General features: G+C 68.5%; 54 protein-coding genes (1 of these 54 only partly in view). 41 read left to right on the top strand and 13 right to left on the bottom strand.

Annotation, left to right across the window (positions count from 1 at the left end; genetic code table 11):
- Positions 1–480, top strand: partial view of a cyclopropane-fatty-acyl-phospholipid synthase family protein gene (locus tag C3E87_RS04005; protein ID WP_076059677.1) — the 3' portion only. It extends 132 nt beyond the left edge of the window; the window shows 480 of its 612 coding nt (coding positions 133–612); the start codon falls outside the window, past its left edge; it ends in the stop codon at positions 478–480.
- A 74-nt stretch (positions 481–554) separates the two neighbouring features.
- A complete protein-coding gene (locus C3E87_RS04000) occupies positions 555–1379 on the top strand; it encodes an alpha/beta fold hydrolase (RefSeq protein WP_076059674.1) in 825 nt (274 codons plus the stop codon).
- A 64-nt stretch (positions 1380–1443) separates the two neighbouring features.
- On the opposite strand, the gene C3E87_RS03995 is transcribed toward C3E87_RS04000, so the two are convergent.
- On the bottom strand, positions 1444–2889 hold the full coding sequence (locus C3E87_RS03995) for an aminopeptidase P family protein (RefSeq protein ID WP_076060154.1): 1446 nt from the start codon (positions 2887–2889) through the stop codon (positions 1444–1446).
- A 55-nt stretch (positions 2890–2944) separates the two neighbouring features.
- Positions 2945–3904 (bottom strand): type I pantothenate kinase, encoded by a 960-nt coding sequence (gene coaA / locus C3E87_RS03990; RefSeq protein WP_076060152.1) that lies wholly within the window; start codon positions 3902–3904, stop codon positions 2945–2947.
- A gap of 131 nt (positions 3905–4035) precedes the next feature.
- Between coaA and glmS the strand changes: the two genes are divergently transcribed.
- The 3 genes from glmS to C3E87_RS03975 all read left to right on the top strand — a co-directional run bounded on the left by glmS (position 4036) and on the right by C3E87_RS03975 (position 7721).
- Positions 4036–5868: a glutamine--fructose-6-phosphate transaminase (isomerizing) gene (glmS, locus tag C3E87_RS03985; RefSeq protein ID WP_076059672.1), complete on the top strand. Its 1833-nt coding sequence runs from the start codon at positions 4036–4038 to the stop codon at positions 5866–5868.
- Between the two features lie 72 nt (positions 5869–5940).
- On the top strand, positions 5941–6291 hold the full coding sequence (locus C3E87_RS03980) for a holo-ACP synthase (RefSeq protein ID WP_076059669.1): 351 nt from the start codon (positions 5941–5943) through the stop codon (positions 6289–6291).
- Positions 6288–7721 carry an NAD(P)H-hydrate epimerase gene (locus C3E87_RS03975; RefSeq protein WP_076059666.1) on the top strand — a complete coding sequence of 478 codons (1434 nt, stop codon included), beginning with the start codon at positions 6288–6290 and terminating at the stop codon, positions 7719–7721. The genes C3E87_RS03980 and C3E87_RS03975 overlap by 4 nt, the downstream gene beginning before the upstream one ends.
- On the opposite strand, the gene C3E87_RS03970 is transcribed toward C3E87_RS03975, so the two are convergent.
- Complete coding sequence (locus C3E87_RS03970; protein ID WP_076059663.1) at positions 7708–8910, bottom strand: Dyp-type peroxidase; 1203 nt, start codon at positions 8908–8910, stop codon at positions 7708–7710. The genes C3E87_RS03975 and C3E87_RS03970 overlap by 14 nt on opposite strands.
- Positions 8911–8994: 84 nt before the next feature.
- Here C3E87_RS03970 and C3E87_RS03965 point away from each other — a divergent pair, with 84 nt between their 5' ends.
- Both C3E87_RS03965 and C3E87_RS03960 read left to right on the top strand, forming a co-directional pair.
- Positions 8995–9510, top strand: a complete 516-nt coding sequence (locus C3E87_RS03965; protein ID WP_076059660.1) for a copper chaperone PCu(A)C — start codon at positions 8995–8997, stop codon at positions 9508–9510.
- A gap of 82 nt (positions 9511–9592) precedes the next feature.
- Positions 9593–10729 (top strand): glycosyltransferase family 1 protein, encoded by a 1137-nt coding sequence (locus C3E87_RS03960; RefSeq protein ID WP_076059658.1) that lies wholly within the window; start codon positions 9593–9595, stop codon positions 10727–10729.
- A gap of 218 nt (positions 10730–10947) precedes the next feature.
- Here the strand turns inward: C3E87_RS03960 and C3E87_RS03955 are convergent, their stop codons facing one another.
- Positions 10948–11802: a hypothetical protein gene (locus C3E87_RS03955; protein WP_158069040.1), complete on the bottom strand. Its 855-nt coding sequence runs from the start codon at positions 11800–11802 to the stop codon at positions 10948–10950.
- Between C3E87_RS03955 and C3E87_RS03950 the strand changes: the two genes are divergently transcribed.
- The 12 genes from C3E87_RS03950 to C3E87_RS03895 all read left to right on the top strand — a co-directional run bounded on the left by C3E87_RS03950 (position 11728) and on the right by C3E87_RS03895 (position 25238).
- Positions 11728–13062: a DEAD/DEAH box helicase gene (locus C3E87_RS03950; protein ID WP_158069039.1), complete on the top strand. Its 1335-nt coding sequence runs from the start codon at positions 11728–11730 to the stop codon at positions 13060–13062. The two genes, C3E87_RS03955 and C3E87_RS03950, sit on opposite strands and share 75 nt — an antisense overlap.
- Before the next feature lie 19 nt (positions 13063–13081).
- On the top strand, positions 13082–13999 hold the full coding sequence (gene tsaE, locus C3E87_RS03945) for a tRNA (adenosine(37)-N6)-threonylcarbamoyltransferase complex ATPase subunit type 1 TsaE (protein WP_076059653.1): 918 nt from the start codon (positions 13082–13084) through the stop codon (positions 13997–13999).
- Positions 13996–14670, top strand: coding sequence for a tRNA (adenosine(37)-N6)-threonylcarbamoyltransferase complex dimerization subunit type 1 TsaB (tsaB, locus tag C3E87_RS03940; protein WP_076059651.1), 675 nt, complete (start codon positions 13996–13998; stop codon positions 14668–14670). Before tsaE ends, tsaB begins: the two co-directional genes overlap by 4 nt.
- A complete protein-coding gene (locus C3E87_RS03935) occupies positions 14667–15155 on the top strand; it encodes an N-acetyltransferase (RefSeq protein WP_076059648.1) in 489 nt (162 codons plus the stop codon). Before tsaB ends, C3E87_RS03935 begins: the two co-directional genes overlap by 4 nt.
- Positions 15148–16212 (top strand): tRNA (adenosine(37)-N6)-threonylcarbamoyltransferase complex transferase subunit TsaD, encoded by a 1065-nt coding sequence (tsaD, locus tag C3E87_RS03930; RefSeq protein ID WP_076059646.1) that lies wholly within the window; start codon positions 15148–15150, stop codon positions 16210–16212. The genes C3E87_RS03935 and tsaD overlap by 8 nt, the downstream gene beginning before the upstream one ends.
- A gap of 189 nt (positions 16213–16401) precedes the next feature.
- Entirely contained in the window at positions 16402–18306 is a 1905-nt protein-coding gene (locus C3E87_RS03925; RefSeq protein WP_076059644.1) for an ABC transporter substrate-binding protein, read from the top strand.
- A 167-nt stretch (positions 18307–18473) separates the two neighbouring features.
- Positions 18474–19994, top strand: a complete 1521-nt coding sequence (locus C3E87_RS03920; RefSeq protein ID WP_076059642.1) for an ABC transporter permease — start codon at positions 18474–18476, stop codon at positions 19992–19994.
- Between the two features lie 15 nt (positions 19995–20009).
- Entirely contained in the window at positions 20010–20984 is a 975-nt protein-coding gene (locus C3E87_RS03915) for an ABC transporter permease (RefSeq protein ID WP_076059640.1), read from the top strand.
- Between the two features lie 2 nt (positions 20985–20986).
- The gene (locus C3E87_RS03910; protein ID WP_076059638.1) at positions 20987–22735 is read left to right on the top strand and encodes an ABC transporter ATP-binding protein; all 1749 of its coding nucleotides are present in this window, start codon (positions 20987–20989) and stop codon (positions 22733–22735) included.
- Positions 22732–23853: a methyltransferase domain-containing protein gene (locus C3E87_RS03905; protein WP_076059636.1), complete on the top strand. Its 1122-nt coding sequence runs from the start codon at positions 22732–22734 to the stop codon at positions 23851–23853. The genes C3E87_RS03910 and C3E87_RS03905 overlap by 4 nt, the downstream gene beginning before the upstream one ends.
- Before the next feature lie 2 nt (positions 23854–23855).
- Entirely contained in the window at positions 23856–24341 is a 486-nt protein-coding gene (locus C3E87_RS03900; protein WP_076059634.1) for an 8-oxo-dGTP diphosphatase, read from the top strand.
- A gap of 18 nt (positions 24342–24359) precedes the next feature.
- Positions 24360–25238: a bifunctional 2-polyprenyl-6-hydroxyphenol methylase/3-demethylubiquinol 3-O-methyltransferase UbiG gene (locus tag C3E87_RS03895; RefSeq protein ID WP_076059631.1), complete on the top strand. Its 879-nt coding sequence runs from the start codon at positions 24360–24362 to the stop codon at positions 25236–25238.
- Positions 25239–25246: 8 nt separating this feature from the next.
- On the opposite strand, the gene C3E87_RS03890 is transcribed toward C3E87_RS03895, so the two are convergent.
- Both C3E87_RS03890 and bioB read right to left on the bottom strand, forming a co-directional pair.
- A complete protein-coding gene (locus C3E87_RS03890; protein WP_076059629.1) occupies positions 25247–26446 on the bottom strand; it encodes an MFS transporter in 1200 nt (399 codons plus the stop codon).
- 38 nt (positions 26447–26484) lie between these two features.
- Positions 26485–27537 carry a biotin synthase BioB gene (gene bioB, locus C3E87_RS03885; RefSeq protein WP_076059626.1) on the bottom strand — a complete coding sequence of 351 codons (1053 nt, stop codon included), beginning with the start codon at positions 27535–27537 and terminating at the stop codon, positions 26485–26487.
- A 274-nt stretch (positions 27538–27811) separates the two neighbouring features.
- Here bioB and groES point away from each other — a divergent pair, with 274 nt between their 5' ends.
- The 5 genes from groES to C3E87_RS03860 all read left to right on the top strand — a co-directional run bounded on the left by groES (position 27812) and on the right by C3E87_RS03860 (position 33877).
- Entirely contained in the window at positions 27812–28108 is a 297-nt protein-coding gene (gene groES, locus C3E87_RS03880) for a co-chaperone GroES (RefSeq protein WP_076059623.1), read from the top strand.
- Between the two features lie 15 nt (positions 28109–28123).
- Entirely contained in the window at positions 28124–29710 is a 1587-nt protein-coding gene (groL, locus tag C3E87_RS03875; protein WP_076059621.1) for a chaperonin GroEL, read from the top strand.
- Between the two features lie 129 nt (positions 29711–29839).
- Complete coding sequence (locus C3E87_RS03870; protein ID WP_076059618.1) at positions 29840–30244, top strand: (deoxy)nucleoside triphosphate pyrophosphohydrolase; 405 nt, start codon at positions 29840–29842, stop codon at positions 30242–30244.
- A complete protein-coding gene (locus C3E87_RS03865; protein WP_076059616.1) occupies positions 30235–33198 on the top strand; it encodes a DUF3427 domain-containing protein in 2964 nt (987 codons plus the stop codon). Before C3E87_RS03870 ends, C3E87_RS03865 begins: the two co-directional genes overlap by 10 nt.
- Before the next feature lie 7 nt (positions 33199–33205).
- Positions 33206–33877, top strand: coding sequence for a GntR family transcriptional regulator (locus C3E87_RS03860; protein ID WP_076059614.1), 672 nt, complete (start codon positions 33206–33208; stop codon positions 33875–33877).
- A 6-nt stretch (positions 33878–33883) separates the two neighbouring features.
- Here the strand turns inward: C3E87_RS03860 and C3E87_RS03855 are convergent, their stop codons facing one another.
- Complete coding sequence (locus C3E87_RS03855) at positions 33884–34816, bottom strand: carbamate kinase (RefSeq protein WP_076059612.1); 933 nt, start codon at positions 34814–34816, stop codon at positions 33884–33886.
- A gap of 66 nt (positions 34817–34882) precedes the next feature.
- Here C3E87_RS03855 and C3E87_RS03850 point away from each other — a divergent pair, with 66 nt between their 5' ends.
- From C3E87_RS03850 to C3E87_RS03810, 9 genes are all read left to right on the top strand, one after another.
- The gene (locus C3E87_RS03850) at positions 34883–35485 is read left to right on the top strand and encodes an ankyrin repeat domain-containing protein (protein WP_076059610.1); all 603 of its coding nucleotides are present in this window, start codon (positions 34883–34885) and stop codon (positions 35483–35485) included.
- 1 nt (position 35486) lies between these two features.
- On the top strand, positions 35487–36284 hold the full coding sequence (locus C3E87_RS03845) for a DUF2877 domain-containing protein (RefSeq protein ID WP_076059608.1): 798 nt from the start codon (positions 35487–35489) through the stop codon (positions 36282–36284).
- Complete coding sequence (fdrA, locus tag C3E87_RS03840) at positions 36281–37837, top strand: acyl-CoA synthetase FdrA (RefSeq protein WP_076059606.1); 1557 nt, start codon at positions 36281–36283, stop codon at positions 37835–37837. The genes C3E87_RS03845 and fdrA overlap by 4 nt, the downstream gene beginning before the upstream one ends.
- A complete protein-coding gene (locus tag C3E87_RS03835; protein WP_076059604.1) occupies positions 37837–39255 on the top strand; it encodes a DUF1116 domain-containing protein in 1419 nt (472 codons plus the stop codon). The genes fdrA and C3E87_RS03835 overlap by 1 nt, the downstream gene beginning before the upstream one ends.
- A 60-nt stretch (positions 39256–39315) precedes the next feature.
- On the top strand, positions 39316–40803 hold the full coding sequence (locus C3E87_RS03830; protein WP_076059602.1) for a cytosine permease: 1488 nt from the start codon (positions 39316–39318) through the stop codon (positions 40801–40803).
- 27 nt (positions 40804–40830) lie between these two features.
- A complete protein-coding gene (locus tag C3E87_RS03825) occupies positions 40831–41298 on the top strand; it encodes a nucleoside deaminase (RefSeq protein ID WP_076059600.1) in 468 nt (155 codons plus the stop codon).
- A 163-nt stretch (positions 41299–41461) separates the two neighbouring features.
- Positions 41462–42967 (top strand): IMP dehydrogenase, encoded by a 1506-nt coding sequence (guaB, locus tag C3E87_RS03820; protein ID WP_076060150.1) that lies wholly within the window; start codon positions 41462–41464, stop codon positions 42965–42967.
- Between the two features lie 25 nt (positions 42968–42992).
- Positions 42993–44093: a GuaB3 family IMP dehydrogenase-related protein gene (locus C3E87_RS03815; RefSeq protein ID WP_076059598.1), complete on the top strand. Its 1101-nt coding sequence runs from the start codon at positions 42993–42995 to the stop codon at positions 44091–44093.
- 14 nt (positions 44094–44107) lie between these two features.
- A complete protein-coding gene (locus C3E87_RS03810) occupies positions 44108–44404 on the top strand; it encodes a chorismate mutase (RefSeq protein ID WP_076060148.1) in 297 nt (98 codons plus the stop codon).
- A 36-nt stretch (positions 44405–44440) separates the two neighbouring features.
- Here C3E87_RS03810 and C3E87_RS03805 read toward each other — a convergent pair whose 3' ends face one another.
- Positions 44441–44821 (bottom strand): globin, encoded by a 381-nt coding sequence (locus C3E87_RS03805; RefSeq protein WP_076059596.1) that lies wholly within the window; start codon positions 44819–44821, stop codon positions 44441–44443.
- 103 nt (positions 44822–44924) lie between these two features.
- Between C3E87_RS03805 and C3E87_RS03800 the strand changes: the two genes are divergently transcribed.
- From C3E87_RS03800 to C3E87_RS03770, 7 genes are read left to right on the top strand one after another with little or no spacing between them, the layout of a single operon-like run.
- Positions 44925–45977 (top strand): alpha/beta hydrolase, encoded by a 1053-nt coding sequence (locus tag C3E87_RS03800; RefSeq protein WP_076059594.1) that lies wholly within the window; start codon positions 44925–44927, stop codon positions 45975–45977.
- Positions 45978–46029: 52 nt separating this feature from the next.
- Entirely contained in the window at positions 46030–46668 is a 639-nt protein-coding gene (locus C3E87_RS03795) for a TetR family transcriptional regulator (RefSeq protein ID WP_083665387.1), read from the top strand.
- Complete coding sequence (locus C3E87_RS03790; protein ID WP_076059590.1) at positions 46665–47549, top strand: ABC transporter ATP-binding protein; 885 nt, start codon at positions 46665–46667, stop codon at positions 47547–47549. The genes C3E87_RS03795 and C3E87_RS03790 overlap by 4 nt, the downstream gene beginning before the upstream one ends.
- Positions 47546–49177 carry an ABC transporter permease subunit gene (locus C3E87_RS03785; RefSeq protein WP_076059588.1) on the top strand — a complete coding sequence of 544 codons (1632 nt, stop codon included), beginning with the start codon at positions 47546–47548 and terminating at the stop codon, positions 49175–49177. Before C3E87_RS03790 ends, C3E87_RS03785 begins: the two co-directional genes overlap by 4 nt.
- Before the next feature lie 2 nt (positions 49178–49179).
- Positions 49180–49884: a DNA alkylation repair protein gene (locus C3E87_RS03780; RefSeq protein WP_076059586.1), complete on the top strand. Its 705-nt coding sequence runs from the start codon at positions 49180–49182 to the stop codon at positions 49882–49884.
- 50 nt (positions 49885–49934) lie between these two features.
- Positions 49935–50900, top strand: coding sequence for a hypothetical protein (locus C3E87_RS03775; RefSeq protein ID WP_076059584.1), 966 nt, complete (start codon positions 49935–49937; stop codon positions 50898–50900).
- Positions 50900–51892, top strand: coding sequence for a hypothetical protein (locus C3E87_RS03770; protein ID WP_076059582.1), 993 nt, complete (start codon positions 50900–50902; stop codon positions 51890–51892). Before C3E87_RS03775 ends, C3E87_RS03770 begins: the two co-directional genes overlap by 1 nt.
- An 11-nt stretch (positions 51893–51903) precedes the next feature.
- On the opposite strand, the gene C3E87_RS03765 is transcribed toward C3E87_RS03770, so the two are convergent.
- Together C3E87_RS03765 and cysK are read right to left on the bottom strand one after the other, a co-directional pair.
- Positions 51904–52737: an NAD(P)-dependent oxidoreductase gene (locus C3E87_RS03765; protein ID WP_076059580.1), complete on the bottom strand. Its 834-nt coding sequence runs from the start codon at positions 52735–52737 to the stop codon at positions 51904–51906.
- A 68-nt stretch (positions 52738–52805) separates the two neighbouring features.
- Positions 52806–53735 (bottom strand): cysteine synthase A, encoded by a 930-nt coding sequence (gene cysK / locus C3E87_RS03760; protein WP_076059578.1) that lies wholly within the window; start codon positions 53733–53735, stop codon positions 52806–52808.
- 179 nt (positions 53736–53914) lie between these two features.
- Here cysK and guaA point away from each other — a divergent pair, with 179 nt between their 5' ends.
- The gene (gene guaA, locus C3E87_RS03755) at positions 53915–55465 is read left to right on the top strand and encodes a glutamine-hydrolyzing GMP synthase (RefSeq protein WP_076059576.1); all 1551 of its coding nucleotides are present in this window, start codon (positions 53915–53917) and stop codon (positions 55463–55465) included.
- Between the two features lie 46 nt (positions 55466–55511).
- On the opposite strand, the gene C3E87_RS03750 is transcribed toward guaA, so the two are convergent.
- The 3 genes from C3E87_RS03750 to C3E87_RS03740 form a co-directional block, all read right to left on the bottom strand.
- Positions 55512–55781: a PspC domain-containing protein gene (locus tag C3E87_RS03750; RefSeq protein WP_083665386.1), complete on the bottom strand. Its 270-nt coding sequence runs from the start codon at positions 55779–55781 to the stop codon at positions 55512–55514.
- The gene (locus tag C3E87_RS03745) at positions 55778–55975 is read right to left on the bottom strand and encodes a hypothetical protein (RefSeq protein WP_083665385.1); all 198 of its coding nucleotides are present in this window, start codon (positions 55973–55975) and stop codon (positions 55778–55780) included. Before C3E87_RS03745 ends, C3E87_RS03750 begins: the two co-directional genes overlap by 4 nt.
- The coding region (locus tag C3E87_RS03740; protein WP_158069038.1) for a hypothetical protein at positions 55972–56688 on the bottom strand (717 nt) is incomplete at its 5' end. The genes C3E87_RS03745 and C3E87_RS03740, both read right to left, overlap by 4 nt.

Here is a 56688-nt window from a genome sequence, read left to right as displayed (position 1 = left end):
GAGGGCCGCAACGGCGTCCACCTCGCCGGGTTGGGGCACCGCGTCGTGAGCCTGGATTTCTCCCGCGTCGCCCTCGACAAGGCGGCGGCCCTCGCTGCGGAGAAGGGCGTCGAACTCGAGACGTGGCACGTCGACCTGGCCGACTGGGTACACAACCCGGACCCGCTCGAGCAGTGGGATGCCGTGGTGTCGATCTTCGTGCACCTGCCGCCTGATCTGCGCCGACGCGTGGCCGAGGTGGTCACGCGCCAGTCGGCGCCGGGCGCCAAGCTGATCCTGGAGGCGTACACGCCGGCCCAGCTCTCGCTCGGCACGGGCGGGCCGAAGGACGTGGACCTCCTGCTGAAGCGCGACGACGTGGCGGCGGACTGGCAGGGCTGGCACCTCGACGTGCGCCTACTCGAGCGACGGATCTTCGAGGGTATGGGGCACCAGGGCCTGGGTTCCGTCGTCCAGGCGCTCGGCCTCCGCGTCGGCTGAGGCAACCGGAGCCACCCTTCAGGCCTGCGGGGGACTCCGGTAGGTTAAAGCCACCGAGTCGTGAGGAGTGCCGCATGGATCTCAACTGGAGCTACTACAACCCCAACTCGCCCGCAGAGCGGGTACTGATAGTCGGACCGAGCCTCGGCGGCAACGCCGTGCATCAGTGGACCAAGGTGGCCGCTGAGTTGATCGACGACGTGCGCGTCGTGTTCGTGGACCTGCCGGGCACCGCCGTTGCCATGGCCTGGGACGACGCCGACACGCCGTCGCTCGACACCGTCGCGGCAGCGATCGCCGAGGTGGCCAAGGAGGTCCGCGCGGATCTCGGTGAGGACGTGCCCGTCTACTTCGCCGGGCTGTCGCTCTCCGGAGCCACCGCGCTGCACCTGGCACGCGACTACGACAAGACTTTTGCGGCCGTCGCCGTGGTGGCGTCCTCGGCCAAGGTGGGGGAGCCGGACCGTTGGCTCGCGCGCGCTGAAGCCGTGGAGGAGCGGGGCACGCAGCAGCTCGTGGAGGAGACCACGAAGCGGTGGTTCACCCCGGCGTTCCGGGCCGAGCAGCCCGCAGCCGTCAACACGATCATGGAGGGTCTGGCTTCGGCGGACGACCACTCCTACGCCCAGCTGTGCCGGGCCCTGGCCGAGCACGACGTGCGCGACGACCTCAGCCTGATCCGCATCCCCGTGATGATGATCGCCGGCGAGCGCGACTCGTCGACGCCGATGGCGAACGTCGAGGCTGTCGCTGAGGGTGTGCTGCGGGGGGCGCTGCACGTCGTCGACGGCGCGGCACACATGGTGCCGGTGTCGCATCCGGTGCAGGTCGCTGAGCTGCTGCGCGGGCTCCTGGAGCGCCCGCTCGCCAGCCGCGTCGTGAGCGAGTCCGAAGACTGAGGTCTGCTGAGCCGGCGGACGGGAACCCCTCGGCCGGGCGCTGGGCGCCCGGCTCAGGGAACCGTCACCCGGCGTCGCGGAGTTTCTTCATCCACTTCTCGACGGCGTCAGCCTCACGGGGCAGCGACTGGGACAGGTTGACCGGGTCGCCGTCAGTGATCAGGATGTCGTCCTCGATCCGGATGCCGATGCCGCGGTACTCCTCGGGCACCAACAGGTCGCCCTGCTTGAAGTAGATGCCCGGCTCCACCGTGATGATCATGCCGGCCTTCAGCGTTCCGCCGCGGTACAGCTCCGCGCGGGCGCTGGCGCAGTCGTGCACGTCGAGGCCGAGGTGGTGGCTGGTGCCGTGCACCATCCAGCGACGGTGGAAGCCGCCCTCCTCGGACAGCGACTCCTCGGCGGACACCGGGAGGATGCCCAGTTCCTCGAAGAACTGGGCCAACACCGTGATGGCGGCCTGGTGCACGTCGGCGAACAGGTTGCCCTTGCGGCACGCCTCGATGCCCGCCGTCTGCGCGGCCAGCACTGCCTCGTAGACGCGGCGCTGCGGCTCGGTGAAGGTGCCGTTGACGGGCATGGTGCGGGTCACGTCGGCGGTGTAGAGGGTGTTGACCTCGACGCCCGCGTCGAGCAGGAGGAGGTCGCCGTCGACGAGGTCGCCGTCGTTGCGGATCCAGTGCAGCGTGTTGGCATGGTCGCCGCCGGCGGAGATCGTGTCATACCCGACGGCGTTGCCCAGATGCCGGGCGTGCAGGCCGAAGATGCCCTCCACCCAGCGCTCGCCCCGGCCGTTCCTGACTGCGGCGGGCAGCTCGCGGGCCACGGCCTCGAACCCGACGCGGGTGGCGTCGATCGCGCGTTTCATCTCGCCCACCTCGAACTCGTCCTTGACGAACCGGGCCTCGGAGACGGAGCGGGCCAGGTCGGCGTCGAGCGCGGTGGCCAGGTCTCCGCGCGCCTGGTCGACCATCTCGGTGATCGCCGGGTCCGCGTCGCGGATGACGAGCGTGCGGTTCCCGGCCTCGCGCAGCACCTCGGGGAGGTCGGCGATGGCGCGGCAGTTCAGCTGGGTGGCCGCGGCCATCTCTTCGAGGGAATCACGCTTGCCCACCCACACTTCGCCGTAGCGCGAATCCGCATAGAACTCACGGTCCGTGCGCGGGGCGCGGGGCTTGAAGAAGAGGGTGGCCTCGTCGTCGCGGATGACGAGGACGGCGTCGGGCTCGCGGTCCTCGCCCAAGCCGCTGTAGTAGGTGAACGCGGTGTGCGGGCGGAACCGGTAGTCGGTGTCGTTGGAACGCACCTTGAGCGGGCCCGCGGGGATGACGAGCGTCTGGCCGGCGTACTCCGCCGCCAACGTCTCGCGGCGCGCGGCCGTCCACTCGCTGGCGGGCAGCTTCTCCGGCAGGACGTCGGAGTAGGGCTCCCAATCCTGGACGATGAACTTCTTGAACGCCTCGGAATAGGGGTCCCGGCGGTTCTCGGATGGGTCAGAGGGTGCGATCATGGCCGCCACTTTACGCTGCTGGCGCAGACCCACAGCAGGCGATCCTGGGGAACCGCTAGACCTTGCGGATGCGGATGGCCTTGATCGTGTGGTCGCGGTCCTTGACCAGGATGGCCGTGGCGCGCTCCCGCGTGGGCGTGATGTTCTGCCGCAGGTTGGGGCCGTTGATGGTGTCCCAGATCTGGCCGGCGAGCTCGACCGATTCGGCGTCGGACAGGTCCATGAAACGGCGGAAGAAGCTGCGCTGGTCCTGGAAGGCGGTCTCCCGGAGGGTGAGGAAGCGGTCCAGGAACCATTCCTTGATGTGCTCCTCCTTGGCGTCCACGTAGACCGTGAAGTCGAAGAAGTCGCTCACCGCCAGGCCCGGGTGGCCGTCGGCCTCGATCCGGGCGGGCTGCAGCACGTTGAGACCCTCGACGATGAGGATGTCCGGGCTCTCCACGACGATATGCTCGCCCTCCACGATGTCGTAGACGAGATGCGAATAGACGGGGGCCAGCACACGGGGTTCGCCGGATTTGACGCCCATCACGAACTGGAGGAGCGCCCGCCGGTTGTAGGACTCGGGGAAGCCCTTGCGGTCCAGGAGCCCTCGACGCTGGAGCTCTGCGTTGGGATAGAGGAAACCGTCGGTGGTGATGAGGTCCACCTTGGGGGTGCCGGGGGCGCGGCGCAGGAGTTCCTGCAACAGGCGCGCCACCGTCGATTTCCCCACCGCCACGGAGCCGGCCACGCCGATCACGAACGGTGTGCGCTGCACGTTGAGGCCGAGGAAGTCGTTGGACTGGGCGTAGAGCCGGCCGGTGTTGACCATGTGCAGGTGCAGCAACTGCGTGAGTGGCCGGTAGACCTCCGCGATGTCCAGCTGGCTCGTCGGGTCGCCGAGGCCCCTCAACCTGTTCAGCGTCTCTTCGTCGAGATTGATCTGGGTGGCGTTCGACTTCTCGGCCCACGCGCGGCGTTGCAGCGTGACGTACGGTTCGGGCACAGCGCTCCTCGGTTGCTGGGTGTGCAGCCAGCAAGCATACGCCCGGCGTGTCTCCGGGGCAGGCGCGCCCAGCGGAAGTGCCCACCACGGGCGGCGGTATTCAGCACTTCGAAGTGTCAATGTCAAGAAGTGGACAAGGGTGCTGTACGGTTTTCGACGTGTGTGGAATCGTTGGATACCTCGGAACCCGTGACGGACTCGACGTTGTACTGAGCGGCCTGCGCCGCCTCGAGTACCGCGGCTATGACTCGGCCGGCATCGCCATGCCGCATGACGGGCAGATCGCCTGGCGCAAGCGTGCTGGCAAGATCGCCAACCTGTCAGCGGCCATCGATGAGGACCCCCTGCCCCGCAGCGCCGTCGCGATCGGCCACACCCGGTGGGCCACCCACGGCGCGCCCAACGATGCCAACTCGCACCCCCACGTCGCAGAGCGCATCGCCATCGTGCACAACGGCATCATCGAGAACCACGACAAGCTGCGCGCGGAACTCAACGGCGCCACGTTCACCTCGGAGACCGATTCCGAGGTCGCCGCGCACCTGCTGAACAAGGAAGTGCACGGGGGAGCCAGCCTCGTGGAGGCCATGCGCACCGTCGCGGCCAAGCTTGAAGGGGCCTTCACCCTCGTCGCCGTCGACGCGCAGGACCCTGACCGGATCGTGGCGGCCCGGCGCAACTCCCCGCTCGTGGTGGGCAGGGGCGACGGCGAGTACTTCCTCGCCTCAGACGTGGCCGCGTTCATCGCGCACACCCGTGACGCCGTCGAACTCGGCCAGGACCAGATCGTGGAGATCACGCCTGAGGGCGTCAACGTCACCACGTTCGACGGCGGCCCCGCCGAGACCAAGGACTTCCACGTTGACTGGGACCTGGAGGCCGCGCAGAAGCAGGGCTACGACTGGTTCATGCGCAAGGAGATCTTCGAGCAGCCCACCGCGGTCGCCGATACGCTGCTCGGCCGCCTCAACGAGCGCGGCGAACTCGTCCTCGACGAACTGCGGATCAGCCCGGAGACCCTGCGCCGGATCAACAAGATCGTGATCGTCGCCGCAGGCACCTCCTTCTACGCCGGCCTGGTGGCCAAGTACGCCATCGAGCACTGGACCCGCATCCCCTGCGAGGTGGAGCTGGCCTCCGAGTTCCGCTACCGCGACCCCATCGTCGACCCCATGACGCTGGTGGTCACCATCTCCCAGTCCGGCGAGACCGCCGACACCCTGATGGCCATCCGCCACGCCCGCGAGCAGCACGCCAAGGTGGTGGCCATCTGCAACACCAACGGCTCCACCATCCCGCGCGAATCCGACGCCGTGATCTACACCCACGCGGGGCCGGAGATCGGCGTCGCGTCCACCAAGGGCTTCACCACGCAACTGGTGGCCTGCTACCTGCTCGGGCTGTACCTGGCGCAGGTCCGCGGCATGAAGTACGGCGACGAGATCGCCGCGCTGCTGGCAGAGCTCGAGCGGATGCCGGCCGCCATCCAGCAGGTGCTGGACAACAAGCAGCCGGTGCTGGACCTCGCCGCCGAACTCGTCGACGCCACGTCGGTGTTGTTCCTCGGCCGGCACGCCGGCTACCCGGTGGCGCTGGAGGGCGCGCTGAAGCTGAAGGAACTGGCCTACATCCACGCCGAGGGGTTCGCCGCCGGAGAGCTGAAGCACGGCCCCATCGCGCTCGTCTCCGAAGGCCTGCCGATGTTCGTGATCGTCCCGCCCCGCGGCCGCGATCAGTTGCGCGACAAGGTCATCTCCAACATCGCCGAGGTGCGTGCCCGCGGCGCCCGCACGATCGTCCTGGCCGACGCCGACGACGAGGAGGCGCGCGCTGTGGCGTCGAACTTCATCGAACTGCCCAAGGTGTCCACGCTGCTGCAGCCCCTGGTCGCGGTGGTCCCGCTGCAGCTGTTCGCCTGCGAGTTGGCGACGGTGAAGGGCCACGACGTGGACCAGCCGCGCAACCTGGCGAAGTCGGTCACCGTCGAGTAGGTGGCCGGTCCGTCACGGCGACGGCCCTCGTGCCTCGGACGCGTCCGGCTCAACCAGCGTTAGGGTGCTTCCATGATCGTGGGCATCGGGACGGACCTAGTGGTCATCGAACGTTTCAAGCGGATGCTCGATGAACGGCCCAAACTGGGCGAGCGCCTCCTCACCGACGGCGAGCGCAAGCTCTCCGTCGAATCCCAGGCAGCGCGGTTCTCGGCCAAAGAGGCTCTGGCCAAGGCGCTCGGGTCGCCGGGCGGCATGCGGTGGCTCGACTGCGAGGTGGTCCGCTCCGACGAGGGCGTCCCGTCGTTCGTGACGACCGGCTCGGTCGCGGCCCGGATCGAGGCGCTGGGTGTGAGGCGCATCCATTTGTCCATCAGCCACGACGGTGGCTTCGCAACGACCATGGTGGTGTGTGAGGCATGAAGCAGGTCATCAGCGCGCAACAGATGCGCGACGCGGAGCAACGGGTCTTCGACGCCGAACCCGACGTCGACCTCATGGGGAGGGCGGCCCTGGCCGTCGCTCAACTCGCCGAGGCGATCGCGCCCAACGGCCCGGTCCTCGTGGCCGTGGGCCCCGGCAACAACGGGGGAGACGGGCTCTTCGCAGCCGCCCACCTGGCGGACCACCGGCCCGTCACCGTGTGGCCGGCCATGGGGAAATGCCATGAAGCGGGCCTGGCCGCCGCCCGTGGGGCGGGCTGCCATGTGGTCGACGCCATGGGCGCCGCCGCCGGACTGGCTGATGCGGCCCTCGTGATCGACGCGGTGACGGGCCTCGGCTCGCGCCCGGACCTGCCCACCACGACGGCGACCTTCGCGGAGGCGTGCGACGCCGCCGCCGTCCCCGTGCTCTCCGTGGACCTCCCCAGCGGCCTCGACGCCGACTCCGGGCACCCACACAACAGCTTCCGCGCCGAACACACCATCACCTTCGCCGCACTGAAGGCATGCCACGTGCAGCAGCCAGCGGCGTCGCGCTGTGGCGAGGTACACGTCGCGGACATCGGGGTCGCGCTCCCTGAGGGCGCCCCGAGGGACGGGCAGCGGGGCGCGTCGAAGGGCTCGGGCGTCGAGGAGGTGCGCCAGGCCGAGGAGGCTGACGTGGCCCTCTGGTGGCCGGTGCCGGATGCCACCTCCGACAAGTATTCGCGCGGCGTCGTGATGGTGGACACCGGGTCCGAGCATTACCAGGGAGCTGCCCTCCTCAGCATCGCCGGAGCCGTCAACGCCGGCGCCGGCATGGTGCGCTACACGGGCCGCGTGCACTCCGGCCTGGTCCTCACCCGGTTCCCGAGTGTGGTGATGGGCGAGGGCAGGGCCCAGGCCATGGTGCTGGGGTCAGGTTGGGGCGACACCGACGGCGCCGAAGGACGCGTCGCCAACGCCAAACTGCACGGCCTGCCCGCCGTCGTGGACGCCAACGCGCTGTACGCACTGCCCCAGGGTCGGCTCGACGGCTGGCTGTTGACGCCGCACGCCGGTGAGTTGTCCCGGATGCTCGGTTGCTCGCGGTCGCACGTGGAGAACGAGCCCGTCAGTTGCGCGCGGGAGGTGGCCCGCAGCACGGGGGCGGCCGTCCTCCTCAAGGGGGCCACGCAGTACGTCGCTGAACCGTCCGGGCGCGTGACGATCGCGGTCCCCGGGCCCAGTTGGACGGCGCAGGCGGGTTCGGGTGACGTGCTCGCGGGTATCTGCGGCACGTTGTTGGCGGCAGGTCTGCCCGCGTGGAAGGCCGGTGTGCTGGGGGCGAGCATCCAGGCGATGACCGCATGGGGCCATCCCGGGCCCTACCCGCCGGACGTGCTTGCCGGGCGGCTGCCCGAGGTGATCGCCTCGATCACTCCCCGGTGAAGAGTCCTTCGCCGATCCAGCCGCCCTCCTGGAAGCCCGGCGGGATCACGAACACGGCCGAGCCGATGGCCATGGTCCACTCGTTGAGCGCGTCGCCCTGATCCAGCATCCGCTGCACGGGGATGAACTGGTCGGCGATGTCCGCCTGGAAGGCGCAGAAGATCAGGCCCGACGTCTCGACCGCCGTGCCGTCGACCCAGTCGTCGTGGGTGTAGTTGAGGCCCCGCCGCAGCATCCGGCGGCCGTTGTTCTGCGACGGGTGGCTCCGCCGGGAGTGGGCGTCGAGCGCGATGACCGGCGCCCCGTCCTGCGTGGCCCCGAGGTCGACGTCGTCGCGTTCCCCGCCGCCGGTGAGCGGCGCGCCGGTGTCGAGCCGACGACCCACCGACGCCTCCTGCCGGTCCCGCACGGCTTCGTCCCACCCCACGAGGTCCATCTCGATGCGCCGCACCACCAGTTGGGTGCCGCCGGTGAGCCACTCGTCGGTGGAGACGACGGCGGCGCTGATGGAGTCGCCCGTGGGGTTCGCCGAGCCGTCCACCTGGCCGAACAGGTTGCGCCCGGTGACCGCGGCACCCGTGGCGTCGACGGAGCGCCAGGAGCCGCGCTGGGCCCATCGTCGGGTGGCGAACGGGGCGGCGTCGGTCACGAACCGGCGCACGGCGTGGGCGACGCTGGTGGCGTCGTCGGCGGACACCCAGACGAGGAGGTCGCCGCCGGTCCAGCGCTGGTCGAGCGCGTCGTGCTGCATGGGCGGGATCTCCTGGAACCCGGCCGGGCGCTTCGCCTGCAAGCCGTCCAGTTCGAAGACGCGGGGGCCGAGGCCCACCAGCGCGGTCAGTGAGACGCCGGGTTGGGCCATGTCGGGAGCGAAGTCGCCCGCGGCGGGGCGGCCCTCGGTGAGCGCCACCACATCGCCCGTCCAGGCCCGGAGCAGCCGGCCGAGCGCAGCCTTGTCGGTCTGGGGGAGCAGGTCGAAGGCGACCAACTCGCTCACCTGGGTCTTCGGTGTGAAGATGCCGGCCTGGTGCGCGCCGTAGGGGGAGTAGGTCTGTCCGATGACTCCGCCGTCGGTTCCCGGGTCCGGGGAGTGCGGGGCGGTGGCGCGCCCGGCGACGACTCCGGCAGCGCCGGCGATGCCGGCGGCGCCGGCGTAACCGAACACGCCTCGACGGCTGACCTTGGACATGGCGCTCAGTGTACGTGTCTTCCGGCCCCTCATTGCCCACGAGACGATTACCCCACGGGGTATTGCCTGTGTAGTCTGGCGGCCATGACGCTGCGTCCCCTCGCTCTTGCCGTTTCCGCCCTCCTCGTCGCCGGCTGCACGTCGGCGCAGCCCGCCACCCCGGGCATCCTCGCCGCAGACCCCTGGGCCCGCGCCACCGACGGTGCCGAGCGTCCGGACATGACCGCCGTCTTCGTCAACCTGACCAACCCGTCGAACGAGGACAGGGTGCTGGTTGAGGCCGATTGCGGCGATGTCGCCCAGCAGACCGAGCTCCACGTCATGGAGAACCAGGACGGGAAGATGGTGATGGTCAAGGCCGAGGGCGGCATGACCGTCCCAGCAGGCAAGCACTGGCACCTGGCGCCCGGCGGTCCGCACATCATGCTGATGGGCCTCACCCGCGAACTTCCGGCCGGCTCGGAGGAACTCACCTGCACCCTCACGTTCGACGACGGGCAGAGAATCGAGATCCTCGCACCCGTCAAGCAGTTCACCGAGGAGCAGGACTCCTACCACGAGCATGCCGAGGACGGCACAGAGGTCACCCCGGCCGGATGACCACCGCCGGGTTTCATCCAGCGTTCACCTCGTGTTCCCCCGGCTACCGGGAGTGGTTCACCCTCGTGAGTATTGTGGAACTGTGAGAGTCGCGATCGTCGCAGAATCTTTTCTTCCCAATGTCAACGGGGTGACCAACTCCGTACTCCGCGTGCTCGAACACCTCAAGGCCCACGGCCACGAGGCGATGGTCATCGCCCCGTCCGACGGTGGCAAGACCCCCAAGGACTACCTGGGCTTCCCCATCGTGCCGGTCAATTCGATCGGCCTGCCGGGCTACGACGTGGTGCGCGTGGTGACCACCACCAGCTTCAACATCGAGCGCATCCTCACCAACTTCCGCCCTGACGTGGTGCACCTGGCCGCGCCGTTCATCGTCGGCTACAAGGCGGCCTCGGTGGCCGCCAAGCTGGGCATCCCCATGGTGGGTATCTATCAGACGGAGATCCCCACCTACGCTGCCCGCTACGGCGTGCCGTCGCTGGAGCCCGTCTTCTGGCACCACCTGCGTCAGGCGCACTCACTGGCCTCGCTGAACTTCGCTCCGTCCACCTTCGCGCGCGACCAGCTGATCGAGCAGGGCGTTCCCCGCGTGGGCGTCTGGGGTCGGGGCGTGGATTCCGTGCGTTTCGACCCGTCCAAGCGCAGCGAGGCCTTCCGCGCGCGCTACGCCCCCAACGGGGAGCGGCTCATCGGTTTCATGGGGCGGTTGGCCTCGGAGAAGCGCGTGGAGGACCTGGCGGCTGTCGCGGCCGTACCCAACACCCGCCTCGTGATCATCGGTGACGGCCCGCTGCGCGGCCAGCTCGAGGCGACGCTGCCCAACGCCGTGTTCACCGGCCTGCTGACGGGCGAGGACCTGCCCACCGCGTTGGCCAGCCTGGACCTGTTCGTCCACACCGGAGACCTCGAGACGTTCTGCCAGGCCATCCAGGAGGCCAAGTCCTCCGGCCTGCCCATCGTCGCACCGCACCGCGGCGGCCCCATCGACCTGGTGGACCAGTCGCGCACCGGATGGCTGTACCGCCCCGGCGACCTGGAGGCCATGCGCGGCCACGTCGTGGACCTGATCGGTGACGATGCGAAGCGCCAGGCGTTCGGCGCGGCCGCCCGCGAGTCGGTGTTGGGGCGCACGTGGGAGAAGGTCTGTGCCGAATTGATGGGGCATTACACCAAAGCAATCCGCATGTCGGTGCGCGGCGGCCACCTCGTCGGCTGAGGGTGATCCCCGCTGCCGGCGGGTGCGGCAAGAGGGGCCACAGACCCCTCAAATTGGGGATGCGGTCAATCTGGTGTAAGCTCGACAGGCCCGATGCGGCGCCCAATCGCGCCAACTTGACGCCCAAGCGTCAAATTTCCTATTTGAGCGGGCAGTCCAGTCTCAGGTGGACCTATTCCCTGAGCGCATACCCCTCGAAGGGCAACAACACAATGACTTCACCGAACCGTAAGGCTCGGTGGTCCGCTGACAAGCGCGCCACCAAGGGCCTCAATCCTCAGCGTCGTGGCGTCGGCCGCACCGACCGTCGCGATGATTCCGCACCTCTGAACCGCAAGCAGCGCCGCGCGCTCCAGTTCGCAGACCGCGAACCGGGTTCCGAGAACCACGAGAGCCAGGGCAACGACGAGACCCGTCGCGACACCCGTCCCACCACCTCGCGTCCCGCCGGCAACTGGGGCGACCGTCCCCGTCGCGATGACCGTGACGACCGTCGCCCCCGTTTCGAGCGCGACGACCGTCGTCGGGATGACCGTGGTTCTGAGCGCGACGATCGCCGTCCGTCGTTCCAGCGCGATGACCGTCCCCGTCGTGACGACCGTGACGACCGCGGCCCCCGCTTCGACCGTGACGACCGTCGTCCCCGCTTCGAGCGCGATGACCGCCGTCCGTCGTTCCAGCGCGATGACCGCCGTCCGTCGTTCCAGCGCGATGACCGTCCCCGTCGTGACGACCGCGACGACCGCGGCCGCAATGACCGCTTCGACCGCGACGACCGTCGCCCCCGCTTCGACCGTGACGACCGCTCCGGCGCCGGGCGCGAACGCCGCAGCGACTCGTGGGGCGAGCGTCCGGCCCGCAAGCCGTTCGAGCAGCGCCACACGCACGAGCCGCGCGGTCACGAGGATCGTCGCCGTCCGTTCGACCGCGATCGCCGCAACGGTTTCGACCGTCCGGAGCGCCCCAGCCTTGAAGAGTTCGAGGCCGAGGCGGATCAGATGAGCTGGGAGGCCACCACGGCCGAAGGTGTGCAGGGCGAGATCTCGTCCGGCTTCCTCGAGTTGGGTGTGCACGAGCAGCTCGTCCGCGTGCTGGCCGCGCAGGGCATCACCGAGCCGTTCCCGATCCAGCAGGCGACCATCGCCGACGCGATCGCGGGCCGCGACGTCCTCGGCCGTGGCCGCACCGGCTCCGGCAAGACGCTCGCCTTCGGCCTGCCGATGCTGAGCCGCCTCGCCGCCGGTACCCCCGTCGGTTCCCCGCGCGCCATCATCCTGACGCCCACCCGTGAACTCGCGCTGCAGATCGCCGACGTCCTGTCGCCCCTGGCCTCCAAGGTCGGCATCGACCTCACGCTGATCACCGGTGGCATGAGCTACGCGCCGCAGCTGAAGGCCTTCGCCCGCGGCGTCGACGTCGTCGTGGCCACCCCCGGCCGCCTCATCGACCTCATCGAGCAGGGCGCCGCGGACCTCAGCCAGGTCCAGGTCACCGTCCTCGACGAGGCCGACCACATGGCGGACATGGGCTTCCTCACCGAAGTTCGCACCATCCTCGACGCCACCCCGGAAGGCGGCCAGCGTCTGCTGTTCTCCGCCACCCTGGACAACGCCGTCGGTTCGCTGGTGCGCAAGTACCTGTCCAACCCGGTCACCCACGAGGTGGACTCCGAGAAGGCGTCGGTCAGCACCATGGTGCACCGCCCCATGCTGGTTCGCCCGCACCACAAGAACCAGGTCACCGCGGAGATCGCCAACCGTGACGGCCGCACCGTGCTGTTCGCCCGTACGCAGATGGGCACGGACCGTATCGCCGCCCAGCTCCGCGACGCCGGCGTCATGGCCGGCTCGCTGCACGGCGGCCTCACCCAGGGCGCCCGCGCCCGCATCCTGGCGGCGTTCCGGGAAGGCCTCGTGCCGGTCCTGGTCGCCACCGATGTCGCGGCCCGTGGCATCCACGTCGACGACGTGTCGCTCGTGCTGCAGGTCGATCCGCCGCACGACTCGAAGGACTACCTCCACCGCGCCGGGCGTACCGCCCGCGCCGGTAACGAGGGCGTCGTCGCGACGATCGTGCTTCCGCACCAGCGCAAGGTGGCCCAGCGTCTGCTGAGCCAGGCCGGCGTGCAGGCCGAGGGCCTCACCGTGGAGCCGGGTTCCCCCGAACTCCGCGATGCCACCGGTGCCCGCCCGGTCAGCGGTGTGCCGATCCAGGAATCTGATTACCTGGCGCTCATCGCACCGAAGCAGCAGCCGCGTCGTCGTCCTGACGGCCCGCGTGGCGGTGGCCGCGGTGGGTACCGCAGCGGAGGCCGTAGCCGCAACCGTTGGTGAGGCGTACTATTTCCCCGCTATGACATCTGATCTCGAAGTGCGGGTGGCCGAACCGGCCGACGCCGCCGAACTGCTGCAGGTCATCCGCGCAGCATTCTCGGCCCGCCGCCCGGTGGACCCACCCGCAGAGGCCCTCACAGACGCCGTAGCCGACATCGAGCATGCGCTCACCGTCGGCTCCGGCGTCGTGCTGGTGAATGAGGGTCACCTCGTCGCCGGCCTGCTCATCGAGCTCGACGGCGACGTGGCGACGTTGCGCCGGGTCTCCGTGCTGCCCGCATGGGCCGGCAAGGGGCTGGCGCGCATGCTGGTGCAGAGCGCCCTGACGCTCGCCGTCGACCTGGGCGCCCGTCGCGTCGAACTCGTGGCGCGCCAGGAGTTCCCGGAGATCGTCCAGTGGTGGCGGGACCATGGCTTCGAGGTGCTGGGGGGCGTGCCCAACGGCCACACGATGGGCCGGGAACTGCCCGTGATCATCGACGTGCCCACAGCAGAAGACATGCGCTCGCTCGGCCGCAGGCTGGCGGGGCTGCTGCGCAAGGGCGACGTCATCGTAGCCACCGGCGACCTCGGCGCCGGCAAGACGACGCTCACGCAGGGCATCGGAGAGGGCCTGGGGGTCACCGGCCCGATCATCTCTCCCACTTTCGTGATTTCGCGCGTCCATCCGCATCCGGGTGAGGGCCCGGCCCTGGTGCATGTCGATGCGTTCCGGCTGGGGGGGTCCGCGGAGCTCGCCGACATCGACCTCGACGCGTCGCTCTCCGAGGCCGTCACCATCGTTGAATGGGGCTCGGGCCTGGCCGAATGGCTGGCCGATTCCCGCCTCGAGATCGATATCGAGCGCGGTCTCAACTCGGACCAGCGCACCGTTCACCTCACCGGCATCGGCCCGCGCTGGGCCGGGGCCCTGGAACCGCTCAGGGAGCAGCTATGACCTGGACCGTGGGAATCGACACGAGCCACGTGGTGGCCGTGGGCATCGCCCGCGACGGTGCACCCGTCGCGAGGGTGATCGTCGACGACACCCGTGCGCATGCCGAGGCCCTCATGCCGTCGGTACTGGAGGTCTGTGCGCAGGCCGGCATCGCGCTGACCGAAGTGGACGAGTTCGCCGTCGGGATGGGTCCCGGGCCCTTCACGGGGCTCCGGGTGGGCATCGCCACCGCCTGGACCCTGGCCCTGGCCGGCAACAAGCCGGTGCACGGGGTGTGTTCGCTCGATGTCGTCGCACGTCAGTGGGTTGAAACCGCGGACCGCTCGCCGGCCGTTGACGGCCGCCTCGGGGGAGGCTTCATCGTCGCCGCCGACGCCCGGCGCAAGGAGTTGTACTGGGCCACCTACGACGCGGACGGCAATCGCACCGGCGAGCCTCAGGTGAGCGCCCCCACGGAACTTCCCGCACTGCCGGTGGCGGGCGCGGTCCCCGTGGAGTACCACGAGTTCCTCGACATCCAGGGCCCGCAGGCGCTGGACCCGGCTGTCCTCGCGGCGCGCTGGGGCACCCTTGCCCCTGCCGGGGACGAGCCCTACTACCTGCGCCCGGCCGACGCGACGGTGCCGGGCAAGCCCAAGTCTGCGCTTCCGCGCCTGCGAGCGCGCCGATGAACGTCGACATCGCCACGCTCGACGACCTCCCCGCCATCCTCGGGCTCGAAGACCACTTCGAGCGACGCGTCTGGTCCGAACAGTCCTGGCACGACGAACTCGTCGGCCTCGGCCGGCTCGTGCTGATCGCCCGGAAGACGGCGGGCAACGTCATCGGGGTCGCCTGTTTCCAGCACGTGGACGAGGTGGTCGACCTGCACCGCATCGTGGTGGCACCGGAAGAGCGGCGGCTCGGCTTCGCCCGCGTCATGCTCGTCGCCGGCCTGCAGTGGGCCATCGCCCAGGGCGCCAGCCGCATGCTGCTGGAGGTCGACCACACCAACGTGCCGGCCATCGCCCTGTACCGCGGCTACGGGTTCCGGCAGGTGGCCGTCCGCCGCGGATACTACGCGCCGGACCGCGACGCGCTCGTCCTGGAGCGGCAACTGGAAGGCGTCGACGCGGATTCCGTCGGCATGTGGGACATGGAGGCACTCGATGACTGAACCCCTCGACGACGCTCAGGGCCCGCTGGTGCTGGGCCTCGAGTCGTCCTGTGACGAGACCGGCGTCGGCATCGTCCGCGGCCGCACGCTGCTGGCCAACGAGGTCGCCAGCTCGGTGGACCTGCACGTCCGCTTCGGCGGCGTCGTCCCCGAGGTCGCGAGCCGCGCGCACCTGTCGGCGCTGATCCCCACCATCGAGCGCGCCGCCGAGAAGGCGGGGATCAAGCTCGCCGATGTCGACGCGATCGCCGTCACCGCGGGGCCGGGCCTGATGGGCGCTCTGGTCGTCGGGCTGGCGTCCGCCAAGGCGCTCGCCGCCTACCTCGGCAAGCCGCTCTACGGCGTCAACCACCTCGTCGGCCACGTCGCCGTCGACCTGCTGGATCACGGCCAACTCCCCACGCCCGCCGTCGCGCTGCTGGTCTCCGGCGGCCACACGTCGCTGCTGCATGTCGAGGACATCGCCACGAAGATCACGGAGATCGGCGCCACCATCGACGACGCGGCCGGTGAGGCCTACGACAAGGTGGCCCGCATCCTCGGCCTGTCCTATCCGGGCGGTCCGGTCATCGACAAACTCGCGCAGGAGGGTAACCCCACGGCCATCCGTTTCCCGCGCGGCCTCACGGCGCGGCACGACCTCGAGAAGCACCGCTACGACTTCTCGTTCTCGGGCCTCAAGACCGCAGTGGCCCGCTGGGTGGAGCAGCGGCGCCTCGACGGTGAGGAGATCCCCGTCGCAGACGTTGCCGCCTCGTTCCAGGAGGCGGTGTGCGACGTGCTCACGGCCAAGGCGGTCGCCGCGGCGCAGGAGTACGGCGTGGACACCATCCTGCTGGGCGGGGGAGTGGCGGCCAATTCGCGCCTGCGCACGCTGCTCGAGGAGCGCGCCAACGCCGTCGGCATCGAACTGCGTCGGCCCAGGCCGGCCCTCTGCACCGACAACGGCGCGATGATCGCGGCCGTGGCCAGCGAGGTCATCCGGGCGGGCATCGCACCGTCGGGTCTGGACATCTCTGCACACTCCGGCCTCCCCGTCGGGACCATCTCCGTCTGAGGATCGGATGTGTTCGTTCAAATGGCGCCGGAGTAGCACGGCGGGGTCAAAGACACAACAAGGTAACGATCTGGTGTCAAAGAACCTGTGATTCTTCCACGACGCACTTAATTGTCGATAAGGTCGCCAACACTAAGTTGGGCCCACTGCGTGGGGCCCACGAGTGTCGTCCTACGACAAGGAGAATCAATGAAGTTCAGGCGAACATCCGCCTCGCTGGCAGTGATGCTCAGCGGCGCGCTGCTGCTGAGCGCTTGCACCAGCCCCGACGAGACCGAAACCCCGCCGGCCGGCGAAACCACCGCGGCCACGGGTTCGGAAAGCCCCGGTACTGACGACACCGCCAGCGCCGATCCCTCGGCGTCCACGGACCCCTCGGCGTCCGAGGGTGAGAACCCCGCGGCCTGCCTCCAGGACGTCGGCATCACCGAAACCCAGGACGGCGAGGTCCGCTACACCGCAGGCCCCGGCGACTGGAGCGGTTACAACTCCATCACCTACAAGACGTACTCGACGTACAACTCGGCCGTTGCCGCACACATGTTCTCGAGCTTCATCTACTTCGGCACCGATGGCACCATCTGTGACAACAAGGACTTCGGCTCGTACGAGGTGCTGTCCGAGGATCCGCTGGAGATCGAGTACACGATCAACGATGACGCGGTGTGGTCTGACGGCACCCCGGTCACCATCAACGACTACCTGATGGACTGGGCAGCCCAGAACCCCGAGTTCCTCGTCCCCGGCTACGCCAGCGGCGAGAACCCCGAGGCTCCGGTCGTGTTCGAGCACGTCTCCAGCTCCTTTGCCCAGTACGTGCCGGAGGGCCCGCAGGGCGAGGTCGGTTCGAAGACCTTCACGGTCAAGTACACCAACCCCTACCCCGACTACAAGCTGACCGTGGGCTCGGCGCTGCCGGCGCACGTCATCGCTGAGAAGTCCGGCCTCACGCCCGAGGCACTGGCCCAGGCCGTGCTCGACCGCGATGCCGAGACGGTGAAGAAGGCCGCTGAGTTCTGGAACACCGGCTGGATGTACAACCCGGGCGAACTCCCGGCAGACCTGGCTGACGTCCCCTCCTCCGGCCCGTACAAGCTGAAGGAAGGCGGCTGGACCGCTGGTCAGTCGCTGACGCTCGAGGCGAACGAAGAGTACTTCGGTACCCCCGCCGCCACGAAGAACCTCATCTTCCGCTTCATCGACGACGCCCAGCAGGTGCAGTCGCTGCAGAACGGTGACGTTCAGGTCATCCAGCCCCAGGGCACCGTCGATCTCGTCGGCCAGCTCGATGCCATCGGCGACGCCGTCAAGGTGGACAAGTTCTCCTCCCTGACGTGGGAGCACCTCGACTTCAACTTCCGCGACACCAGCGCCTTCGCTGATGCCAACGGTGGTCTCGAGCTGCGCCAGGCCTTCGCCTACTGCGTCCCGCGTCAGCAGATCGTCGACCAGCTGATCAAGCCGATCAGCCCCGACACCGTTCTCATGAACGCCCGCGAGGTCTTCCCCTTCCAGGACGAGTACCAGGGTGTCGTTGACGCTGCCTACGGTGGCGAGTACGACACCGTCGACATCGAGAAGTCCAAGGAACTCCTGGCGGCTTCCGGCGTCACCGCTCCGGTGGACGTGCGGATCGGCTACCGCGCCGGTAACCAGCGCCGTACCGACACCGTCGCCGCCATCAAGGCCTCCTGTGACCAGGCCGGCTTCAACATCATCGACACCAACGCGGCTGACTTCTTCGACGTCGCGCTGCCCAACGGTGACTACGAAGTCGCTCTGTTCGCCTGGGCCGGTTCCGGCCAGATCACCTCGGGCGAGAACATCTACGCCACGGGCAAGGGCCAGAACTACGGCGAGTACAGCAACGAGGACGTCGACGCCGCATGGGCCGAGCTGACCAAGACGCTGGACCGCGAAGAGCAGCTCGCCGCCATCGAGAAGATCGAGACGGGCCTCTGGGAGACGCTGCACGGCATTCCGCTGTACGCCCACCCCGGCATCGCCGCCTACGACGCAGGGCTGCAGAACGTTCGCGCCACCTCGACGCAGGACCAGGTTTCCTGGAACGCGCCGCAGTGGCTGAACAGCTGACCTCTGAGGTCAGTGCCTAGCCGCTGAAACCGAACAGGGGGCAGGTGACTTCCCGAGTCACCTGCCCCCCTTTCGTTGCCAACCATTCCATGTGGCGTAGACTCAGCCAGCGCCAGAGTTGGACAAGCGCGAGTTCAGCTCGAAAAACCTGTAAGGAACGCATACCTGTGATCAGATACATCGCCAAGCGCTTGGGGATCTCCGTCCTCGTTCTGCTGCTCGGCTCGCTGTTGCTGTTCGTGTTGACGATCAACTCCGGCGACCCGCTCGAAGACCTACGTGAATCCAACGCCCCCAACCGCGCAAACCTCATCGCGCAGCGCATCAACTACATGGGGTTGGACCAGCCCTGGTACGAGCGCTACTGGGACTGGCTTTCGGGAGCGTCCAAGTGTCTCGTGGGCCAGTGCGACCTCGGGCTGGACCGCAAGGGCCAGTCGGTCAATGCCATGGTCGTCACGGCGGCAGGCTCGACGCTGCGCCTCGTCGTCTTCGCCACCATCCTCGCCATCATCATCGGTGTGACGCTGGGTATCGTGACCGCCATCCGGCAGTACTCGGGCTTCGACTACGCCGTCACCTTCATGGCCTTTGTGTTCTTCTCCCTGCCGGTCTTCTGGTTCGCCGTGCTGCTCAAGCATTACGCCGCAATCGAGTTCAACAACTGGATAAAAGAGGCCAGCTTCAGTCCACAGTCAATAGTGATCATCGCGGCGTTACTGGCATTTGTTCTGATGGCCGCCATCGGCGGTGAATGGAAGCGTCGGCTCATCAACTTCGCTGTCGCCTTCGTCGTCTTCGCGGGCGCACTGTTCTACTTCGACGCCGTCACCTGGTTCCGCCGGCCCTCGATCGGCCTGCCCATCTTCGCCATCGTCGCGCTGGCGCTGGCCGCCCTGATCGTCGGCATGACCTCCGGTTTCGCGAACAAGAACGTCCGCAACGCCGTGGCCACCACCGCGGTGGCGGGGATCATCGGCTACGCGCTGATGCGCGGCACCCTGATGACCAACCCCTCTTGGCTGCTGTTGGCGCTGTGCTTCCTCGGCGCTGTCGCCATCGCACTCATCAGCGGCTGGTTCTGGGGAGGCTTCTCCCGCAAGCAGGCGATGATCTCCTCCTTCATCTGGTCCCTGATCGCCACGCTGGTGGCGGCCGGAGACCTGTTGCTGAGCAACTGGTCCAAGTACCTCAAGGAGATCCCGCGGCCCGTGCCCACCATCGGCTCGGAGACCCCCAACTACGATTCGACGTTCTGGAACCACGCCATCGACTCGCTGACGCACATCGCGCTGCCGACGGTGGTGCTGACGCTGATCTCGATCGCGGCCTACACCCGTTACACCCGCGCGTCGATGCTGGACGTGCTCAACCAGGACTACATCCGCACCGCCCGTTCCAAGGGCATCTCGGAGCGCAAGGTGATCACCCGCCACGCGTTCCGCAACTCGCTGATCCCGCTCGCCACGATCGTGGCGTTCGACTTCGCCGGCCTGATCGGCGGCGCGGTCATCACCGAGACGGTGTTCGGCTGGCAGGGCATGGGCCAGTTGTTCAACGTCGGTCTCAACCAGGTTGACCCGGCACCCGTCATGGCCTTCTTCCTGGTCACCGGCACGGCAGCCGTGCTGATGAACATGCTGGCGGACATTGCCTATGCCTTCCTCGACCCGCGGATCGCGCGCTAAGGAGATTGACGAATCATGACTCAGGATCCGAACCGCACCCCTCTGCAAATAGAGGGCGACGCCTTCTCCATCGAGGACGACGTCGAAACCAGCAACACTAAGTCGTACTCGCAGGGCCAGCTGGTCCGCAGGCGCTTCTTCAGGCACAAGGGCGCCATGGTCGCCCTGACCGTCCTGATCCTCCTCATCCTGTTGGCGTTCACGTCCATCGGCGTGGGACCCCTGCCCGGATGGTGGGACAAGGACTTCATCAACGCCTACCCGCCGGTCAACAGCGGCCAGCCGACGCTGCAGTTGTGGCCCTTCCAGATCGGTGAGCACCCGTTCGGGCAGAACACCATCGGCAAGGACTACTTCGCGCTGGTCATGAAGGGCGCCCAGCAGTCGCTGTTCATCGCCTTCATGGTGGGCCTGCTGGCCACCTTCATCGGCACCAGCATCGGCGCCATCGCCGGCTACTACCGCGGCATCGCCGAAAGCCTGCTCATGCGGGTCACCGACCTGTTCATCATCATCCCCACCCTGGTGCTCGCCGCAGTGCTGGGCCGGATGGCCGGCTCGAGCATCCCCCTGCTGGCACTGGTGCTGGGACTGGTCTCCTGGACCGGCCTCGCGCGCCTGGTGCGCGGTGAGGTGCTGTCGCTGCGCGAGCGTGAGTTCGTGGCGGCCGCCCGCGCCGTCGGCACGTCTGCGCCGCGCATCATCGTGCGCCACATCCTCCCCAACGCGCTGGGCACCATCGTCGTCAACGCAACCCTGCTCATCTCGTCGGCGATCCTGCTGGAGACGGCGCTGTCGTTCCTCGGGTTCGGCGTCAAGGCGCCCAACACCTCGCTCGGTCTGCTGGTCAGCGAGTTCCAGAACGCCCTGACCACCCGGCCGTGGCTGTTCTGGTGGCCCGGCATCTTCATCCTCATCATCGCGCTGTGCGTCAACTTCATCGGTGACGGCCTGCGCGATGCCTTCGATCCCCGCCAGCAGATGGACTGATCATGACGACAACTGACAACCAGTACACCGGCCCGCGGTTCACCGGCGAGAACCCGGTGCTGAAGTTCGACGAACTCGACGTGCGGTTCCGCACCGAGTTCGGCACCGTCCACGCCGTCAAGGGCCTCACCCTGTCGGTGGAGCCCGGCGAAGTGATGGCGCTGGTCGGCGAGTCCGGCTCCGGCAAGTCCGTCTCCGCCACGACTGCGCTCGGCCTGCTGCCGAAGACCGCCCGCATCCAGGGTGAGACCCGCGTCGGCGACAAGACCATCAACCACCTCAGCCCCCGCGAGCTGCGCAAGGTGCGCGGCAAGAGCGTCGCGATGGTGTTCCAGGAGCCCATGACGGCGCTCAACCCCGTCATCAAGATCGGTGACCAGCTCATCGAGTCGATGGAGGTGCACGGTGTCGCCTACGGGCGCCAGGCGTGGAACCGGGCCATCGACCTGCTCAAGGCCGTCGGCATCCCCGGCGCCGAGCGGCGCGTGAACCAGTTCCCCCATGAACTCTCAGGCGGTATGCGCCAGCGCGTCGTGATCGCCATGGCGCTGGCCTGTGACCCCGAGGTCATCGTCGCCGACGAACCCACCACAGCCCTCGACGTGACGGTGCAGGCCGAGATCCTCGACCTGCTGCGCTCGCTGAAGGACAAGCTCAACACCGGCATCCTGCTCATCACGCACAACATGGGCGTCGTGGCGGACATGGCCGACAACGTGGCCGTGATGTTCAAGGGCAACATCGTGGAGCGGGGCCCCGTCGAGCAGGTGCTCCTCAACCCGCAACACCCGTACACCAAGAAGCTGCTGGCCGCCGTGCCGCACCTGGGCGACGGCCCCGGCCAGTTCGGCGAGGCGCCCAACCCGGTCGCGGAGGAGGCCGAGGCGGCCCTCGACGTGCGCAACCTCGTCGTCGAGTACCACCGCGCGGGTAAGAAGCCGTTCCGCGCCGTCGACGACGTGTCGTTCGACGTGCGCCGCGGCGAGATCGTCGGGCTGGTGGGCGAATCCGGCTCTGGTAAGTCGACGATCGGCCGGGCGCTGCTGGGGCTCATCCCGTCCCATTCGGGCGAGGTGCAGGTGCTGGGCGAGGACCTCCTCTCCCTGCACGGCAAGGAACTGCGCCGGCTCCGCAAGCGGATCGGCGTCATCTTCCAGGACCCGGCCGCTTCGCTCAACCCCCGGTTCCCCGTCGGCGATGTGATCTCCGAGCCGCTCGAGGTGCACAAGGTGGGCGACCGCAAGTCGCGCGAGAACCGCGTGCACGAGCTGCTCGAGGCCGTCCAGCTGCCGCGCTCCGCGTTCAACCGCTACCCGCACGAGCTCTCCGGCGGTCAGCGCCAACGCGTGTCCATCGCCCGCGCCCTGGCCCTGAACCCGGACCTCCTGATCGCGGACGAGCCCACCTCGGCGCTCGACGTGTCGGTGCAGGCCTCGGTGCTGGCGATGTTCACCACGCTGCAGAAGGAATTCGGCTTCGCGTGCCTGTTCATCTCGCACGACCTCGCCGTCATCGACTCGCTGGCGCACCGCGTAGTCGTGATGCAGTACGGCAAGATCGTCGAGGCCGGCAGCCGCGAGCAGGTGCTGCTGAACCCGCAGGAGGAGTACACCAAGCGACTCCTCGCCGCCGCGCCCGTTCCGGACCCCCTCGAGCAGCGCGATCGTCGCGCCGCCCGCCACGCGTTGCTGAAGGAACTCGGCGACGAGATCGTGGAGTTCGACGCCCGGGAACTCGACTTCGAGAAGTGACGCGCACGGCCGCACTCGACGCGGCGATGCACGAAGCCGATCCCTCGTCGCTGAAGGCGGGGGAGCGGCTTCGTGCTCGTTTCACGGCCGACGAGGTCGCCTGGGCACTCACCCAGGCGGCGCTGCGGCGCAAGGGCGTGGCGAAGTTCTCCCGGGCGTCGGAGATGTTGTTCACTCCGGCCGGGCTGGAGCAGGCCTCCCGCGAACCAGTGGCGCGCTGGAGGGCCGAGCGCTTCGTGGCAGCGGGCGTCACGGAGGTGTGGGACCTGGGCTGCGGAATTGGCGCGGACGCCATGGCGTTCGCGGCCGCGGGTCTGCGCGTCGTCGCCGTGGAACTGGACCCCGAGACAGCGGCCGTGGCCCGGCACAACCTCGATCTGGTGGGCGGCGGCGAGGTCATCGTCGCAGCCGCTGAGGACGTCGACGTGCCTGCGGGGGCGGCCGTGTTCCTCGACCCTGCCCGGCGAACCGCGCGGGGCCGAACCTGGAATGTCGCCGATTTCACGCCGTCGTGGGACTTCGTGCTCGCGCACCTGGAGGGGGAGCGGTTCGCCTGCGTGAAGCTCGGCCCGGGAGTGCCCAAGGAACTGATCCCGGGCGACGTGCAGCCCTGTTTCGTGAGCCACCGCAGTGACGTGGTGGAGGCATCGCTGTGGAATGGCTTCCCGAGGGAACCGCGTGCGGTGGTGCTGACGTCGCGGGACGTGCATGAACTGGGCCCACAGGCCCGGCGTGACCTGCCGGTGCGGCCCGTCGGCCGGTACCTCATCGAGCCCGACGGCGCGGTGATCCGTGCCGGGCTGATGGACGCCGTCGAACCTGCCCTCGACCTCTGGTTGCTCGATCCGCACCTCGCGTACCTGTCTTCTGACCAAGCTGTGGAGTCGCCGTTCGCCACGTGTTTTGAGGTGGTGCAAGTGCTCGACTACGACCTCAAGCGGCTGCGTGCCTGGGTTCGTGACCACGCCGTGGGCACGCTGGAGATCAAGAAGCGCGGCATTGAAGTGGACCCGGCGGTGCTGCGGAAACAGCTGAAGCCGAAGGGGCCCAATCAGGCGACCCTCATCCTCTCGCGCACGAGCGAGGGCACGCGCGCGTTGGTCTGTAGGAGAATCTAGCCATGCCCTTCGCCCCAGAGTTGACCACGCTCGGCTACGTCACCTCGCCCGATCGCACGCAGGTGCTGCTCTGCCACCGGGTGGCCCGGTCACACGACGAGCAACTGGGCAAGTACAACGGCCTGGGCGGCAAGGTGGAGCGCGGCGAGGACGTCGCAGAGGCGATGCGCCGCGAGTTGCGGGAAGAGGCCAACATCGAGGTCACGGAGATGGAACTGCGCGGCACGGTGGCGTGGCCGGGCTTCAACGGCCGCGACGTGTTCGGCTTCGTGTTCCTCATCACCGGTTTCACCGGAAGCATCCCGGACAGCAACGTCGAGGGTGACCTGGGCTGGCATGACGTGGCCACCATGATGGAGCTGCCCATGTGGGACGGCGACCGCCATTTCCTCCCGCTCGTCTTCGACGACGGGCCCCAGTTCCACGGCGTCATCCCCTACGACGGTGGGCACAGCGTCGGCTGGAAGGTGTCGCGCGGCGCCCGTTGAGCGCCTAAGCTCACCGCCATGGGCAAACTCGGTGACCAGCAGGTGACGGACGACGATGTCCGCGAGGCCAACCGTGCGAACTGGGACGAGCGGGCCACGCTCCACGAGGCGGGGTCCTACGAGGTGTCTCGCTACGCCGAAGACCCTGAGCAGATCTCCAGCGTGGTGACCGACGACCGGGCACCCCTGGCGCGGGCCCTCGGCCGTGACCCGCTGGCCGCCAGACCGCTCGAAGGCCTCGACCTGCTGCACCTCCAGTGCCACATCGGCACGGACACCCTGTCGCTGGCCCGGCTGGGCGCGCGCGTCACGGGCGCAGATTTCTCACCGGCCAGCCTCGAGGCGGCGCGTCGGCTCTTCGCCGCCTCCGGCACTCCGGGCTCCTTCGTCGAGACCGATGTGCAGTACGCCGGCGACAACGTGCCGGGCAGCTTCGACGTCATCTACACCTCCATCGGCACCGTCACCTGGTTCCGCGACCTCGACGCCTGGGCGGCCGGCATCGCCAAGCTCCTGCGGCCCGGCGGCACGTTCTACATCCGCGACGGGCACCCCGTCATGTTCTCCCTGGACGACGAACGCACCGACGGCGAACTCGTCGTCCGGTACCGCGGCATGGCCGACGGCACCTCCGAGGTGTGGGACGACGAGGAGACTTACGGCAGCGACGACAAGCTCACCAACGTGCGCACCTATGACTGGCCGCATTCCCTCTCGGAGATCGTCAGCGCCCTCATCGGGGCCGGGCTGACCATCACGGGGATGGATGAGGGACGGACCCTCCCCTGGGACGCGTTGCCGCAGATGACGTTGACCGCGGACGGTGGCTCGTATGAGCTGCCCGAACACCAGCGGTTCCTGGTGCCGTTGACGTACACCATCACGGCCTGCAGGTAGCCCCGGGCTCAGCGCGCGAGTCTGCGCCCCTGCAGCACCGCTGACAGGAACACCACGAAGATGCCTGCCACCGGGACGATCAGGAGGCCCATCCGCAGCGAGACGTTGTCCGCCACCGCGCCCACGATGGGCGGCGACACCAGGAAGCCCACGCGCAGCAGCCACGAGACGATCGTGAGCCCGGTGCCCGCGCGGAGGCCCGGCAGGTTGTCTCCGGCGTGCATGGCGGCGGGCACGAACGTGGCGCAGCCGAAGCCGGCCGCTGCGAAGCCCAGCACCGTGCCGGGCACGCTCGGCCAGGCGAGGGCGAGGCCCATGCCCACGGCGATCAGCACGCCGCCGAAGCGGGCGACGGCCCGCTCACCCCAGTGATCGACCATGCGGTCTCCCAGGATCCGGCCCACGAACTGGGCACCCACCAATGACACGAAACCGAAGGCGGCGAGGGCTGCCGGTGCGCCCAGCGTCTGGAGGTACAGGGTGGCCCACGAGTTGCCGAGATCCTCCACGACGCTGCCGGAGATCGAGATCAGCGACAGGGCGGCCAGCAGCGCGATGATGCGCGGGCTGATGCCGCGTCGGACCTTGTCGGCGAGCTCATGGGGGTCGGCGACGGCGCGCTCGTCACCGTCGTGACCGGGCAGGGCGTTGCGCTGCGCCACGACGGCGACGACGGTGAAGAGCAGCGCGGAGATGCTCAGGTGCACCGCGAGCGGGAGCCGCAGAGCGATCGCGGCCGCGGCCATCAGCCCGCCCGCCACGGCACCCATGGACCAGAAGGCGTGGAACGAGTTGATGATCGACGAGCCGTAGCGCCGCTGCACGCGCAGCCCGTGCGCGTTCTGCGCCACGTCGATGATGGCGTCAGCGGCGCCGACGGCGAACAGCGCCCCGGCGAACAGCGCCAGCGACGGCGACACCCCTGCCGCCAGCACGAAGAGGCTCGCGAGCATGGTGCCGTAGGTCGCCACGCGGGCGGAGGTGAAGCGTCGGATGAACCAGGCCGCCGTCAACCCGGCCACGATGGCGCCCACCGGCATGGCGGCCACCGCGAAGCCGTAGACAGTGTTGCCCAGGCCCAACGCCGCCTTGATCTCGGGGTAGCGGGGCAGCACATTGGCCACGATCGCGCCGTTGGTGAAGAACATGGCGTTGACCGCGAAGCGTGCTTTGCGGTCCACCTGCGGGATCGTCCGGACGGTTGTCATGCGCCCGATGGTAGCGAGCACTCGGAGTGCGCGGTTGCTCAGGCGTTGGCAGCGACCTGGGTTCCGGCGCCCCGACGACGCACCGACGTCTGGGGGAGGGCTGCCGCGAGCCGCTCGTCGGAGCCGTGGACGGTGTAGCCGCCGTCGGCGAGCATCTCGAGGTCGGCCTTGCCTGCCTGGCCCTCGGAGGTGAGGTAGTCGCCGAGGAACAGCGAGTTGCAGATCTCCATGCTGAGCGGCTGGAGCGAGCGCAGGTGCTGCTCGCGCCCGGCGGAGACGCGCACGTCGGCCGCCCCGTGCACGAAACGGATCATGGCGAGGATGCGCAGGCACTGGTGTGGGGTGAGCTCGTGGTGGCCCTGCAGCGGGGTGCCGTCGAACGGCATGAGGAAGTTCACCGGCACGGAATCCGCGCCGATCTCCTTGAGCTGGAACGTCACCTCGACGAGCTGCTCGTCGGTCTCACCCATGCCGGCGATGAGGCCGGAGCAGGCGGAGAGGCCGTGCTCGCGGGCGTGCTGGACGGTCTCCTTGCGGTCGTCGAAGTCGTGGGTGCTGCAGATGTTGTCGTAGTGGGACTCGGCGGTGTTGAGGTTGTGGTTGTAGGCGTCCGTCCCGACGGCGGCGAGCTTCTCCGCCTGCCCGTCCTTGAGGATGCCCAGGCAGGCGCACACCTCGACGTCGGGGTTGTCGTCCTTGAGGTCTTCGACGATCTTGGACACGCGGTCCACGTCGAGGTTCGACGGGCCGCGGCCTGAGGCGACCAGGCACACGCGGCCGGCCCCGGCCTGGATGCCGGCCTTCGCCGCGGCCAGCGCGTCCTCGTGGGTGAGCCAGGTGTAGCGGAGGATCCCGGCGTCGGAGCCCAGGCGCTGCGAGCAGTAGAAGCAGTCCTCGGGGCACTTGCCCGACTTCAGGTTGACGAGGTAGTTGACCTTCGTGGCAACACCGTGGAAATGGCGGCGCACACGCCCGGCCGCGGCGACGAGCTCATAGGTGCGGGCGTCCGGAAGCTGCAGGACGGCCAGGGCCTCGTCGGGGGAGATGGTGCCGTCGGCGATCGCCTTGTCGGCAAGGGAGTACAGATCCACGGGCTCGTTCCTTCGCGTTTGAACACTGTTCAGATAAGGAGCTTAACAGTGTTCAAATCCGCGGTGACCCGGGGATCCGGGCTCACGGGGCACAGTGCCACCACAAAACCTGGCACTCGGCTTGATTGAGTGCTAAAGCCGCGATAGTTTGGGGACTGGCACTCGACACCCTCGGGTGCTAACTGCCTAGGCGGCACCGCGACGACGCCCGGGTCCAACAGAAGAAGACATCTCAGCCGGTTTCGGCCGGAAGACACAAAGGAAGGTGTTTGACGTGGCAACCACGATCAAGCCTCTCGAGGACCGCATTCTGATCCAGCCCCTCGAGGCCACCCAGCAGACCCAGTCGGGCCTCTTCATCCCCGACACCGCCAAGGAAAAGCCCCAGGAGGGCAAGGTCATCGCCACCGGCCCCGGCCGCATCGACGACAAGGGCAACCGCATCCCCCTCGATGTCGCTGAGGGCGACGTCGTCATCTTCTCGAAGTACGGCGGCACCGAGGTCAAGTACGACGGCAACGAATACCTCCTGCTCAACGCGCGGGACATCCTCGCCGTCGTCTCCAAGTAAGGGCTGATTTCACCCATGGCAAAGATTCTCGCTTTCAACGAGGAAGCCCGCCGCGCTCTCGAGCGTGGCGTTGACGCCCTCGCCGACACCGTCAAGGTGACGCTCGGCCCCAAGGGCCGCTACGTCGTCCTCGACCAGAAGTGGGGCGCCCCGACCATCACCAACGACGGCGTCACCGTCGCCAAGGAGGTCGAGCTCGACGATCCTTACGAGGATCTCGGCGCCCAGCTGGCCAAGGAGGTCGCCACCAAGACCAACGACGTCGCAGGTGACGGCACCACCACCGCCACCGTGCTCGCCCAGGCCATGGTCCACGCCGGCCTGCGCGCCGTGACCGCCGGCATCAACCCGGTCGGCCTCAAGCGCGGCATCGACAAGGCCGTTGAGGCCGTCGTCGAGCGCCTGCGTGAGAACGCCCGCGTGGTCGACACCACCGCCGACATGGCGTCGGTCGCCACCATCTCTTCGCGTGACGAGCAGATCGGCGAGCTCATCGCCGAGGCGTTCGACAAGGTCGGCAAGGACGGCGTCATCACCGTCGACGAGTCGCAGACCTTCGGCACCGAGCTCGAGTTCACCGAGGGCATGCAGTTCGACAAGGGCTACCTGTCGCCGTACATGGTCACTGACACGGACCGCATGGAAGCCGTGCTCGATGATCCCTACATCCTGATCAACAGCGGCAAGATCTCGTCGATGAACGAGCTGCTCCCGCTGCTGGAAAAGGTCATCGCCGCCAAGGGCACGCTGTTCATCGTGGCTGAGGACGTCGACGGCGAAGCGCTCTCGACCCTCGTGGTCAACAAGATCCGCGGCACCTTCACCTCCGTGGCCGTCAAGGCCCCGGCCTTCGGTGACCGCCGCAAGGCCATGCTCGAAGACATCGCCATCCTCACCGGTGGCCAGGTCGTCGCGCCCGAGGTCGGCCTCAAGCTCGACCAGGTTGGCCTCGAGGTGCTCGGCCGCGCCCGCCGCATCGTCGTCACCAAGGACGCCACCACCATCGTCGATGGCGCTGGCGAATCCTCCGAGGTCGACGGCCGCGTGGCCCAGCTGCGCGCCGAGATCGAGCGCACGGATTCCGACTGGGACCGCGAGAAGCTGCAGGAGCGGGTCGCCAAGCTCGCCGGTGGCGTGTGCGTGATCCAGGTCGGCGCCGCCACCGAGGTGGAGCTCAAGGAGAAGAAGCACCGCATCGAGGACGCCGTCTCGGCTACCCGTGCGGCCATCGAGGAGGGCATCGTCGCCGGTGGCGGCTCCGCCCTCATCCACGCCGGCGCGGTGCTTGCTGACGGCCTCGGCCTCGAAGGCGACGAGCTCGCCGGCGTGAACGTCGTGGCCAAGTCGCTCGCCGAGCCGCTGCGCTGGATCGCGGAGAACGGTGGCGAAGCCGGCTACGTCATCACCTCCAAGGTTGCCGAGATGGAGGTCGGTCACGGCTACAACGCCAAGATCGGCGAGTACCAGGATCTCGTTGCCAACGGCGTGATCGACCCGGTCAAGGTCACGCGCTCCGCGCTGGCCAACGCCGCGTCCATCGCGTCGCTGCTGCTCACCACGGAAACGCTCGTCGTCGACAAGCGCGAAGACGAAGACGCCTGATCTGACACCAGTCGCTGCAAGGCCCTGTCCGGTTCGCCCGGGCGGGGCCTTCTGCGTTCCCGCTGGTGTTGAGCTGGCCAGCTGCCGGCGCCGGCGATAGCCTGGTCCCCGACCTGGGAGGGCGGCGAAGTGGGCAAGCGGATCACTGTGGTTGGCGCGGTTTCGGTGCGGGACGGACGCATTCTGGCGGCCCGCCGGAGCGACTCCATGTCACTGCCCGGGCTCTGGGAGTTCCCCGGTGGGAAGATCGAGCCCGGCGAGACGCCGCAGGAGACGCTGCGCCGCGAGATCGACGAGGAGCTGGGCTGCACCGTCGAGGTGGGCGACTTCCTCACCCGTACCGAATACCAGTACTCGTTCGGGGTCGTGGACCTGAGCACCTACTGGTGCCGGATCGTCGACGGTGAACCTGAGCCGACTGAGCACTCCGAGCTGCGCTGGGTGGACGCCCATGAGCTGGCCGAGCTGGAGTGGGCACCGGCTGACGTCCCGGCCGCCGAACTGATCTTCGCGGCCCGCGACCGATGGAGCTGACAGCGGGCTTTGGCCGCGACCTGACGTTCGGTTTCGTCGACCGCACGCAGACCTCACCCCGCCTCCACCACCCCCGGCTGATCGTGAACGAAGGCCGCGACACCATGCTGCGGACGATCCGCCACGAGCTGCGCCGCGCCGACAGCTTCGTGTTCTCCGTCGCTTTCGTCACCCCGGGTGCCATCGCCGCGCTGAAACAGGCGCTGCTCGACTTCTCGGGCGCGGGCACGATCATCACCTCGACGTACCTGGGCTTCAACTCGCCGGCCGCCTTTGACGAACTGCTCAACCTGCCGCGCATCGAAGTGCTGCTGCTGGACGGTGCCTCGGAGGGATTCCATGCGAAGGGCTATGTGTTCCGTCAGGAGCACAGCTCGACGGCCATCGTGGGCAGCTCCAACCTCACCGAGTCAGCCCTGCTGCGCAACCACGAATGGAACCTGCGCTTCTCAGCGTTGGCGGACGGTGACATCGTGCACCAGCTCGAAGCTGCCGTCGACAGGCAGCGTGCCCGCGCGGTGCCCCTCACCCGCGCCTGGGTAGAGGCCTACCGTAAGACCTGGCGGCCGCCCGCCGCTCCGAGCACCCCGCACCAGGCCCCCGCCGTTGGGGCCGGCGCTGCCGTCATGGTCGTCGCCAACTCCATGCAGGTGGAGGCGCTCGCCGAGATCGATCTGGTGCGGGCCCGGGGGGAGAAGCGCGGCCTCGTCGTGTCCGCCACGGGCACGGGCAAGACGATCCTCGCGGCCCTCGATGTGCGAACGGCCCAACCGCAACGCATGCTGTTCGTGGTGCACCGGGAACAGATCCTGGACAAGGCCATCGCTGAGTTCCGCCGGGTCCTGGGCGCCCCCGCCAGCGACATCGGCAAATTGGCCGGCGGCCGCCGCGAGGTGGATCGCCGCTACGTGTTCGCCACCGTCCAGTCGCTGTCCAACGCCCTGGGTGACATCGCCCCGGATGCCTTCGACTACGTCCTCATCGACGAGGTGCACCGGGCGGGCGCCGACAGCTACCGCCGCATCATCGAGCATCTCACCCCGGCCTTCCTGCTGGGCATGACCGCCACCCCGGAGCGCACCGACGGTTTCAACATCTTCGAGCTGTTCCACTACAACGTGGCCTACGAGATCAGGCTGCAGAAGGCGCTGGAGGCCGACATGCTGGCCCCGTTCCACTACTACGGGGTCACAGACTACGTCACCGGCGACGGTGAGGTCATCGACGACACGACCAGCCTCGCCCGCCTCGTGGACCGCGAACGCGTCGACCACGTGCTCGCCGCAGTGGAGCGCTACGGGCAGGCGGGGATCCCGGTACGCGGCCTCATCTTCTGCTCCCGCAACGAGGAGGCCAGGCAGCTGTCCCAGGTCCTCAACGGGCGCATCCTGCGAGGCCGCAGACTGCGCACGATGTCCCTGTCCGGCATGGACTCGGTGCGGGCCAGGGAGGACGCGGTCGCACGGTTGGAAGGGGGCGACCTCGACTACCTCCTCACCGTCGACATCTTCAACGAGGGCATCGACATCCCTGCCATCAATCAGGTGGTGATGCTGCGCCAGACCCAGTCGGCCATCGTGTTCACCCAGCAATTGGGTCGTGGCCTGCGCAAGGCCGCCGGCAAGGACTACCTCGTCGTCATCGATTTCATCGGCAACTACGCCAACAACTACCTGGTACCGGTGGCGTTGTTCGGCGACTCCAGCCTGTCGAAGGATTCGGTGCGGCAGAATCTCATCGAGGCTGAGGAGGCCGGCTCCATCGCCGGGCTGTCCAGCGTCAACTTCGACGCCATCGCCCGCGATCAGGTCTTCAAGGCCATCGCCCAGGTCAAGCTTGATTCGATGGTGGCACTGAAGAAGGCCTACACAGAGATGCGCAACAGGGTCGGGGGAGAGCCGAAGCTCCTGGACTTCGCGCGGTTCGACACTGCGGATCCGGTGGTGCTGGGCACAAAGGAGAAGAACTACTGGCAGCTGTCGGCCAAGTTCGCCAACGTGCAGGGCCCCACGCCCCGCCAGACCAGACTGCTCAACCTGCTCACGGTCGAGCTGCTCAATGGGAAGCGGCCCCACGAACTTGTGGTGCTCCGGGCGCTGCTGGAGGAGGGCCGGCTCGCCGGGGCCGACATCGTCGAGCGCTTGCGCGCACGAGACTGCACCAGCACGCCCGAGGTGGTGCGCAGCGCCGTCAGCATGTTGACTCTCGGGTTCTTCCCGGCGAAGACGAAGCCCAGCTACCATCCGCTCGCGGTCGAGAGCGACGGCGGACTGGAACTGAGCCCCGAATTCCGCGACGAATGGGCCAACCCCGATTTCCGGGCGCAGGCCACCGACGTCATCGACACGGGCCTCTTCCTCGCCCGTCACCGGCACGGCTGGGCGCAGACGCTGCGCCCGGGCGGGCGCTACTCGCGCAAGGACGCCTGCCGGCTGCTCAACTTCCGCGGCGACGAGACGGCCACGCTCTACGGCTACAAGGTGGACGAGTTCTCCCGCACCTGCCCCATCTTCGTGACCTACCACAAGGGCGACGAGGTGGAGTCCTCCGTGGCCTACGGCGACGAGTTCCTCGACGAATCCACTTTGCGATGGTTCACCCGCAGCAGGCTGCATCTGGGCAGCCGGGAGGTGCGCCGCATCGTCGAGCACAGCGTGGACCTGCACCTGTTCGTCAAGCGTGACGACGCCGAGGGTCGCGACTTCGTGTACCTCGGCACAGTGAGCCCGCACAACGCGCGGCAGGAGACGATGCCCATGGACGACACGATGTCCGTCGTCACGATGCACCTGCGCCTCGACGAGCCGGTGGAACGGGGCCTCTACGACTACCTCACGGCCGGCCCGGCCCCCGCCCAAGCGACGCTCGCCGATCTCGGGTGGCGGGAGGCGGCGCTCGAGCTGCCGCTATTCGCTCATCCTCAAACCGCGCAAACGGAAAAGGTAGTGCCATAATCGGGCGATGACCAGCACGCGCGACGACAATCTCGGCCAGACGCAACGCTCCCTGGCCGAGCGCGCGCGCGACGTCATCCGGGACCGCATCACCACCGGCGCCTACCAGCCCGGGTACCGGATCAAGGAGCGAGACCTCTCCGAGGAGCTGGGCATTTCGCGCATCCCGGTGCGCGAGGCGCTGGCCGGGCTGTCGACGGAGGGCTTCATCACCCTGCAGCCCCGCCGCGGCGCGGTGGTCACCGAACTGGTCCCGGAGGACCTGCGGGAGATCTTCGAGCTGCGCGAGGCCCTCGAGGTGCAGGAGGTCGAGCTCGCACTCAAGCACGGCAGCGAAGCGGAACGCGCCCGGCTGCTGCGCGTCGTCGAGAAGGAACAGTCCGCCCTGAAATCTGGAAACCGTGACCTGGTGCGCCGGTACAACGCAGAATTCCACGAGGTGCTGGTCCAGATGACGCACAACTCGCTCCTGGCCACGATGCTCGAGCCGCTGCGCAACCGGCTGAACTGGTTGTTCAAGCAGAACGACGACCCGGCCGCGATCTGCGGTGAGCACTTCGAGATCGCCCAGGCCATCGTGTCGGGGGACAGGAAGAAGGCGCGGGCGCTCGCCGAAGTGCATGTGGGGACCTCACTGCGGCTCGCCCACACGCTCCTCTTCGGCGACACAGAAGCCTGACGCGGGTCAGGAGCGGAGGACGGTTCCGGCCTTGCCCTCGAGGGCAGCGCCGATCTTGTCCAGCGCGGTGATGACGCCCATGGGCCCACCCTGTTCGACGAAGCGGCGGATCGCCGCGACCTTCGGGCCCATGGAACCGGCGCCGAACTGGCCCTCGGCCTCGTGGCGGCGGATCTCCGCCAGGCTCACCTCGCCGAGCGGGGCCGCGTCGTCCCTGCCCCAGTTGACCCAGGCATTGTCCACGTTGGTGGCCAGCACGAGGGCATCGGCGCCCAGCCGGCGGGCCAGCAGCACGCTGGCCAGGTCCTTGTCGATGACGGCCTCGACGCCGTGCAGCACGCCTTCGGAGTCGCGTGTGACGGGGATTCCGCCACCGCCGCCGGCCACGACGAGCAAGCCGGCCTTCAGCAGCGCGTCGATCGCCGGCGCGTCGAGGATCTCGAGCGGTTCGGGGCTGGGCACGAGCCGGCGCCAGCGGCCGGGCTCGATCTCGCTGAGCATCTGACCGAAGTGGCTCAGCCGCTCTGCCGTCGCCTCGTCCACGTAACGCCCGACGGGCTTGGTGGGCTTGTCGAACGCCGGGTCATCCGCAGCGACGAGCGCGCGGGTGACGACGACGGCGGGCTTCATGGCGATCTGACGGCGCCCCAGTGCGCGGTCCAGAGCGTTGAGCAGGATGAAGCCGATCGACCCCTGCGTGTTGGCCACGCACCAGTCCAGCGGAACCGGAGTCAGCACGTAGGCGGCCAGGTCGTTCTTGGCCAGGATGTTGCCCACCTGCGGGCCGTTTCCGTGGGAGATCAGCACCTGGTGGCCGTCGTTGGCCAGAGCTGCGATCTGTTCTGCCGCCGCCTCAACGGCGGCTATCTGGTGATCGGCCCGGACGGATTCTCCGGGGCCGGTCATTGCGTTGCCCCCCAGGGCTACCAAAATCCTCATGTATATGGTATACCATATGCCAGAAGGTTTAAGAAGGCAGAGACGCCCGGAGAACAGGCAGGAAAGATGACTCACACCGCATGGCCGGACATGGTGGCCGGCGCCGCCGCCGACGAGGTTCGCGCACAGCTCGCAGGCGGGGCTGACCCCAGCGCGACGTCGACCGGCGCGCAGACCCGTTCCTCCGCGGTGCTGATCGCGGCGAGCGCCGGCAACACCGAGGCGCTCGAGGTGCTGGTCGAGGCCGGCGCCGACATCAACGCCCAGAACCGCATCTCGCTCAACCCGTTCCTGTGGGCCTGCATCAACAACGATCTGACCCTGGCGCGTCGCATGGTGGAGGCCGGGACCGACCTCGAGCTGGTCACCCGGTTCGGGGGAGTGGGCATCCACCCCTCCGCGGAGAAGGGGTTCGTGGAGCTCACGCGCTACCTGGCCGAGGAGACCGACGTCAACGTCAACCACACCAACATCTGTGGCTGGACCCCGCTGCTGGAGGCGATCATCCTCCGCGACGGCGGCCCGGCGCAGCAGGAGATCGTGAAGATCCTCCTCGACGCGGGCGCCGACCCGAGGATGGTCGACCAGTGGGGTGTGACCCCGCTGCAGCACGCCGAGAAGTTGGGCTTCACCGAGATCGCCGAGCTCCTCGTAGCAGCAGGCGCCTGACATGACCGTGATGAGGGCGCTCGTGGCTGACCGGGAGTTCACCTCCTGGGCCGCCACCCGCCCGCGCGCGCGAGTCCACTCGGTCTTCGGGCGCACCATCAACATGGTCGACGCCTCCGGCCTCTGGACCCTCGCCGCCGCGACGGTGCCGGTGGGCCCGCGCACCGCCGTCCTCGACGTGCCGTCCGCAGCAACTCTCAGGCTCGCCGTCGGCGATGAGGTGGATCTCGCCTCCGTCGACCTCAGGAACGCCACCACCTGGAATCCCGCCCACTGGCCGCTGTGGATCACGCGCGAGGCGCTCGACGTGGTGCGGGCGCACCTCCCGGTCACCGACGCGACGGACCCGTTCGAGCGTGCCGCAGAGGGACGGATCGCCACCCACACGGTGCGCCTCCAGACCGCGGTGCGCGGCGGCGACTTCACCACCACCAAGATCGCGGCAGCGCGCCTCATCGGCCTCGGCCCCGGTCTCACCCCGGCCGGTGACGACCTCCTCGCGGGCTTCATCATCGGCTGCCACGTGACGGGTCGCAACGCGGCCCTGCGGTGGCTGCGCTCCGCCGTCGCAGAGCACGCTGCGGCCACCAACGACATCAGCCTCACGATGCTGACCGCGGCCCTCGACGGCCGCGCGACCAGCGTCCTCCACCACCTCGTCGATGCGCTCGGCGCAGGCGACACCGACCGCATCATCGCGGCCACCGACCAATGCCTCGCGGTCGGGCACACCTCAGGACTGCACATTGTGGGCGGACTCGTCGCCGCCCTGGAACTCACTGAAAGAGGTCATCGATGACGACAACAACGACGCTCATCAAGAAGAACACCTACATCGACTCGGTCTCGCTGATGTCGGTCTCCACGAAGGCGAACGCGCTGCCGGGTGTGCAGCAGGCCTTCACCGCCATGGGCACCCCCATGAACAAGGAGGTGCTGGAGGGACTCGGTCTGCTGAGCGGGGAGGTCGCCGAAGCCACTCCCGGCGACCTCATCCTCATCGCCGTCACCGACGACGGCGTCGACACCGATGAGGTCATGGGCCAGGTCCAGGAGCTGCTCGTCCGCAAACCCCGCGGCGACGAGGAGACCGAGGTCACCTACCGCACCCTGAAGGGCGCCGTCGGTGGCCGCAAGGACGCCAACCTCGCAGTGATCTCCGTGAACGGGGCGTTCGCCGCGAACCAGGCGCACGCAGCGCTCGACGCCGGGCTCAGCGTGCTGATGTTCTCCGACAACGTCTCCATCGAGGACGAACTGTCCCTCAAGCGCAAGGCGCACGACAAGGGCCTGCTCATGATGGGTCCGGACTGTGGCACCGCCATCCTCGGCGGCGTCGGTCTCTGCTTCGCCAACGAGGTACGCCGCGGCCGCATCGGCATCGTCGGCGCCTCCGGCACCGGCAGCCAGGAGATGAGCGTGCGTCTGCACGCCTTCGGCGGCGGCATCAGCCACCTCATCGGCACCGGCGGCCGGGACCTCTCGGAGGAGATCGGCGGCATCATGATGCTCGACGGCATCGCCGCGCTGGACACGGACCCGGGCACCGACGTGCTCGTCGTCGTGTCCAAGCCCCCGGCGCACTCCGTGGCGAGCAAGGTCATCGACGCGCTCGCCGCCTCGGAGAAGCCCGCCGTCGTCTGCTTCCTCGGCGCCCCGCAGGAGCTCCTGGACGAGGCCGAGGCCAAGGGCGTCAAGGCGTTCAACCGCACCAAGCCCGCCGTCATCGCCGCCCTCGAGGCCAGCGGCGTCGACACCAGCACCATGAACCTCCACCCCCTCAACTGGCCCCTCATCGAGGAGGTCCGCGGCAAGCTCGCTCCCGAGCAGCGCTACATCCGCGGCATCTTCGCCGGCGGCACCCTCTGCGACGAGGCCATGTTCCTCGCCCTGGAGGACTTCGACGACGTCTACTCCAACCTGCGCTCCGGTGAGTTCCACCTCGGGGCCGGCGACACGTCGAAGGGCCACACCTTCCTCGACTTCGGCTCGGACGAGTTCACCAACGGCAAACCGCACCCCATGATCGACCCGTCCAACCGCATCCAGCGCTTCCTGGAGGAGGCCGCCGACCCGGAGACCGGCGTCATCGTGCTCGACTTCGTGCTGGGCTACGGGGCCAACCCCGACCCCGTCGGCGTGATGCTGCCCGCCATCAAGCAGGCCAAGCAGCAGGCTGCCGCTGAAGGGCGCCACCTCGAGGTCCTCGCCTTCGTGCTCGGCACCGACGGCGACCCACAGGACTTCGACTCGCAGGTGAACCAGCTCACCGACGCGGGCGTCACGTGGGCATCGTCTTCCACCAACACCGGGCTCCTCGCCCGCGAATTCGTCAAGAAGGGCAACAACTGATGAGCATCGCAGACCTCCTGACCAACCCGCTGTCGGCCGTCAACGTCGGGGCCGAGATGTTCGCCGACGACATCGCCACCCAGGGCGCCCGCGTCACGCACCTCGACTGGACCCCGCCCGGTGGCGGCCAGCCCGACGTGATCGCCGCGCTGACCAAGCTGGCTGATCCCGCCAACGCCGAGCGCATCGAGGCCGCCAACGCCATCGCGCTGGAACGCATCGTCACCTCCCAGCCCATGCTGGTGGGCTTCGGCCAGGCCCTCGACGTGGTGCCCGGCATGACGAAGAAGACCATCCTGCACGCCGGCCCGCCCATCGAGTTCCAGCGCATGGCCGGCGCCATGAAGGGCGCCGTCACCGGCGCGCTGGTGTTCGAGGGCCTCGCCAAGGACCTCGACGAGGCCTATGAGTTGGCGCTGTCGGGCGAGATCGACTTCAGCCCCTGCCACGAGCACAACGCGGTGGGTTCCATGGCCGGCGTCACCTCCGCATCGATGTTCATGCACGTGGTGGAGAACCGCCCCTACGGCAACTACGCCTACACCAACCTGTCCGAGCAACTCGCCAAGATCCTGCGGATGGGCGCCAACGACCAGAGCGTCATCGACCGCCTCAACTGGATGCGTGACGTGTTCGGCCCGATCCTCCGCGACGCCATGGTGTCGGCCAAGGAGATCGACCTGCGCATGATGCTGGCCCAGGCCATCCACATGGGCGACGAGGCCCACAACCGCAACAACGCCGGGACCGCGCTGCTCATCCAGGCCCTGACGCCGCACATCCTCGAGTCGGGCTTCTCGACGAAGGACAAGCAGGACGTCTTCAACTTCGTGCTCAGCTCCGACTACTTCTCGGGCCCCACCTGGATGGCCACCTCCAAGGCCGCCATGGACGCGGCGCACAACATTCCGGACTCCACCGTCGTGACCACGATGTGCCGCAACGGCGTGGAGTTCGGCATCCGGGTCTCCGGCATCGGCGGCAACACCTGGTTCACCGGACCCGCCCAGCGTGTCGTCGGCCCGCTGTTCGCCGGTTACACGGTGGAGGACTCCGGCCTCGACATCGGCGATTCCGCGATCACCGAGACCTACGGCATCGGCGGCTTCGCCATGGCCGCAGCCCCGGCGATCGTTCCGCTGGTGGGCGGCACCGTCTCCGAGGCCATCGGCTACTCGAAGACCATGATGGACATCACCACCGGGACCAACCCGAACATCACGATCCCGCTGCTGGACTTCCGCGGGATCGCCAGCGCCATCGACGTGCGCAAGGTGGAGGACACGGGCATCCTGCCCGTCATCAACACCGCCATCGCGCACAAGGACGCCGGCATCGGCATGATCGGCGCTGGCATCACTTACCCGCCCCTGGAGGCGTTCCACACAGCAACTCTCGCACTGGCCGAGAAGTTCTGATCCTCATCACAATGGGTGGGCAGTGTTGCCCTCCCGGTAACCCTTGAAAGGGGAAACACCATGTCAACGCTCTCTGTTGACGCTGCCGACGCAGTGGACATCTCGGACGAGACCTTCGCCGAGTACGCGTCGCGCGGCTACTCCGAGGAGGTGCTGCCGGTGCGCCGCAAGGACCGCACCTGGGGCATCCGCAACTTCGCGATGGTGTGGATGGGGCCCATCCACAACATCCTCAGCTACTTCACCGTCGTCGGCTTCTTCGCCTTCGGCCTGTCCGCCTGGCAGGTCATCGGGGCCATCATGACGGCGGCGGTCATCGTGTCGATCGGCTACGTCCTCAACGGCCACGCGGCCGCCAAGTACGGTGTGCCGTTCGCGATGCTCATCCGCGACACCTTCGGCGTCAAGGGCGCCGTGTTCCCGGCCCTGCTGCGTGGCCTCATCGCCGGCTGCGTGTTCTTCGGCCTCACCACGGTGTCCTCGGCCCAGGCCCTCGACGTCGTGTTCGAACGGCTCTTCCCGGGCTTCCTGAACCTCGGTGGGGGAGCGGACGTGCTCGGCCTCCCCATCCCGACGCTGATCAGCTACGTGGTGATGTGGGTCGTCACCGTGGTGCTCTACCTCGCCGGCCAGAAGTTCATCGGCAAGTTCTCCGACTGGGCCTCGCCCGCCGTCTGGATCCTGATGGTCGTCGGTGTCATCATCGCGATCAGCAACGCCGGCGGCGTCGGCGACGTGCTCGCGCTCGACCCGATCACCGAACCGGTCACCGTCGTCGGCTTCGTCACCTGCGTCTCGATGCTCGTATCCAACTGGGCCGGCCCGATCGTGAACATCGCCGACATCTCGCGCACCGCCGCCAACCAGCGCGCGCCGCGCCTGGGGTTCCCCATCGGCATGATCGTGTCCTACATCCTGTTCGCCATCGTGACGGTGTCGTTCATGGCCAGCCTGTACGCCGTCAGCGGCGGTGAGATCGACGTCAACAAGCCCACGGTCTTCGTCGACGCCATCAACTCGATCGGCAACCCCTTCATCGTCATCCTGCTGATCCTGGCCATGAACGTCGGCGCCACCGCCTTCGTCGTGTTCGGCAACATGCTGCCCTCCGGGCTGCAGATGACGGCCCAGCTGCCCAAGTGGTTCACCGTGAAGACCGGCGGCCTCCTCGCCGCCGTCGTCGGCACGCTGATCCTGCCCTGGCAGTTCGTCGAGAACACCACCATGCTGTACCTCTTCTACAGCTTCATCGGCTCGATGTTCGGCCCCATCGCCGGCATCATGCTCGCCAGCTACTACCTCGAGCGCAAGCGCGTCCTGAACCTCGACCACATCTACACCGCCCCCGGTGCGGACGGCGGGTACCCGGGCGGCGTCAACTGGCGCGCGATCGGCGTGCTGGTCGTCAGCTTCGTCGTGACTATGTCCGGGAAGCTCTTCAGCGGCGTCGAACTGCTGGCCACCATCAACAACTGGGCCTTCTTCTGCGGCCTCATCATCGGGTTCGTGGGCTACCTGCTCGTCCGTCCCCGCACCACCACCAACTGATCGTCCCCACAGACAAAGGAGTTACTCATGGACGAATACTTCAAGCTCGCAGTCGACGCCACCATGGAAGGCATGCGTGAGGGCACCGGCGGACCGTTCGGCGCCACCCTCGTCGACAAGAACGGCGAAGTCATCGCCGCCGTCGGCAACACCGTGCTCAAGGAGATGGACCCGTCGGGCCACGCCGAGCTCGTCGCGGTCCGCGAGGCCTGCGCCAAGTTGAACACGCTCGACCTCAGCGGCTCGACCATGTACGCCACGTGCGAGCCCTGCCCCATGTGCGTGGCCGTGATGATGTGGGCCGGCGTGGAGAAGTGCTACTACGCCTCCACCCGCACCGACGCTGCGGAGGCCGGGTTCTCGGACCAGCACCTGCGCGACTTCCTCGACAAGACCGACCCCACCCTCTTCGACCTCGAGCATCTCGAAGAGGGCCGTGAAGACTGTGCTGAGATCTGGACCGAGTTCGGTCGGCTGAAAGCCGAGCGGGCCTGACCCACAGCACACTGAGAACCCCGCCAGGCGTCCCCCTGTCTGGCGGGGTTCGTCATTTCCGGAGCCGTCCGCCGCTCGGCCACCGGTTAGCCCAGCCTCAGGCGGCGGCGTAGACTGAGGCCTCGAATGGCCGCGACCGAAGGGTGACCAAGTGTCCGAGGAACTGACTGGATCGGGGGTGCCCGCGCCGTTCGGCGTGCTGGGGCTCACCTATGACGATGTGCTCCTTCAGCCCAACCAATCAGACATCATTCCCTCGCAGGTGGACACCGGCACCCAGCTGACCCGTCGCATCAGGCTCAACGTTCCGCTCGCTTCCGCCGCGATGGACACCGTCACCGAATCCCGCCTGGCCATCGCCATGGCGCGCGAGGGTGGCATCGGCATCCTGCACCGCAACCTCAGCATCGAGGACCAGGCGCACATGGTTGACCAGGTGAAGCGCTCGGAGGCCGGGATGGTCTCTGAACCCATCACCGTCGGTCCCGACGCCACGCTCGGGGAGGTCGACGACCTCTGCGCGCAGTTCCGCATCTCCGGCACGCCCGTGGTGGATTCCGACGGCACGCTCCTGGGCATCATCACCAACCGCGACATGCGCTTCGAGGACGACGCCTCCCGCAAGGTGGGCGAGGTCATGACGAAGATGCCGCTGGTCACCGCCCACGTCGGCGTGACCAACGACGAGGCCATCGGCCTCATGGCCAAGCACAAGATCGAGAAGCTGCCCATCGTCGACGGCCAGGGCAAGCTCAAGGGGCTCATCACCCTCAAGGACTTCGTCAAGGCCGACAAATACCCCCATGCCGCCAAGGACGACTCCGGCCGCCTGCGCGTCGGCGCCGCCGTCGGCTTCTTTGGCGACTCCTGGGACCGCGCCATGGCGCTGGTGGAGAAGGGCGTCGACGCCATCGTCGTGGACACCGCGCACGGCCACAGCCGCGGCGTCGTGGACATGATCAAGCGACTCAAGGCAGAACCCCTCGCGGCTGACGTCGACATCATCGGCGGCAACGTCGCCACCTACGCCGGCGCCAAGGCGCTCGTCGAGGCCGGCGCAGACGCCGTGAAGGTGGGCGTGGGCCCCGGCTCCATCTGCACCACCCGCGTGGTGGCAGGCGTGGGCGTGCCCCAGGTCACCGCCATCTACGACGCGGCCCGTGCCGCCCGGCCGGCCGGCGTCCCTGTCATCGGCGACGGCGGCCTCCAGTACTCCGGCGACATCGCCAAGGCCATCGTGGCCGGCGCCTCCAGCGTCATGCTCGGCTCACTCCTGGCCGGCTGCGCCGAGAGCCCCGGCGAGCTGGTCTTCATCAACGGCAAGCAGTACAAGAGCTACCGCGGCATGGGCTCGCTGGGCGCCATGGCTGCTCGCGGGCGCAAGGCCTCCTACTCGAAGGACCGCTACTTCCAGGGCGACGTCACGGCCGACGACAAGCTCATCCCCGAAGGCATCGAGGGTCAGGTCGCCTACCGCGGCCCGCTGGCCGCCGTCGCCTACCAGTTGGTGGGTGGCCTGCGGCAGTCCATGTTCTACTCGGGCGCGGGCACCATCGCCGAGCTCCAGGACAGGGGCCGCTTCGTGCGGATCACGGCCGCCGGTCTGCGCGAATCGCACCCGCATGACATCCAGATGACCGCCGAAGCGCCGAACTACTCGTCGCGCTAGGAAGAGAACAGGTATAAACAACCACATGTACGAGCTTGAGCGTTCCAAGCGCGCCTCCCGCGCCTACAGCTTCGACGACGTCGCCATCGCGCCCACGCGTCGCACCCGCAGCGACGAGGAGGTGGACCTCTCCTGGAAGATCGACGCCGTCAGCTTCGACGTGCCCATCGTGGCCGCCCCCATGGACTCGGTCATGTCGCCGGCAGCGGCCATCCGCATGGGCCAGCTCGGCGGCCTGGGCGTGCTGAACCTGGAGGGTCTCTGGACCCGCTATGAGGATCCGCAGGCCCAGTACGAACTGATCACCCAGCAGTCGGATCAGGTCACCGCCACCAAGCGGCTGCAGGAGATCTACGCAGAGCCTGTGAAGGCGGAGCTCATCCGTGATCGCCTGGCCGAGATCCGCGAGGCCGGGGTCCCGGTGGCCGGGTCGCTGTCGCCCGCCCGCACGCAGGAGTTCGCGCCCATCATCGAGAAGGCCGGCATGGACTTCTTCGTCATCCGCGGCACCACCGTCTCGGCGGAGCACGTCGGCGGCGAGGACACCCTCAACCTCAAGGACTTCATCTACCGCTTCGACACCCCCGTGCTCGTCGGCGGCGTGGCCACCTACCGTGCCGGTCTGCACCTCATGCGCTCCGGTGCGGCCGGCGTCCTCGTCGGTTTCGGCGGTGGCGCCACGCACACCACCGCGTCGGTGCTGGGCATCCAGGTGCCCATGGCCTCTGCGGTGACGGACGTGGCGGAGGCCCGCCGTGACTACCTCGAGGAGTCGGGCGGCCGCTACGTGCACATCATCGCCGACGGCGCCGTCGGGCGTTCCGGCGACATCGCCAAGGCCGTCGCCTGTGGTGCCGACGCCGTGATGGTCGGCTCACCTCTGGCCCGCGCCACCGAGGCCCCCGGCCGCGGCTGGCACTGGGGTTCCGAGGCGTGGCACGCCTCGTTGCCGCGGGGCGAGCGCTCCTTCTTCGAGCAGGTGGGCACCCTCGAAGAGGTCGTGCTCGGCCCGTCGCGGGTTCCGGACGGCACGATGAACCTGGCTGGCGGTCTCCGCAAGGCCATGGCGCTGACCGGTTACACCGACCTCAAGTCGTTCCAGCGCATCGAACTCATCCTGCTCTGACGATGGGGATCCCCATGGACGAAGCACTCCACGAGCTGAAGCGCCTGCGCGGCAGCATCGACAACATGGACTCCGCCCTCATCCACCTGCTGGCTGAGCGCTTCAAGGTGACCCAGCGGGTGGGGGAGCTCAAGGCGAGGGCGGGGCTGCCGCCGGCAGACCCGGGCCGCGAGGCCCAGCAGATCGCCCGGCTTCGTGCGCTCGCGGAGAGCGCGGAGCTGGATCCTGAGCTGGCGGAGAAGTTCCTGACGTTCATCGTCAGCGAGGTGGTGCGCCACCACGAGCGGATCGCCGCGGAGCAGGCAGACTGACGCCCTGAGCCGGCGGCCTCGGGGGAGGTTGCCGGCTCAGTCGTGGGAGTTGATCATGAACTCCGCCGCCCGCACCAGGTAGTCGCGCAGGGCCGCGTCGTCCTCCGGAGCGAGATCCAGCGTGTCGCAGGCGTTCATCATGTGGTGCACCCACCGGTCGCGCTGCAGCGGAGTGACGGCGAATTCCAGGTGCCGCATCCGCAGCCTGGGGTGGCCGCGCTGTTCCTGGTAGGTCTTCGGGCCGCCCCAGTACTGCTCGAGGAACATCCTCAACCGGTCCTCCGCCGGGCCCAGGTCCTCCTCGGGATAGAGCTCCCGCAGCGGGGCGTCATCGGCGACACCCTTGTAGAACTCATGCACGAGTTGTTGGAAGGTTCCGTAGCCGCCCACGCGGTCGTAGAAGCTCTTGTCGGTCACGGACCCATTGTGTCAGGAGCCGGCAACGCACCCTTTACAGCAACCTGAACGCGGTGTCAGGATTGGCGGCAGCGGCCCACCCCCAACGACGAGGAGCCCCGCCATGAACGAACTGACCCCGCAGCGGATCCGGACCAACCGCCTCACCCAGAACGTGTGGACGGCCGGTCCGATGGACGGTACGCCGCTGCTGCTGGTGCACGGCAACCTCAGCAGCGGCGGCTTCTGGCGGTACGTCGTCGAGCACCTCGCCGCCGACGTGAGGGTCATCGCGCCGGATCTCCGCGGCTTCGGCGACACCGACCCCCTCCCCATCGACGCCCGGCACGGGCTGGGCGACATGGTCGACGACCTCCATGACCTTCTCTCGTACCTGGGTCTCGCGGGGCAGCGCAGGGTCAACGCCGTCGGGTGGTCCATGGGCGCCGGGGTCCTCCAGCAACTGATGCTCGAATACCGCGACGACCTGGCGTCGGTCACCCTCATCGCACCGCTGTCGCCGTACGGCTACGGCGGCACGAAGGGAACCGACGGCGAACCGGCGACGGCCGATCACGCCGGTGCGGGTGCCGGCGGGGCCAACCCCGCGTTCGTCGCGCGGCTCGCGGCCCACGACACCAGCGAGGGCGACCCGCAGACCAGTCCCCGCGTGATCATGCGCACGTACTTCGGGGGAGGTGCCAACCACGCCAACCTGGACGAGGATTTCCTCACGCAGGAACTGGTCAAGATCCGCACGGGAGACGACTTCTACCCGGGCAACGCGGTGGCCTCGGAGAACTGGCCCGGCTCGGCGACAGGGGATCGCGGCGTACTCAACACCATGAGCCCCAGGTGGTACAACACCGCGGGCATCGTGGACCTCGAACGCAAGCCGCCGGTGCTGTGGATCCACGCCTCGGAGGACAAGGTGGTGGCCAACGGTTCGTTGTTCGATCTGGCCACGCTCGGCCAGCTCGGCGCCATCCCCGGCTGGCCCGGCGAGGACGTGCTGCCTCCCCAGCCGATGGTCGATCAGACCCGGGCGGTGCTTGAGCGGTACCGCGCGAACGGGGGAGAGGTCCGGGAGGTCTTCCTGGAGGGCGAGGATCACGGCATCCCTCTGGCCGTCCCGGGCCTCGTCGCACGGGAGGTGACCAGCATCCTGGTTCAGTGATCCCGGGCGCCACCTTGTACAGATGTATAGGTAGTTATACGCTTGTATCGTGATGGATGACCGGACGACGAGCGCCAAGCTGCGCGACGCGTGTATCGAGATCGTCGCGGAATCGGGGGTGAAGGCCGCGACGGCGCGGGCCGTCGCCGACCTGGCCGGGGTGTCGCTGGGCCTCATCCGCCACCACTTCGGCTCCATGGGGCAGCTCCTGCACGCCTGTGACCAACACGTCGCGGATCTCGTGCGCAACGGCAAAGAGGACGCCATCGCCCAGGGCGCCGGGTTCGACGCGCTGGCCGCGCTCCGGGCCACCGGCTCCGAGCACGTCATGGGCTACCTCGCCATGCGCCTCACCGACAATTCCGAGGGCATCAACCACCTCGTCGACGCGATGATCGACGACGCCGACGACTACCTCGCGGCAGGCGTTCAGGCCGGGCTGCTCACGCCCACCGACGATGAGCGGTCCCGGGCCGTCCTGCTGACGATGTTCGGGTTGGGCTCGCTCAGCCTGCACAACCACCTGAGCAGGCACTTCGGCATCGACCTGCGCAGCGCAGACCCCTCCACCCAGCCCGGCTTCGCGCGCTACCTGCGCGTCCACCTGGAGGTCTTCGGCGGCCTCCTGCAACCCGCGGTCCGTGAGCAGTACCTCGCGGCCATCGATCAACTGTCCGAGGAGGACGCATGATCCCCATCCAGACGCGGCAGCTCACCAAGCACTACGGGTCCTTCCCCGCGCTGGTGGACCTCGATCTCGACGTGCGGCAGGGGGAGGTCTTCGGCTTCCTCGGCCCGAACGGAGCCGGGAAGTCCACCACCATCCGCGTGCTGATGGGCGAGCTCAACGCGACGTCGGGCTCGGCCACGGTGCTGGGTGCCGCACCGCGCGAGGTGGCCCACCGCAACCGGCTGGGTTATCTCCCGGCGGACCTGGCGCTGTGGCCGGCGATGACAGGACGGGACACCCTGAAGTTCTTCGCCAATCTCCGCGGGGGAGTCGACTGGCGCTACGTCGACCAACTCGTGGAGCGCCTCAAGGCGAACCTCGACAAGCGCGTCGGTGAACTCTCCAGCGGCAACCGGCAGAAGATCGGCCTGATCGCCACGTTCATGCACAAGCCCGAACTGCTCCTGCTCGACGAACCCAACGCAGGCCTCGACCCCCTCGTGCAGCACGAGTTCTGGGCCATGATGCGCGAGGTCGCCGACGACGGCCGCAGCGTCTTCCTGTCGTCGCACACCCTGTCAGAGGTGGAGCGCGTGGCGGACCGGGTGGGCATCATCCGTCAAGGTCGCCTCGTCGCGGTGGAGGAGGTCGCTGCGCTCCGCGCCATGCAGATGCGCCGCATCGAGCTGGATTTCGACGGCGAACTCGACGAAGGCTTCCTCCGCAGGATCGACGGCGTGCGCGACGTGGAACTCACGCCGGGGCGCGCCCTCGTCGATTTCAACGGCGACATGTCTGCGCTGCTGGGGGCTGTCACCGGCCTCACCACCCTGCGCGACCTCCGCACCAACGATGCCGACCTCGAGGAGATCTTCCTGGCCTACTACAAGGACGCGAAGTGAGCACCGCGGTCCTCCGCAAGGGCCTGGCCGACGGGTGGCGGGGCCTGACGACCGCCGCCGCAGTCGTCGCCGCGATGCTGGTGTTCGGGCTGATCGTCTACCAGGACATCGACTTGAGCATCTACGAGGCGCTCCCGGAAGCCGTCCGCAGCGTGATGGGTGTCCCCGCGGAGGCGGACGCGTCCGTGCTCGCCTACAACGAGATGCTCGGGGCCATCGGCGCGATGGCACTGGCAGGCGTCGGCATCGCGATCGGGGCCCAGGCCGTGGCCGGCGAAGAGGGCAACCGGACGCTGCCCCTGGTGCTGGCCGCGCCCGTGTCGCGCACGGCCTACGCCCTGAGCAGGGCGGTGGCCATGGTGCTGCTCCTCGTGGCCGCGACGGTCGTGATCTGGGCGGCCGGCGCGCTGGCGCCGCTGGCCCTCGGCATCGACATCGGCCAATCCGATCTCGGTGCCCTCATGACCCACCTCGGGGCCAACACCGTGTTCCACGCCGCCGTCGCGTTCGCGGTCGGCGCGCTCACCGGCCGCAAGTCTCTGGCGGCCGCGGTAGCTGCCGGCGTCATGGTGCTGGGGTGGCTCGGCGCCGGGCTGTTGCCGCTGTGGCGTGAGGGCTGGGCCGATTGGGTGCCGTGGACCTGGTTCAACGGGTCGAAGCCCCTTGTCAACGGCGTCGACGGCGGCCACCTCGCGCTGCTGCTGGCCGGCGCCGCGGTGCTGATCGCGGTGGGGGTGATCGGATTCGCGGGTCGTGAGATCCGCCTGCATGAGGGCGGCGCGACGCTGAAGGAGCGGCTCCACGCGCTCCCTGTCGTCGGGAAACTGGTTCGCCCCACCGGTCGGGGCCAGTCACTCCTGGGTCTGCGCTTCGCCTCCCAGCGCACGCTGCTGATCACGGTGACGTTCATCATGGGCGCGCTGATGGGCCTCCTGATGGGCCCGTTGTACTCGTCGATGGAGGCCGACCTCAACCAGTTCGCCGCGAGCTTCCCCGAGGCAATGGTGGCGATGTTCGGCGGTGGCAACATGTCCACCCCCGCCGGGTTCCTCCACATCGAAACGATGGGCATGATGGCCCCCATTGCCGTGATCCTGCTGGCCACGGCAGCCGCCTCGGCCGGCATCGCGGGCGAGGAGCACGCCGGGCGGCTCGCGGGAGTGCTCGCCACCCCCGTCTCGCGCTCCCGCGTCTACTGGACCACCGCTGCGGTCATGGCGGGCTACGTGCTGGTGGTCAGCGTCGGGCTGTTCCTCGGCCTGTGGGCGGGCAACGCGCTGGGCGGGCTCGAGGTGGAACTCGCGAACGTCGCGACCGCCTGCTTCCTGATGGCCTGCCTCGGCTGGGCCTTCGGCGGCTTCGCCCTGGTGTTGTCCGCTGCCACCGGCCGCCCGGGCCTCGTCGTCTGGGGCACCACGGGCGTGGCCATCGCGACGTACTTCGGCTACACGCTCCTCATGGCGGCGGGCAGGGAGGAGTGGGGATGGTGGTCGCCGTTCCGCGCCTACCTGTACGGCGCCCCGATCGAGGTGGGCATGCAGTGGTGGCAGCCCGCGTGGCTCCTCGCGATGGCGGTCGTGCTGATCCTCGCCGGGCTACCGCTCTTCGCGCGCCGGGACCTCCGCTGACGATGCTGACCGACGAGATCCGCGCCGCGCTGCGTGCCCAGGCCGACCCGGCACGCGCCGCCGGCCAGCAGCGGTACATGAAATCGGTGCTGCCGTACTACGGCCTGACGTCACCTGCATTGAGGGCGACCCTGAAGCCGGTCCTGTCCCGGTCCCGGCTGGCGTCGGCCGACGGGTGGCGCGCCGCCGTCGTCGATCTCTGGGACCACGCCACCCACCGCGAGGAGTGGTACGCCGCCATCGCAGTTCTGCGCCACGGTCGCTACCGGGCCTTCGCCCTCGAGCCCTCACCGGAGAACATCGCCATGCTCCGAAACCTCATCGTGACCGGGGCGTGGTGGGACGTCGTCGACGAGATCTCCGCCCGCACCGTGGGGGAGCTCCTCCGGGCCCAGCCCGCCCTCATGACACCGCTCCTGCGCGGCTGGGCGGAGGAGGAGGACCTCTGGCTGCGGCGCACCGCGATCATCTGCCAGCGGTTGTTCCGGGAGGCCACCGATCGTGAGCTGCTGACGCACGCGATCGAGCACAGCATCAGCGACGGCGACTTCTTCGCGCGCAAGGCCATCGGCTGGGCGCTGCGCGAGTACTCCAAAACCGACGGCCCATGGGTGCGCACCTACATCGCGGCCAATGCGGACAGGCTCTCGCCGCTCTCGGTGCGGGAGGGCCTCAAGTGGCTGGGCCGCCCGTCGTCGGCAGGTTGAGCCCTCCAGCCGGGCGTGCCTTGCCGCACCGGTATCGTCGAGGGGTGGACATGGTGGAGATCTCCCTCGACAGCCCCGTTTCAGCGCTGGGCCGCCTCCTCCTCGTCGAGACGGAGGCCGGCCGGAGCATCATCCGCAGGACCTCCCAGGGCGGCACCCACACGCTCACCGCGTACCTGCCGGACGGCCGCAAGACAGACTTCGAGGGCGTGCGCGGGGAGCGCACCCTGAGGCAGGCCGTGGCCACCGTGTCGGCCGCCCGCCCGCTCCGGGCCTTCCAGGTGGAGGGCGGCGAGGTCACGGCCAAACTGCGGCCGGCGCAGACCTTCCTGTCCTACCTGCCGTGGGTGGTGGGGATCGCACTGGCCGGCCTGGGCGGCGTCGGCGACGGGTTCGGCATTTTCCGCTTCGTGTTCCTCGCGCTCGGCGTCACCATCATCCTCGTGGCCCAGGACGCCTTCAAGAAGGGCCGCCGGTATCGCGACTGGGCCGTGGAGACCGGCGACGGCGACGTCAGGGCCATCGACTTCCCCCTGCCGGCGCTGCCCGAGGAGATCGAGGTCGACGACGTCAAGGAGGAGTACGGACGGCTGCTCAGTGACATCGTCTACCGCATCGAGTTCCCCGCACTGTTCGACCCCCACGAGCCCACGTCGAAGGAGTTCACCCTCGCACTGCTGCAATGGGACAACAACGACGGCGTGGCCGGCGATGACGAGCGGCGCGAGCTCGCCCGCCGCGTGCGGGCAACCTTCGCCGCCGCACGGGCGAACGCCGAGCGGATCGGGATGGCGCACCTGCCGCAGGCGGCCCAGTTCCGAGCGACCACGGCGCTCAAGGCCGCCAGGCTCGCCGTCGATGAAGCGGCACCCGCGCCGGAGCGGGAGACAGCGCTGCGCCGAGCCGTCGAGATCCTCGACGACTTGGCGCTCTACTACCTGCCCACCGGGACGGAAGCGCGCAGGGCCATCACCGGCAGCACCCCGCCGCAGCTCCCCGGAAGGCGGGCCTCCTGATGTACGCCACCTGGCAGCAGGTCCCGCCCGACACCACGTGGGCCGGCTTCGCGCCCGGCGCGGTGCTGCTCTACAACGACGACGAGGCCGTCGTCGTCGACGCGCGGCGGGGACAGAAAGACAAGATCAAGCTGCGCATCCAGCGGCCCAACGGCGAGCGGTTCGAGCGTGACGTGAAGCCCGGCGAGTCCCTGGGGGCCCAGGCGGCCTCCCTCCTGGAGGGCTCCGGTGCCCGGGCGATGGTGCTGCCTGCCGTGATCTGGCACGAGGACCAGCTGTTCTCGCCGCGCAACATCGCCGCCCTGCTGGCCAGCGCCCTCGTGACCACCGTGTTCATGGTCCTGACCAGCCTGAACTCGAACCCGATGTCGTTTCTGTACCTGTCGTTCATGATCGCCGGCGCGGCCGCCATGGGCGTGCGGCGGCTCTGGAAGGGCGGCCGGCTCACCTTCCTGGCGCCGGACCGTCTGGGCCTGACGATGGGGACGATCCACGCCTATGCGCTGACGCGCGAGGCGGGCAAGTTGTGGGTTCCGCCGACGCCCGGCTCGGACCGGCGCGGCCTCGCCTACCAACGCGTCGACGCGATCCGCGACGCCTATCTGGGCCTGCGCGGCGACATCGCCTACCGCATCGAGTCGCCGGCGCTCTTCGACCCGAAGGTGCCGGCCACGGCCGAGTTCGAGGCGGCGTTGGTGGCGTTCGACGACGTCACGGATCTCACCTCCACCGACGAACTGGACGAACGTGCCACCGAGGTGGAACTGACGTTCAACGTGGCACAGGCCAACGCCGAACGTCTGGGGCTCAGCCACTTCCCGGAACACGCCCGCGCGGATGCGCGCCGCGCGGGCAAGGCTGCCAGGCTCGCCGCCGGAGCCACCACGGAGGGGGAACGCCAGGCATCGCTCGCGCAGGTCAAGCGCATCCTCGACTCGCTGGCGCTGTACTACCTCCCCGCCGTCGACGAGAAGCTGGCCATCGAGAAGTAGCCGCCGATGGCTCAGGCCACGACGTCGCGCCAAGAGTGCCGCGGGCGCCACCCCAGCTTCTCGGCGGCGGCCCGGTTGCTGAGCAACGTGCCGAACTCCGCCACCTCGTCCGGCACCGTCAGGTCCGGGTGGATGGCCTTGAGGGCGTCGCGCGTGGGCATGTCGAGGATGATGTCGTCAGCGGCGATCACGAAGGAGTGCGCGCCGGTGAGGTCTGCGGTGAGCGCGTCCTCACAGGACTGGGCGACGTCGCGGGCGTCGATGTAGCCGAACAGGTTCCACCGTCGCGCCTCTGGATCCTTCGCGAACGACGGCTGCATGGCGTAGTCGTCCACCGTGAAGATGTTCGACAACCGCAGCGCGATCACCGGGATGCCGGCCCAGCGGGCCACCTCGGCGGCCATCGTCTCGGTCATCACCTTGCTGAGCGAGTACGTCGAGTTCGGCAGCGGGTAGTGGTCTTCGTCGACGGGGACGTAGCGCACCTCGTCGAACGGCAGCCCGAGGGTGGTTTCGCTGGAGGCCCACACGATGCGCTTCAACCGCAGCTTCCAGGCCGCCATGAACACGTTGGTGTTCATCAGCAGGTTCTGGTTGAGCGTGTGGGTGTCGGTGTGGATGTTGTCGGCCGGGATGTTGGCCAGGTGGATGACCGCGTCGGCGTCGACGAGGAGGTCCATGGCCTCGCCCACCTGGGTCAGGTCCGCCTTGAAGAAGCGGCCGTCGTACCAGGCGGGGCGGGGTGCGAGATCGGTGGCCACGACGTCGTGGTCGGTGTTGTCGGTGAAGTGGCGCAGGGTGGCCTGCCCGGCCTTGCCGCTGGCGCCCGTGATGACGATTCTCATGCCTTCAGACTAGGGCGGCCGCTGCCTGTCGGCAGCGGCCGCCTCGTCTCAAGCGGAAAGTTGGCCGATCAGTTGTCGATCAAGCCCTCGAACAGGACGGTGGAGAGGTAGCGCTCGCCGAACGACGGGACGATGACCACGATGGTCTTGCCGGCATTCTCCGGGCGGGCCGCCACCTCGGCTGCGGCCGACAGTGCGGCGCCGGAGGACAGGCCAACCAGGAGGCCCTCCTCGCGTGCGGCCCGGCGGGCGAAGTCGACGGCCTGGTCGATGTTGCGGGGCAGGACCTCGTCGATGACGGAGCGGTCCAGGATCTCGGGGATGAAGTTGGCGCCGATGCCCTGGATCTTGTGCGGGCCGGGCTGGCCGCCGGAGAGGATCGCCGATTCCTGCGGTTCCACCGCGACGATCTGCACGCTGGGCTTGCGCTCCTTCAGGACCTGGCCGACACCGGAGATGGTGCCGCCGGTGCCGATTCCGGCCACGACGATGTCCACGGCGCCGTCGGTGTCGTTCCAGATCTCCTCGGCGGTGGTGGTGCGGTGGATCTCCACGTTGGCAGGGTTGGCGAACTGGCGGGCGAGGATGCCGCCGCGCTCAGCCGCGATCTCCTCGGCGCGCTCGACGGCGCCGCGCATGCCGGCGGGGCCGGGTGTCAGCACGAGCTCGGCACCGTAGGCGCGCAGCAGTGCGCGGCGCTCCAGCGACATGGTCTCGGGCATGGTCAGCACCACCTTGTAGCCGCGGGCGGCGCCCACCATGGCCAGGGCGATACCGGTGTTGCCGGAGGTGCCCTCGACGATGGTGCCGCCGGGCTGCAGTTCGCCGGAGGCCTCAGCTGCGTCGACGATGGCCACGCCGATGCGGTCCTTGACGGAGTTGGCGGGGTTGTAGAACTCGAGCTTCGCGGCGACGATGGCGTTGTCGCCGGCGACCCGGTTCAGCTTCACGAGGGGGGTGCGACCGACGAGGGCCGTGACGTCAGAGTAAATGCTCATGCCACCGCCAACCGCGCTGACGGGGGGATTATTCCCCGGCGAGGGAATTCGGCTCCACGAATTTCCCAGGGCACGGCTGAGGTGCTGGTTATCCCGACGAGCTGGCGACGTGTCCACGGTCGGTGAGCGAGGCTCTCCCCGTTAGGGCGGAGGCGCCCCACGACATTAGACTCGTCGCCATGACTGCCCACGAGAAGGTGCTGGTCGTCGACTTCGGCGCCCAGTACGCCCAACTGATCGCGCGCCGTGTGCGCGAGGCCAACGTGTACTCGGAGATCGTCAGCCACAGGCTGAGCGTCGAGGAGATGATGGCCCAGAAGCCCGCCGCGCTCATCCTCTCCGGTGGACCGTCCTCGGTGTACGCCGACGACGCGCCCTCTGTCGATCCCGCCATCTTCAGCGCGGGGGTCCCGGTCCTGGGCATCTGCTACGGCTTCCAGGCGATGGCGCAGGCCCTCGGCGGCACGGTCGCGAAGACCGGCCAGCGCGAGTACGGCCGCACGTCCCTGTCGATCGCCGAGGGTGGCTGCCTGCTCGGCTCGCTGCCCAACACCCTCAACGTCTGGATGTCGCACGGCGACTCCGTGAGCAAAGCCCCCAAGGGCTTCAAGGTCCTCGCCCGTACCGCCGGTGCTCCGGTGGCGGCGTTCGAGGACAGGGAGCGCGGGCTCGCCGGTGTGCAGTGGCACCCCGAGGTCAACCACACGCAGTGGGGCCAGCAGGTCATCGAACACTTCCTGTTCAACATCGCCAAGCTGACTGCCGACTGGACCCCGGAGAACATGGTCACGGAGTCCATCAACGCGGTCCGCAGCCAGGTGGGCGACAAGCATGTCCTCTGCGCGCTGTCCGGCGGCGTTGACTCCGCCGTCGCCGCCGCTCTCGTGCAGCAGGCCATCGGCTCGCAGCTCACGTGCGTGTTCGTCGACCACGGCCTCCTCCGCGAGGGCGAAGTCGAGCAGGTCCGCACCGACTTCGTGGCGGCCACCGGCGTCGACCTCGTCTTCGCCGACGAGCGTGAGCGCTTCCTCACCGCGCTGGCAGGCGTCAGCGATCCGGAGGAGAAGCGCAAGATCATCGGCCGCGAGTTCATCCGCACCTTCGAGGAGAAGGCGCGCGAGATCGCAGGAGACCGTGGCATCGACTTCCTCGTCCAGGGCACGCTGTACCCGGACGTCGTCGAGTCCGGCGGCGGCGAGGGTGCGGCCAACATCAAGAGCCACCACAACGTCGGCGGCCTGCCGGACGACCTGCAGTTCACGCTGATCGAGCCGCTGCGCCAGATGTTCAAGGACGAGGTGCGCGCCGTGGGCGAGCAGCTCGGCCTTCCTGAGGCCATGGTGTGGCGCCACCCGTTCCCCGGCCCCGGCCTGGCCATCCGCATCGTCGGCGAGATCACCGAGGACCGCCTCGCGATCCTCCGCCAGGCTGACGCCATCGCGCGCGAGGAACTGGCCAACGCCAAGCTGGAGCGCGAGATCTGGCAGTTCCCCGTCGTGCTGCTGGCGGATGTCCGCTCCGTGGGCGTGCAGGGCGACGGCCGCACCTACGGCCACCCCATCGTGCTGCGCCCCGTCGTGTCCGACGACGCGATGACGGCCGACTGGGCCCGGCTGCCCTACGAACTGCTGGAGAAGATCTCCAGCCGGATCACCAACGAATGCCCCGAGGTCAACCGCGTGGCGCTCGACATCACGAGCAAGCCGCCGGGCACCATCGAGTGGGAGTGACGAAAACCCCCAAGCTGCGTTGCAGCTTGGGGGTTTTCCTGTGCGGTCAGATGTCGTAGTTGGGTCCCTTGGGGCCCTGGTTCTTCCGGTCGTCGTACCAGGTGCGGGCCTTGTCGAAGCCCTCTTCGGCGATGGTGCCGCCGTCTTCGCGGGGGATGACCGCCCACAGGATGAGGTACACGAGCAGGCCGCTGCCGGCGAAGATCGAGATGAGGATGAAGGCGACGCGCACCATGGTGACGTCGACGTTGATGGCCTTGGCGACGCCGGCGGCGACGCCACCGATCATGCCGTTACGGGAGCGGGTGAGTTTCATGATTGTTCCTTCCGGTGGGTGGTGCGGCCACGTGTTGCGAGGAGCCCGATCGTGCCTGCTGCGGCCAGGGTCACGGCGAGGATCGGCTGAATGAGGGGCGAGGCGATGTGCCCCGCGAGGAGGAGCACGACGGCGAAGCCGACGGCCACCAGGCCGATGGCCAGGGCGGCGATGTCCAGGGATGGGCGGTTCATGCGGACTCCTTGATGAGCACGTCGGACAGTTGGGCATGGACGTCGATGTGGAGACCCCCGGTCGCCGTGCCACCGTCTGCGGGGCTTCCCGGTGCCATGGTGACGTCGGCCAGCCACGAGGTGGTGGTCATCGCCTCGACCGGTCCAGGCAGGATCAGTTCGATGTCGGAGGCGACCACTTCGACGCGCAGTACCGTCTGGTCGTCGAGTTGCAGGCCGCTCAGGTCCACGACGCCCTCCCTGCCGACGAGGCGCACCACCTGGGTGTCCTCGGTGGGGGCCGGAGCCACAACGGTCTGGGTGGCGAGCCACCCCGTCGCCACGATCGAGGCGGCCAGGGCGGCCAACACGAAACGGGGGATCCGACGGTCACGAGTGGCCAGGGCGCAGATCACGGTGACCAGGCCGCCGGCGGCGGTGGTCGCGGCCAGCGTGACGCTCAGGTCGTAGCCAAGCAGCCCGGCCGAGACGCCCGACGCCGCCATCATCGCCACGATGACCGCGACGCCCATCCACCAACCGTTCTTGGCCTGCGGCGCCATGGCGCGCGGCGTCGGCGGCTCCTCGGGGGCGTACAGGTCGACGGTGGGCAACTGCCGCGACGGTACCGCCGCGCGATGCGAGCCCACCGCGTCGTTGATGCTGCGCCGCCAGTGCTCGACCAGGGCCTGGTCGTCGAGCGGGGCGACGGGCGCGGCCGCGGGGAAGAGGCG

It is taken from the genome of Tessaracoccus sp. ZS01, from assembly GCF_022342445.1.
GTDB lineage: Bacteria > Actinomycetota > Actinomycetes > Propionibacteriales > Propionibacteriaceae > Arachnia.
This window is presented reverse-complemented; position numbering and strand designations above follow the sequence as displayed.

What these genes read in the sequence shown, in the direction of transcription:
- C3E87_RS04000 (WP_076059674.1), top strand. Translation starts at nt 555, where the DNA reads ATGGATCTCAACTGGAGCTACTACAACCCCAACTCGCCCGCAGAGCGG.
- C3E87_RS03995 (WP_076060154.1), bottom strand. Translation starts at nt 2,889, where the DNA reads ATGATCGCACCCTCTGACCCATCCGAGAACCGCCGGGACCCCTATTCC.
- C3E87_RS03980 (WP_076059669.1), top strand. Translation starts at nt 5,941, where the DNA reads ATGATCGTGGGCATCGGGACGGACCTAGTGGTCATCGAACGTTTCAAG.
- C3E87_RS03975 (WP_076059666.1), top strand. Translation starts at nt 6,288, where the DNA reads ATGAAGCAGGTCATCAGCGCGCAACAGATGCGCGACGCGGAGCAACGG.
- C3E87_RS03970 (WP_076059663.1), bottom strand. Translation starts at nt 8,910, where the DNA reads ATGTCCAAGGTCAGCCGTCGAGGCGTGTTCGGTTACGCCGGCGCCGCC.
- C3E87_RS03965 (WP_076059660.1), top strand. Translation starts at nt 8,995, where the DNA reads ATGACGCTGCGTCCCCTCGCTCTTGCCGTTTCCGCCCTCCTCGTCGCC.
- C3E87_RS03950 (WP_158069039.1), top strand. Translation starts at nt 11,728, where the DNA reads ATGAGCTGGGAGGCCACCACGGCCGAAGGTGTGCAGGGCGAGATCTCG.
- tsaE (WP_076059653.1), top strand. Translation starts at nt 13,082, where the DNA reads ATGACATCTGATCTCGAAGTGCGGGTGGCCGAACCGGCCGACGCCGCC.
- tsaB (WP_076059651.1), top strand. Translation starts at nt 13,996, where the DNA reads ATGACCTGGACCGTGGGAATCGACACGAGCCACGTGGTGGCCGTGGGC.
- C3E87_RS03935 (WP_076059648.1), top strand. Translation starts at nt 14,667, where the DNA reads ATGAACGTCGACATCGCCACGCTCGACGACCTCCCCGCCATCCTCGGG.
- tsaD (WP_076059646.1), top strand. Translation starts at nt 15,148, where the DNA reads ATGACTGAACCCCTCGACGACGCTCAGGGCCCGCTGGTGCTGGGCCTC.
- C3E87_RS03925 (WP_076059644.1), top strand. Translation starts at nt 16,402, where the DNA reads ATGAAGTTCAGGCGAACATCCGCCTCGCTGGCAGTGATGCTCAGCGGC.
- C3E87_RS03915 (WP_076059640.1), top strand. Translation starts at nt 20,010, where the DNA reads ATGACTCAGGATCCGAACCGCACCCCTCTGCAAATAGAGGGCGACGCC.
- C3E87_RS03910 (WP_076059638.1), top strand. Translation starts at nt 20,987, where the DNA reads ATGACGACAACTGACAACCAGTACACCGGCCCGCGGTTCACCGGCGAG.
- C3E87_RS03900 (WP_076059634.1), top strand. Translation starts at nt 23,856, where the DNA reads ATGCCCTTCGCCCCAGAGTTGACCACGCTCGGCTACGTCACCTCGCCC.
- C3E87_RS03895 (WP_076059631.1), top strand. Translation starts at nt 24,360, where the DNA reads ATGGGCAAACTCGGTGACCAGCAGGTGACGGACGACGATGTCCGCGAG.
- C3E87_RS03890 (WP_076059629.1), bottom strand. Translation starts at nt 26,446, where the DNA reads ATGACAACCGTCCGGACGATCCCGCAGGTGGACCGCAAAGCACGCTTC.
- groL (WP_076059621.1), top strand. Translation starts at nt 28,124, where the DNA reads ATGGCAAAGATTCTCGCTTTCAACGAGGAAGCCCGCCGCGCTCTCGAG.
- C3E87_RS03865 (WP_076059616.1), top strand. Translation starts at nt 30,235, where the DNA reads ATGGAGCTGACAGCGGGCTTTGGCCGCGACCTGACGTTCGGTTTCGTC.
- C3E87_RS03860 (WP_076059614.1), top strand. Translation starts at nt 33,206, where the DNA reads ATGACCAGCACGCGCGACGACAATCTCGGCCAGACGCAACGCTCCCTG.
- C3E87_RS03855 (WP_076059612.1), bottom strand. Translation starts at nt 34,816, where the DNA reads ATGAGGATTTTGGTAGCCCTGGGGGGCAACGCAATGACCGGCCCCGGA.
- C3E87_RS03850 (WP_076059610.1), top strand. Translation starts at nt 34,883, where the DNA reads ATGACTCACACCGCATGGCCGGACATGGTGGCCGGCGCCGCCGCCGAC.
- C3E87_RS03845 (WP_076059608.1), top strand. Translation starts at nt 35,487, where the DNA reads ATGACCGTGATGAGGGCGCTCGTGGCTGACCGGGAGTTCACCTCCTGG.
- fdrA (WP_076059606.1), top strand. Translation starts at nt 36,281, where the DNA reads ATGACGACAACAACGACGCTCATCAAGAAGAACACCTACATCGACTCG.
- C3E87_RS03835 (WP_076059604.1), top strand. Translation starts at nt 37,837, where the DNA reads ATGAGCATCGCAGACCTCCTGACCAACCCGCTGTCGGCCGTCAACGTC.
- C3E87_RS03830 (WP_076059602.1), top strand. Translation starts at nt 39,316, where the DNA reads ATGTCAACGCTCTCTGTTGACGCTGCCGACGCAGTGGACATCTCGGAC.
- C3E87_RS03825 (WP_076059600.1), top strand. Translation starts at nt 40,831, where the DNA reads ATGGACGAATACTTCAAGCTCGCAGTCGACGCCACCATGGAAGGCATG.
- C3E87_RS03815 (WP_076059598.1), top strand. Translation starts at nt 42,993, where the DNA reads ATGTACGAGCTTGAGCGTTCCAAGCGCGCCTCCCGCGCCTACAGCTTC.
- C3E87_RS03810 (WP_076060148.1), top strand. Translation starts at nt 44,108, where the DNA reads ATGGACGAAGCACTCCACGAGCTGAAGCGCCTGCGCGGCAGCATCGAC.
- C3E87_RS03800 (WP_076059594.1), top strand. Translation starts at nt 44,925, where the DNA reads ATGAACGAACTGACCCCGCAGCGGATCCGGACCAACCGCCTCACCCAG.
- C3E87_RS03795 (WP_083665387.1), top strand. Translation starts at nt 46,030, where the DNA reads ATGGATGACCGGACGACGAGCGCCAAGCTGCGCGACGCGTGTATCGAG.
- C3E87_RS03790 (WP_076059590.1), top strand. Translation starts at nt 46,665, where the DNA reads ATGATCCCCATCCAGACGCGGCAGCTCACCAAGCACTACGGGTCCTTC.
- C3E87_RS03780 (WP_076059586.1), top strand. Translation starts at nt 49,180, where the DNA reads ATGCTGACCGACGAGATCCGCGCCGCGCTGCGTGCCCAGGCCGACCCG.
- C3E87_RS03775 (WP_076059584.1), top strand. Translation starts at nt 49,935, where the DNA reads ATGGTGGAGATCTCCCTCGACAGCCCCGTTTCAGCGCTGGGCCGCCTC.
- C3E87_RS03770 (WP_076059582.1), top strand. Translation starts at nt 50,900, where the DNA reads ATGTACGCCACCTGGCAGCAGGTCCCGCCCGACACCACGTGGGCCGGC.
- C3E87_RS03765 (WP_076059580.1), bottom strand. Translation starts at nt 52,737, where the DNA reads ATGAGAATCGTCATCACGGGCGCCAGCGGCAAGGCCGGGCAGGCCACC.
- cysK (WP_076059578.1), bottom strand. Translation starts at nt 53,735, where the DNA reads ATGAGCATTTACTCTGACGTCACGGCCCTCGTCGGTCGCACCCCCCTC.
- guaA (WP_076059576.1), top strand. Translation starts at nt 53,915, where the DNA reads ATGACTGCCCACGAGAAGGTGCTGGTCGTCGACTTCGGCGCCCAGTAC.
- C3E87_RS03750 (WP_083665386.1), bottom strand. Translation starts at nt 55,781, where the DNA reads ATGAAACTCACCCGCTCCCGTAACGGCATGATCGGTGGCGTCGCCGCC.
- C3E87_RS03745 (WP_083665385.1), bottom strand. Translation starts at nt 55,975, where the DNA reads ATGAACCGCCCATCCCTGGACATCGCCGCCCTGGCCATCGGCCTGGTG.